Annotated in this window: 46 protein-coding genes and 1 pseudogene (2 of these 47 only partly in view); 27 read left to right on the top strand and 20 right to left on the bottom strand. The window is 49.7% G+C overall.

All coding sequences use genetic code 11. The features are described 5' to 3' along the window. Positions 1 to 1,339, bottom strand: the 5' portion of a protein-coding gene (xseA, locus tag EIH22_RS02320; protein ID WP_124054199.1) for an exodeoxyribonuclease VII large subunit. It extends 98 nt beyond the left edge of the window; the window shows 1,339 of its 1,437 coding nt (coding positions 1-1,339); it begins with the start codon at positions 1,337 to 1,339; the stop codon falls past the left edge of the window. 208 nt (positions 1,340 to 1,547) lie between these two features. Here xseA and EIH22_RS02315 point away from each other — a divergent pair, with 208 nt between their 5' ends. Together EIH22_RS02315 and EIH22_RS02310 are read left to right on the top strand one after the other, a co-directional pair. Then, on the top strand, positions 1,548 to 2,645 hold the full coding sequence (locus EIH22_RS02315) for a 4-hydroxy-3-methylbut-2-enyl diphosphate reductase (protein ID WP_124054695.1): 1,098 nt from the start codon (positions 1,548 to 1,550) through the stop codon (positions 2,643 to 2,645). A 25-nt stretch (positions 2,646 to 2,670) separates the two neighbouring features. After that, complete coding sequence (locus EIH22_RS02310) at positions 2,671 to 3,486, top strand: DNA alkylation repair protein (RefSeq protein ID WP_200829146.1); 816 nt, start codon at positions 2,671 to 2,673, stop codon at positions 3,484 to 3,486. A gap of 99 nt (positions 3,487 to 3,585) precedes the next feature. Here EIH22_RS02310 and EIH22_RS02305 read toward each other — a convergent pair whose 3' ends face one another. Continuing rightward, on the bottom strand, positions 3,586 to 4,818 hold the full coding sequence (locus EIH22_RS02305; RefSeq protein ID WP_124054198.1) for a DNA recombination protein RmuC: 1,233 nt from the start codon (positions 4,816 to 4,818) through the stop codon (positions 3,586 to 3,588). Positions 4,819 to 5,093: 275 nt separating this feature from the next. Between EIH22_RS02305 and ychF the strand changes: the two genes are divergently transcribed. Beyond that, on the top strand, positions 5,094 to 6,173 hold the full coding sequence (ychF, locus tag EIH22_RS02300; RefSeq protein ID WP_124054197.1) for a redox-regulated ATPase YchF: 1,080 nt from the start codon (positions 5,094 to 5,096) through the stop codon (positions 6,171 to 6,173). Between the two features lie 477 nt (positions 6,174 to 6,650). Here ychF and EIH22_RS02295 read toward each other — a convergent pair whose 3' ends face one another. Beyond that, positions 6,651 to 7,298 carry a DUF4352 domain-containing protein gene (locus EIH22_RS02295; protein WP_124054196.1) on the bottom strand — a complete coding sequence of 216 codons (648 nt, stop codon included), beginning with the start codon at positions 7,296 to 7,298 and terminating at the stop codon, positions 6,651 to 6,653. Between the two features lie 385 nt (positions 7,299 to 7,683). Between EIH22_RS02295 and EIH22_RS02290 the strand changes: the two genes are divergently transcribed. Beyond that, positions 7,684 to 9,429 (top strand): oleate hydratase, encoded by a 1,746-nt coding sequence (locus EIH22_RS02290; protein ID WP_124054195.1) that lies wholly within the window; start codon positions 7,684 to 7,686, stop codon positions 9,427 to 9,429. A gap of 101 nt (positions 9,430 to 9,530) precedes the next feature. Here EIH22_RS02290 and EIH22_RS02285 read toward each other — a convergent pair whose 3' ends face one another. The 7 genes and pseudogenes from EIH22_RS02285 to EIH22_RS02250 all read right to left on the bottom strand — a co-directional run bounded on the left by EIH22_RS02285 (position 9,531) and on the right by EIH22_RS02250 (position 15,579). Beyond that, positions 9,531 to 10,316, bottom strand: a complete 786-nt coding sequence (locus tag EIH22_RS02285) for a hypothetical protein (RefSeq protein WP_124054194.1) — start codon at positions 10,314 to 10,316, stop codon at positions 9,531 to 9,533. 43 nt (positions 10,317 to 10,359) lie between these two features. Then, positions 10,360 to 10,980 carry a TetR/AcrR family transcriptional regulator gene (locus EIH22_RS02280; protein WP_124054193.1) on the bottom strand — a complete coding sequence of 207 codons (621 nt, stop codon included), beginning with the start codon at positions 10,978 to 10,980 and terminating at the stop codon, positions 10,360 to 10,362. A 118-nt stretch (positions 10,981 to 11,098) separates the two neighbouring features. Beyond that, positions 11,099 to 12,043 (bottom strand): cation diffusion facilitator family transporter, encoded by a 945-nt coding sequence (locus tag EIH22_RS02275; protein WP_235001739.1) that lies wholly within the window; start codon positions 12,041 to 12,043, stop codon positions 11,099 to 11,101. Beyond that, positions 12,030 to 12,398, bottom strand: coding sequence for an ArsR/SmtB family transcription factor (locus EIH22_RS02270; RefSeq protein WP_200829145.1), 369 nt, complete (start codon positions 12,396 to 12,398; stop codon positions 12,030 to 12,032). The genes EIH22_RS02275 and EIH22_RS02270 overlap by 14 nt, the downstream gene beginning before the upstream one ends. 202 nt (positions 12,399 to 12,600) lie before the next feature. After that, positions 12,601 to 13,140, bottom strand: a pseudogene (locus EIH22_RS02265) (DUF6928 family protein); the annotation flags it as partial. A gap of 456 nt (positions 13,141 to 13,596) precedes the next feature. Beyond that, positions 13,597 to 15,228 carry an FAD/NAD(P)-binding protein gene (locus EIH22_RS02255; RefSeq protein ID WP_124054190.1) on the bottom strand — a complete coding sequence of 544 codons (1,632 nt, stop codon included), beginning with the start codon at positions 15,226 to 15,228 and terminating at the stop codon, positions 13,597 to 13,599. An 81-nt stretch (positions 15,229 to 15,309) separates the two neighbouring features. After that, positions 15,310 to 15,579 carry a hypothetical protein gene (locus tag EIH22_RS02250; protein WP_124054189.1) on the bottom strand — a complete coding sequence of 90 codons (270 nt, stop codon included), beginning with the start codon at positions 15,577 to 15,579 and terminating at the stop codon, positions 15,310 to 15,312. Positions 15,580 to 15,657: 78 nt separating this feature from the next. Here EIH22_RS02250 and EIH22_RS02245 point away from each other — a divergent pair, with 78 nt between their 5' ends. From EIH22_RS02245 to EIH22_RS02235, 3 genes are all read left to right on the top strand, one after another. Then, positions 15,658 to 16,266, top strand: a complete 609-nt coding sequence (locus tag EIH22_RS02245; RefSeq protein WP_200829144.1) for a mismatch-specific DNA-glycosylase — start codon at positions 15,658 to 15,660, stop codon at positions 16,264 to 16,266. A 188-nt stretch (positions 16,267 to 16,454) separates the two neighbouring features. Further along, positions 16,455 to 17,744 (top strand): MFS transporter, encoded by a 1,290-nt coding sequence (locus EIH22_RS02240; RefSeq protein WP_200829143.1) that lies wholly within the window; start codon positions 16,455 to 16,457, stop codon positions 17,742 to 17,744. A 230-nt stretch (positions 17,745 to 17,974) separates the two neighbouring features. Further along, the gene (locus EIH22_RS02235; RefSeq protein WP_235001737.1) at positions 17,975 to 19,258 is read left to right on the top strand and encodes a lipase family protein; all 1,284 of its coding nucleotides are present in this window, start codon (positions 17,975 to 17,977) and stop codon (positions 19,256 to 19,258) included. A gap of 146 nt (positions 19,259 to 19,404) precedes the next feature. On the opposite strand, the gene EIH22_RS02230 is transcribed toward EIH22_RS02235, so the two are convergent. Further along, complete coding sequence (locus EIH22_RS02230) at positions 19,405 to 20,850, bottom strand: GuaB1 family IMP dehydrogenase-related protein (RefSeq protein WP_124054187.1); 1,446 nt, start codon at positions 20,848 to 20,850, stop codon at positions 19,405 to 19,407. A gap of 97 nt (positions 20,851 to 20,947) precedes the next feature. Next, positions 20,948 to 21,202 (bottom strand): hypothetical protein, encoded by a 255-nt coding sequence (locus tag EIH22_RS02225; protein WP_235001736.1) that lies wholly within the window; start codon positions 21,200 to 21,202, stop codon positions 20,948 to 20,950. A 237-nt stretch (positions 21,203 to 21,439) separates the two neighbouring features. On the opposite strand from EIH22_RS02225, the gene EIH22_RS02220 reads away from it, so the two are divergent. Then, entirely contained in the window at positions 21,440 to 21,847 is a 408-nt protein-coding gene (locus EIH22_RS02220) for a YchJ family protein (RefSeq protein WP_235001735.1), read from the top strand. Here EIH22_RS02220 and EIH22_RS02215 read toward each other — a convergent pair. Continuing rightward, positions 21,822 to 24,041: an NADP-dependent isocitrate dehydrogenase gene (locus EIH22_RS02215; protein WP_124054185.1), complete on the bottom strand. Its 2,220-nt coding sequence runs from the start codon at positions 24,039 to 24,041 to the stop codon at positions 21,822 to 21,824. The genes EIH22_RS02220 and EIH22_RS02215 overlap by 26 nt on opposite strands. A 231-nt stretch (positions 24,042 to 24,272) precedes the next feature. Between EIH22_RS02215 and EIH22_RS02210 the strand changes: the two genes are divergently transcribed. The 4 genes from EIH22_RS02210 to EIH22_RS02195 all read left to right on the top strand — a co-directional run bounded on the left by EIH22_RS02210 (position 24,273) and on the right by EIH22_RS02195 (position 28,806). Then, on the top strand, positions 24,273 to 24,719 hold the full coding sequence (locus EIH22_RS02210) for a protein-tyrosine phosphatase family protein (RefSeq protein WP_124054184.1): 447 nt from the start codon (positions 24,273 to 24,275) through the stop codon (positions 24,717 to 24,719). A 302-nt stretch (positions 24,720 to 25,021) separates the two neighbouring features. Next, the gene (locus EIH22_RS02205; protein WP_124054183.1) at positions 25,022 to 25,792 is read left to right on the top strand and encodes an alpha/beta hydrolase family protein; all 771 of its coding nucleotides are present in this window, start codon (positions 25,022 to 25,024) and stop codon (positions 25,790 to 25,792) included. 94 nt (positions 25,793 to 25,886) lie between these two features. Next, on the top strand, positions 25,887 to 27,209 hold the full coding sequence (locus EIH22_RS02200; RefSeq protein WP_124054182.1) for a M18 family aminopeptidase: 1,323 nt from the start codon (positions 25,887 to 25,889) through the stop codon (positions 27,207 to 27,209). Next, a complete protein-coding gene (locus tag EIH22_RS02195) occupies positions 27,202 to 28,806 on the top strand; it encodes a class I adenylate-forming enzyme family protein (protein WP_160149004.1) in 1,605 nt (534 codons plus the stop codon). The genes EIH22_RS02200 and EIH22_RS02195 overlap by 8 nt, the downstream gene beginning before the upstream one ends. Before the next feature lie 115 nt (positions 28,807 to 28,921). On the opposite strand, the gene lipA is transcribed toward EIH22_RS02195, so the two are convergent. Together lipA and lipB are read right to left on the bottom strand one after the other, a co-directional pair. Next, on the bottom strand, positions 28,922 to 29,974 hold the full coding sequence (gene lipA, locus EIH22_RS02190; RefSeq protein ID WP_124054180.1) for a lipoyl synthase: 1,053 nt from the start codon (positions 29,972 to 29,974) through the stop codon (positions 28,922 to 28,924). A gap of 90 nt (positions 29,975 to 30,064) precedes the next feature. After that, on the bottom strand, positions 30,065 to 30,853 hold the full coding sequence (lipB, locus tag EIH22_RS02185; protein WP_124054179.1) for a lipoyl(octanoyl) transferase LipB: 789 nt from the start codon (positions 30,851 to 30,853) through the stop codon (positions 30,065 to 30,067). Between the two features lie 195 nt (positions 30,854 to 31,048). Here lipB and EIH22_RS02180 point away from each other — a divergent pair, with 195 nt between their 5' ends. From EIH22_RS02180 to EIH22_RS02155, 6 genes are all read left to right on the top strand, one after another. Next, positions 31,049 to 32,059 (top strand): ABC transporter permease, encoded by a 1,011-nt coding sequence (locus EIH22_RS02180; RefSeq protein WP_124054178.1) that lies wholly within the window; start codon positions 31,049 to 31,051, stop codon positions 32,057 to 32,059. Then, positions 32,059 to 33,084: an ABC transporter permease gene (locus EIH22_RS02175; protein WP_235001734.1), complete on the top strand. Its 1,026-nt coding sequence runs from the start codon at positions 32,059 to 32,061 to the stop codon at positions 33,082 to 33,084. The genes EIH22_RS02180 and EIH22_RS02175 overlap by 1 nt, the downstream gene beginning before the upstream one ends. Further along, positions 33,081 to 35,210: an ABC transporter ATP-binding protein gene (locus tag EIH22_RS02170; protein ID WP_124054177.1), complete on the top strand. Its 2,130-nt coding sequence runs from the start codon at positions 33,081 to 33,083 to the stop codon at positions 35,208 to 35,210. Before EIH22_RS02175 ends, EIH22_RS02170 begins: the two co-directional genes overlap by 4 nt. Before the next feature lie 244 nt (positions 35,211 to 35,454). Further along, positions 35,455 to 37,176, top strand: a complete 1,722-nt coding sequence (locus EIH22_RS02165) for an ABC transporter family substrate-binding protein (RefSeq protein ID WP_124054176.1) — start codon at positions 35,455 to 35,457, stop codon at positions 37,174 to 37,176. Between the two features lie 383 nt (positions 37,177 to 37,559). Then, positions 37,560 to 39,524 (top strand): ABC transporter transmembrane domain-containing protein, encoded by a 1,965-nt coding sequence (locus tag EIH22_RS02160; RefSeq protein ID WP_124054175.1) that lies wholly within the window; start codon positions 37,560 to 37,562, stop codon positions 39,522 to 39,524. Next, entirely contained in the window at positions 39,524 to 41,254 is a 1,731-nt protein-coding gene (locus EIH22_RS02155) for an ABC transporter ATP-binding protein (RefSeq protein ID WP_124054174.1), read from the top strand. The genes EIH22_RS02160 and EIH22_RS02155 overlap by 1 nt, the downstream gene beginning before the upstream one ends. Positions 41,255 to 41,293: 39 nt before the next feature. Here the strand turns inward: EIH22_RS02155 and EIH22_RS02150 are convergent, their stop codons facing one another. Further along, complete coding sequence (locus tag EIH22_RS02150) at positions 41,294 to 41,950, bottom strand: hypothetical protein (protein ID WP_124054173.1); 657 nt, start codon at positions 41,948 to 41,950, stop codon at positions 41,294 to 41,296. Positions 41,951 to 42,215: 265 nt separating this feature from the next. Between EIH22_RS02150 and typA the strand changes: the two genes are divergently transcribed. The 6 genes from typA to EIH22_RS02120 all read left to right on the top strand — a co-directional run bounded on the left by typA (position 42,216) and on the right by EIH22_RS02120 (position 49,576). Then, entirely contained in the window at positions 42,216 to 44,141 is a 1,926-nt protein-coding gene (gene typA / locus EIH22_RS02145; protein WP_124054172.1) for a translational GTPase TypA, read from the top strand. A gap of 33 nt (positions 44,142 to 44,174) precedes the next feature. Next, on the top strand, positions 44,175 to 44,627 hold the full coding sequence (locus EIH22_RS02140; RefSeq protein ID WP_124054171.1) for a hypothetical protein: 453 nt from the start codon (positions 44,175 to 44,177) through the stop codon (positions 44,625 to 44,627). Positions 44,628 to 44,718: 91 nt separating this feature from the next. Beyond that, positions 44,719 to 46,497: a VanW family protein gene (locus EIH22_RS02135; protein ID WP_124054170.1), complete on the top strand. Its 1,779-nt coding sequence runs from the start codon at positions 44,719 to 44,721 to the stop codon at positions 46,495 to 46,497. Positions 46,498 to 46,584: 87 nt separating this feature from the next. Further along, on the top strand, positions 46,585 to 46,908 hold the full coding sequence (gene fdxA / locus EIH22_RS02130) for a ferredoxin (protein ID WP_124054169.1): 324 nt from the start codon (positions 46,585 to 46,587) through the stop codon (positions 46,906 to 46,908). Further along, the gene (gene dapC, locus EIH22_RS02125) at positions 46,908 to 48,047 is read left to right on the top strand and encodes a succinyldiaminopimelate transaminase (RefSeq protein ID WP_124054168.1); all 1,140 of its coding nucleotides are present in this window, start codon (positions 46,908 to 46,910) and stop codon (positions 48,045 to 48,047) included. The genes fdxA and dapC overlap by 1 nt, the downstream gene beginning before the upstream one ends. Positions 48,048 to 48,244: 197 nt before the next feature. Beyond that, the gene (locus EIH22_RS02120; protein ID WP_124054167.1) at positions 48,245 to 49,576 is read left to right on the top strand and encodes a citrate synthase; all 1,332 of its coding nucleotides are present in this window, start codon (positions 48,245 to 48,247) and stop codon (positions 49,574 to 49,576) included. Positions 49,577 to 49,681: 105 nt separating this feature from the next. On the opposite strand, the gene EIH22_RS02115 is transcribed toward EIH22_RS02120, so the two are convergent. Genes EIH22_RS02115 through EIH22_RS02105 form a run of 3 tightly spaced genes read right to left on the bottom strand, consistent with a single transcriptional unit; the run spans position 49,682 to position 53,167 of the window. After that, positions 49,682 to 50,722 (bottom strand): glycosyltransferase family 2 protein, encoded by a 1,041-nt coding sequence (locus EIH22_RS02115; RefSeq protein ID WP_124054166.1) that lies wholly within the window; start codon positions 50,720 to 50,722, stop codon positions 49,682 to 49,684. 55 nt (positions 50,723 to 50,777) lie between these two features. Continuing rightward, positions 50,778 to 51,500, bottom strand: a complete 723-nt coding sequence (locus EIH22_RS02110; protein ID WP_124054165.1) for a Maf family protein — start codon at positions 51,498 to 51,500, stop codon at positions 50,778 to 50,780. Further along, positions 51,497 to 53,167, bottom strand: coding sequence for a DUF885 domain-containing protein (locus tag EIH22_RS02105; protein WP_124054164.1), 1,671 nt, complete (start codon positions 53,165 to 53,167; stop codon positions 51,497 to 51,499). The genes EIH22_RS02110 and EIH22_RS02105 overlap by 4 nt, the downstream gene beginning before the upstream one ends. A 134-nt stretch (positions 53,168 to 53,301) precedes the next feature. Between EIH22_RS02105 and EIH22_RS02100 the strand changes: the two genes are divergently transcribed. The 3 genes from EIH22_RS02100 to EIH22_RS02090 all read left to right on the top strand — a co-directional run bounded on the left by EIH22_RS02100 (position 53,302) and on the right by EIH22_RS02090 (position 56,495). After that, positions 53,302 to 54,333 (top strand): adenylate/guanylate cyclase domain-containing protein, encoded by a 1,032-nt coding sequence (locus tag EIH22_RS02100; protein WP_200829142.1) that lies wholly within the window; start codon positions 53,302 to 53,304, stop codon positions 54,331 to 54,333. 148 nt (positions 54,334 to 54,481) lie between these two features. Then, a complete protein-coding gene (locus tag EIH22_RS02095; RefSeq protein ID WP_124054162.1) occupies positions 54,482 to 55,159 on the top strand; it encodes a response regulator transcription factor in 678 nt (225 codons plus the stop codon). A 13-nt stretch (positions 55,160 to 55,172) separates the two neighbouring features. Further along, positions 55,173 to 56,495 (top strand): sensor histidine kinase, encoded by a 1,323-nt coding sequence (locus tag EIH22_RS02090; protein WP_124054161.1) that lies wholly within the window; start codon positions 55,173 to 55,175, stop codon positions 56,493 to 56,495. Positions 56,496 to 56,533: 38 nt separating this feature from the next. On the opposite strand, the gene EIH22_RS02085 is transcribed toward EIH22_RS02090, so the two are convergent. Next, positions 56,534 to 57,671: the 3' portion of an LCP family protein gene (locus tag EIH22_RS02085; protein WP_235001733.1), read on the bottom strand. The gene runs 278 nt beyond the window's last position; the window shows 1,138 of its 1,416 coding nt (coding positions 279-1,416); its start codon lies off the right edge, out of view; its stop codon occupies positions 56,534 to 56,536.

The raw sequence follows: 57,671 nt of genomic DNA, 5'->3' as shown, positions 1-57,671 counted from the left end.
GGGGAGCGTCCGATACTGATCGAACGATTGACCCATTGGGTTGTAAAAGAATAGTGTAGCCGCGATTTAAAGTAGATTGTGGGGATAAAGTCCGCAAACGTGCAAGATCGGCATCTAAATCCGCACGTTTTTTCGTGATACCGCGCTCAAAATAAATCCGCGATAGTCGCAAGAGATTCTCAAGGTCCTCGCCTCGCGCATCGATGGAACGCATCGGCTGAGTGAAAACCGGACTACTTCGCAGTTGGTGTACTTGGTCAAAAGCGTTGGCGAGCCGTGTATCGATATTCATGCGACCACGTCGTATGGCTTCACGTAGGCCGTTTCGTTCTTCGATGACGTCGGGCACAATTCGCCTAGCTGCATCCGTTGGAGTCGAAGCGCGAAAATCGGCAACGTAATCGAGGATCGGATTATCAGTTTCGTGCCCAATTGCAGAGATGATTGGGGTGTGAGTTGCTGCGACTGCACGCACCAACCTTTCGTCGGAGAAAGGCAATAGGTCTTCCACGGAACCGCCACCGCGGGCGAAAACTATAACATCGACGTCGGGAATCGAATCAAGCTCGCTCAGCGCAGGAATCATTGCTTCAACTGAGCCGTTGCCTTGCACTTGTACTTCCCGGATTTCGAAGGACACTTCGGGCCACCTCGCGGAAGCGTTGACGACGACGTCGTGCTTAGCTTTCGTATTTCGGCCACAGATTAAACCGATTCGGCGCGGAAGGAAAGGAAGTGGCTGCTTCCGACTGTCAGCGAAGAGACCTTCGGAAGCGAGCTGCTGCTTGAGACGTTCGATTCGGGCAAGGATATCGCCTATTCCTACGGTGCGGACTTCGTCGGCGTGAAGGGTGAGTGAGCCGGAGCCCACCCAGAAATCGGGTTTTGCGCAGACCACGACGCGCGATCCTTGCTGGATCTCGGCAGGAAGATTATGAGAAAAGATTTTGACGTTGATGGATACTTTTTCTTCGAGATCAGCCAAGGTGAAATATTGGAGCTTGGCATTCGGGCGCCGTACCAACGTAATAACTTCGCCTTCCACCCAAAGCCGAGACATCTTCTGGACGTATTGTGCAATCTTTGCGGAGAGTAGGCGCAGTGGCCAAGGCTGGTCTGGAGTGGTTTGCGCAGCGAGTTGTGGGAGGTTTGTAGGAACGTCTGATTGATGATTACTTGTGCTTTGGTGACTGTTTGTGTGTGCGGAGTCTGAGTGTGCTGAGCCACTGGTGGTGCGGGCGTGTGATTGGCCCGCGTGTACTGAGCCACTAACTGAACTTGAGTGCGCCGAGCGGTCGGGTGAAGAGGTTGCAGAAGTTGGAGAGGAAAATGTTGCCACACTTTAGTTTTGCATGTAAGAGCTGGTTTGTGCAGTCGAAATAATCACTTTGAGAGAATGCTCGGATTCCTGTGAGTGAAGGTGCTGGGGGATTTGATTATACTTGTGGCTATAAATGCCGATGCCTATGCAAAGACGAAATGAGGGCCCTGTGCCGCACCAGCCAAATAACGCCACTTCTGATCTAGACATGAAGAATTCTGAAGTCATGCCGGATCCAACTGTGTCTTTGGCGGGTGCATCTGCCTTCCCAGCAGATGTTCCGTCTAAACCGTCTGCCGAGGGTAAAAAGATTTTGCTTGCTACTCCGCGTGGGTACTGTGCTGGAGTGGATCGTGCTGTTGACGCTGTTGAGAAAGCGTTGGATCTCTACGGCGCGCCGGTGTATGTGCGTAAGGAAATCGTTCACAACAAGTTTGTTGTTGAGACGCTTACCGAGCGTGGAGCGATTTTCGTCCACGATACCGACGACGTTCCTGAAGGCGCACGAGTAGTATTTTCGGCTCATGGTGTTTCCCCGGAGGTCCATGAGCAAGCAGCTAGACGCCAACTCATGACGATCGATGCTACGTGCCCGCTGGTCACAAAAGTTCATAAACAGGCGGTGCGGTTCGCGGATGAAGACTTCGATATTTTGTTGATTGGTCACGAGGGGCATGAAGAAGTTGAGGGTACGCAGGGTGAGGCACCTGACCATATTCAAGTTGTGAATGGTCCTGAAGACGTTGCGACTGTTCAGGTTCGTGATCCGGATCGGGTGGTTTGGATTTCACAGACGACGCTTTCTGTGGATGAGACGATGAAGACGGTTGAGTTACTTCGCAAGCGTTTTCCGAATCTGATTGATCCACCTTCGGACGATATTTGTTATGCGACGCAGAATCGCCAGGGCGCTGTGAAGGTGATGGCACCTATGGCTGATGTTGTGATCGTGGTTGGTTCGGCTAATTCGTCTAATTCGGTGCGTTTGGTAGAGGTTGCGCTTGAGTCTGGCGCTGGTGCTGCTTATCGAGTTGATAAGGCGAGCGAAGTTCAGCGTGAGTGGTTCACGGGTGCAAAGACGGTTGGTGTAACTTCAGGGGCATCTGTCCCAGAGATTTTGGTTCGCGATGTGGTTACGGTTTTGAAGGATGCTGGTTTCACCGAGGTTGAGAATGTGGCAACCGCACAAGAAGACGTTCGTTTCTCTTTGCCAAAGAATCTGCGTGCTGATTTGAAGGCAACTGGCGCTGAAGTTGATCGCCCGCATAAAGCGCGAGATAAGAACGCTAATATCTCCAATGCCCGCGCCAACAAGTCCATCTAAGAATTTCGAGGAGAATCGGGTGGATATGACAGAGCAGACTGGTTCGCCGGTTGAGTATCAATCTGGTTCGCCGGAGCAATATCAAGGGGTTTTAACTTCCCCGCTTGATGCACTTGACGGCGTAATTCTCGATACACCGATTGATCCTGTTTTCGATGGTGATCCGTTTGATACCAAGATGGACGGTGCCTTGTTGGTTTCGGAGCTCATGAGCATGGGCGATCCGGAAGTAGCAGTTGGGATGCAACGTTACATGCGTGATCAGTTTATGTTCCTAGGTGTAAAGACGCCGGAGCGTAAAGCGATTTCGAAACCATTCTTTAAGGTGGCACGTAAGGATCCGCACGCTGACTGGAGCTTTATTTCGATGTGTTGGGCATTGCCTCAGCGCGAGTTTCAATACGTGGCAGCTGATTATCTGCGCGAGGTTAAGCATCTGTTGGGTGCGGAAGATTTGCCACGGATTAAGACTTTGGTGGAGGCGAAATCGTGGTGGGATACGGTTGATGCGCTCGATCGTACGGTTGGGGAGATCGTTGTTCGTAACCCTAGCGAAAAGGAAACTATGCTGGCGTGGGCTCAGGATTCTAATTTCTGGACTCGGCGAATCGCAATCGATCACCAGCTACTGCTTCGTGGTGAAACCGACGTTGATTTGCTCGAAGAAATTATCGTGCTGAACTTGCCTGATTCGGAGTTCGGTGGTGAATTTTTTATCCAAAAAGCAATCGGTTGGTCACTTCGGGAGTTCTCCAAAACTAATCCAAGCTGGGTTCGTGACTTCTTGGATCGTCACCCAGTCGCGGCGCTGACGCGCCGCGAGGCCAGCAAGTATCTGTAATTGCGTAAGTCCAAGTATCTATACCTGGCGTAAATCTTTAGCTGGTTCGGAGCGTTAGCCAGCGCTAATCTTTAGTCGGTCTATTTTTGATTAGTCGGTCTATTTTTGAGGTTCCTCCTCTTCTAATAGAGGCTGTGGAAGCCGAACTGCTGAACTTGAATCGGTCAATCGTGCTGGTGGTGGGGCTACTTCTAGGGTTTTGGTGTCGAGTGAATTGAATTTACGGGCGGTTACAAGGACTCGGGATTCTAGCGAAGCGATAGCTTTGTTATAGCTATCAACCGAGCTGCCCAAGGATTTTCCAAGGGTGCCAAGATGCTTCACAACTGTATTGAGTCGTTCGACTAGGGTTCTTCCAAGATCTACGATTTCTCGTGCTTCTTCCGAAGCGGCTGCGGAGGACCACACCGAAGCAACTGCACGTAGCAATGCTAAAAGAGAGCTTGGGGACGCCGGCACAACGCCTGACCTCAAAGAGTTTTCTAAGAGTGCGGCGTCGGTATTCAGTGCCTCGGCAAGCAGACCTTCTGATGGAAGGAACATGACTGTGATCTGGGGAGAGTCAGGAAAATCCCCTGGGTAGTTGCGTTTAATGAGGGCTTGAATATGGTTAGAGACTGCCTTCGAGTGCCTGGTTAAAAGCTCGTCGCGTTTCTGGGCTCCAGCCAAATCCGAGGTATCGATTTCTTGGGCGTTTAGGAAGGCATCCATCGGCGTCTTCGCATCGATGGCGATGTGGCCGCCACCTGGGAGATGAATAATTGCGTCTGGGCGCAAACGTGACGCACCGCCGTCGGCATTTGAAGCGGATCGAGACGCGAATTGGGCCGACGCAGTTTGGACGTCGAAATCGACGCGCTCAAGCATTCCAGCGGCTTCGATAATCCGTCGAAGCTGCACTTCGCCCCAGTTACCGCGGGCGGAGGTAGAGCGCAGAGCGGCATTCAAGGAAGCTGTGGTGTGGGAGAGTTCCGCTTGCACCCGCGCGTCGTTCTGAAGTTGAGTCAAAATCTGGGTGTTGTGAGTAAGCGTGCGTTGGTCAAGGCGTTGCACTTGTTGGTTGACGTTATCCAGTTGCTTAACAATCGGAGAGAGAACCTGCAGAACCGAAGAATCTTCCCCGAAACGATCAATTAATTCAGTGTTTTCCGATTCCAGGCGTTCGAGCTTTCCGGTAGTTATGAGCAACTGTTCTCGAGTAGAACGAAGCTGTTCGGTACTCAAATTTAGTTGTTCAAGAGCGCGCCCGCGAGCATAGATGTATCCAAAAGAGGCACCAAGCAAGAGTGCAAGAACCACAATAATCATCAAAACTGCAATGTTGATCGTCATGGTTTCAGTCTAGGGGAGAGCTCCTGCCAAAAACGGATGCCAATTCTTAGGGCAGTCATCTTACCGGTGGGTGATGGAAGTTGGACTAATGTTCCAACAGATCTGATGCGATATGGGTTGGTTCGTGGTGAGATTATTGGAGTTACTGGATATATATCCGGATAATGCAAAAACTTCACCACCAACCGCGATGCAATACGACGATCCCTTGTGAAAACCTACAAGGCATCGCCCATAATTACCGCGCGAGCCTTGATCCCAACTAGACTGTTCGTGTGGCTTTAACAATTGGAATCGCAGGACTGCCGAACGTAGGCAAATCAACTCTCTTTAACGCACTCACTCGTGCAACCGTGCTCGCGGCGAATTACCCGTTCGCAACGATTGAGCCGAACGTGGGAATCGTGCCGCTCCCAGACGAGCGCCTTAACAAGCTTGCCGATATTTTCGGTAGCCAGAAGATCATCCCGGCGACGGTGTCGTTTGTTGATATTGCAGGTATCGTGCGTGGCGCGTCTGAAGGCGAAGGCCTAGGAAACCAGTTCCTTGCGAATATTCGCGAAGCCGATGCGATTTGCCAGGTAACCCGTGCTTTTGCCGATCCAGACGTGACACACGTGGATGGACGAGTCGATCCGGCATCGGACATCGAAACGATCACCACGGAACTTGTGCTTGCGGATATCCAGACGCTCGAAAAGCAGCTCCCGCGTTTGCAGAAGGAGCTCACGGGCAAGAAGATCGACAAGGAAGTGGTGGAGACGGCGCAGGCGGCGCTCGCGATTCTTGAGCAGGGCAAGACGCTGTCGTCTGCCGGTGGCGACCTTGACCAGGATATTCTCAAGTCGTTCCAGCTCATGACGTCCAAGCCTTTCATTTACGTTTTTAATACCGACGACGACGGGCTGGCGGACAAAGACATGCAGGCGAAGTTGCGTGAGCTTGTTGCGCCCGCAGAAGCGATTTTCTTGGACGCTAAGTTTGAATCTGAGCTAGTTGAGCTGGAAGAAGACGAAGCGCGTGAGATGCTGCTTGAGTCGGGTCAGGAAGAATCTGGGCTTGATCAGTTGGCGCGCGTTGGTTTCGAGACGCTTGGGTTGCAGTCGTATTTGACGGCTGGTCCTAAGGAAGCGCGTGCGTGGACGATTCGTAAGGGCTGGACTGCGCCGCAGGCGGCGGGCGTGATTCATACCGATTTTGAGCGAGGCTTCATCAAAGCTGAGGTTGTTTCGTTCGAGGATTTGGTTGAGTTTGGGTCGATTGCCGAGGCGCGTGCGCACGGAAAGTTGCGTATGGAGGGCAAGGATTACGTAATGCACGACGGCGACGTGGTCGAGTTCAGGTTTAACGTGTAGGTTCTTGCGCTTGGTGCTAATGTCTCTGACTGTGAACGCTAAACTAAACTCGCGTTGATTCCAGTTATTACCATTCACGTATCGTGCAGAGAACGCGTATGCCCTGGTAGAGGTGTTTCGCTCTGCGTGGTACTGGGTTGTCTCTATATTCAAGTGCAAATCGGTGTGTGTCACTAGAGGATGTTGACTTAGCTGTGCGGAACGCTCTTCGTAGAGGGTGCGGATTGTAGTGGTTGAAATTAGTGGATGTGTTGTTGGATTTTCAGACCTCGCTTATGATGCTCTACTTTGACATACACACTGGCCTTTAGCTCGCAGTATACGTGGATCAATTTTGACGCATATGCATGCAAATTCTTTAAGGGTATTTGAGAAAGATGATTTCTGTGTATAAAAGATTCTGGGTCGTACGCAAGACCGTTAGATGGAGTCTAATGCGTCGACCCAGAAAGATATTCAGTTGCTATATAAAAGCGTCTACTTAACTGACACTGAAACTGGTTTCGAGAACCAACCACCAGATATCTCTATCGAAACAATATTTGCATCGGCAGGAATATCAAAATACAAGGTGCCTTCTGCGGTAATTCCCGGATTGATTTTGTCTAAAATAGGGGAGGCACCATTGACTGCGCCGTAGATTGAAGCATCAGAAGAGTAACTGTATTCGCGTCCTTGGTCATCCTTGAGCTTGAAATTGTCAGCGAAGAAGTAGGTTGCTTCTTTTCCATTATTTGTGGCTTTCACGTCGACTGGTTGAAAAGTTCCTTTTGCCTGGGCTTTTGCAAACTCATTTCCAACAGCAGGTACTTTGTTGCCTAATTTAACAATTGTGAAGGACCAATCTTTGACGGTTACTGCGTCACCAACTTTTGCGTTGGCATTCTTGTCCTTTTGAGATTCTTTGGAATCAGCCGTCGATTTCTGTTCAGCCGTCGATTTCTGTTCGGTCGAAGATTTCTGTTCAGCAACGGTAGTGCTCGTAGTTGAGGGTTTTGAAGCATTCTTGCTTCCTCCACCTAGCGATTGCCCAAAGCCTGCGATTATTAGGACGATTAATACCCAGAACCACCATTTCTTGAAAATTGGTTTTTTGGCTTTCCCATTAGGTGTGGGTTGATTCATCGGGGGGGGGGAGTAGTCATTGTTTTCTCCTAGTAGTTGCAGATAAGTGCGTAAAACGTTGTTATTTTACATGCAAATAAAGGATAACATTTGCGTCCAACTTTCAAGAATTTTCAATTTCGTTATCTTCAGGAATTTTTCAGCTCCTGATTCAATTGTTGCGCTTGCCTGCGACTCATCACTCATAGCTTCCGCTGCCACCTCATCATTTTTGTTGTTGGGCTCATATCAGTTGTGATCCTGGGAAGTCTAGTCACCAATTACATGGGAGGCATTACAATGTAATCAGTCCTTAAATCTAGTTGCGTTTGTGGTGCTTTCACGGTCAGTGAACAGGCAGTGATTACCCTTAAAATTGATTCGTCGCGAGGCGTATGCTTGTGGCATGTATTACAGCAATGGCAATTATGAAGCCTTTGCCCGCCCGCGAAAGCCCGCCGGCATAGACGATAAACATGCATATCTAGTGGGAGCCGGACTCGCGTCTTTGGCAGCTGCAGCCTTTTTGGTCCGCGATGCTCAGATGCCCGGAAACCACATCACAGTCCTTGAAGCAGGAGCGCTCCCTGGGGGCGCATGCGATGGCATCGAAGATCCCAATAAGGGTTTTATGATCCGTGGTGGTCGCGAGATGGAAAACCATTTTGAGTGCCTCTGGGACTTGTTCCGTTCAATTCCGTCACTTGAAACTCCGGATGCCAGTGTGCTCGATGAGTTTTATTGGCTTAACAAAGATGATCCTAACTACTCGCTCATGCGTGCTACGCAGGACCGTGGAGCTGATGGTCATACAGACGGAAAATTTACATTAAGTTCAAAAGCTCAAAAAGAACTCATGAAGCTTTTCTTCACGCGCAATGAAGATCTTTATGACAAGCCGATGACGGACTACCTTTCCAAGGACTTTTTCGAGTCCAACTTCTGGCTTTACTGGCAGACCATGTTTGCTTTTGAAACCTGGCATTCTGCTTTGGAAATGAAGCTTTATCTGCAACGATTTATCCATCATATTGGTGGGTTGCCGGACTTTAGTGCGCTCAAGTTTACGAAGTACAACCAGTATGAATCACTTATCATGCCACTGGTTGAATACCTCAAGAGCAATGGTGTGAAATTCCAATACAACACTCGCGTTACCAATGTGCAGTTTGATCTGACTGCAAGCAAAAAGGTTGCTCGACGTATCGACTGGGTTCGAGACGGAGAAGCCGGCGGTTTGGACATCAATGAAAACGACTTAGTGTTTGTTACCAACGGATCGTGTGTTGAAAACTCCGCTTGGGGGGATCATCATACTGCACCAAAGTACGATACCAAGATTCGTGAAGGTAGCGTCTGGCAACTGTGGCGTAACATCGCCAAGCAGGACCCAACATTTGGTCATCCCGATAAATATTGCACAACTCCCGAACTTACTAAATGGGAATCTGCTTCGCTCACAACTCTTGATGATCGGGTGCTTCCTTATATCGAGAAGATCTGCAAGAGAGATCCGCTCAGTGGACGTGTAGTGACGGGTGGTATCGTTACAGTTCGAGATTCATCATGGCTAATGTCATGGACGATCAATCGCCAGCCACATTTTAAGAGCCAGCCGGAGGATAAGGCAGTCGTATGGATTTACGGTCTGTTCTTGGATAAGCCTGGTGATTATGTAAAGAAAACTATGGCTGAATGCACGGGCGAAGAAATTGCGCAAGAGTGGCTATATCACTTGGGTGTACCTGTCGATCGAATTGATGATTTGGCTGCTAATTCGGTGGTCTGCTTGCCGTGTATGATGCCTTTCATTACTTCGTTCTTCTTGCCGCGCACTTTAGGCGATCGCCCTTATGTAGTGCCGCCACATGTTAAGAACTTTGCGTTCTTGGGGCAGTTCGCTGAAACAACTCGGGATACGATTTTCACTACCGAGTATTCCGTCCGCACTGCAATGGAAGCTGTGTATCAACTTTGCGACGTCGATAGAGGAGTCCCCGAAGTATGGGGTTCGGTTTATGACGTTCGTGATCTATTGGATGCAACTGTAAAGATGCGTGATGGAAAGAAACTCCCTGTCCCAGGATTCTTGCGGCGAAAACTGCAGCGCAACGTCGTCGGTCAGCTCCTTGACCGGTACGGTGTTATCTAAAATCGATAAATAAGAAGACGGCGACTCGGGATTTAGCCCTCGATTCGCCGTCTTCGTCTTAAATACGTGTTTTGTAGCTGTTATTGTGAAAGAGTGGAGATTTAAACGTGAATAGCTCCACGTGCACAGTGCCCACACCAACCTGCTCCAAACAGCATCACGACAGCAATTATTAGGCTTTGTGGCGGAGCAAACTTTGATATCACCATCGAAATTTGCATGCAGGAAATAGCAAATAGGATCCAAAAACTGAAAGAGAGAGCGACTGTTCCTGACACAACGTAGTTGCCATTCCAGATTGCGGCGCTGATCAGTGTTGTAGGGATAACAATCGCTAGATCTAGGTATTTGATTAGCCAGAATAATGCTGGATCGGCAATATATTCTTCGGGAGGATTAGTTTTCAGGGCCCAGATTTGGCTTATCCACAAGAGAAGGAATATTCCACCAATAATTGCTAGTGTGATTCGATTAGTCTTGCTCGCGGTAATATCGCATGAATTTACTAGTTCGCTTATTCGTGTTGCGGCATGGAAAATAGCTCCAACTGAAATAATAACAAATAGCCCGAACCAGCTTTCGGCATTTCCGTTGTAATATCGGTAATCTTGCCCAAAAACAACAGTGATCATCGTATAGAGCAAATATAATGCTGCACCGATGCTAAAAAGTTCCGCCGTAGGCGAGCGATGCCCAGTGGCAGTATAGAGCAACGTAAATGCTGCAATAAAGGTCACTACTTCGCCACCGACGTACTGCACATTTGCTCCGGTAGAGACGCTATAGCGGATTATCCCGAGCATCAACGGACCACAAATCACGGCAACAATTGCGGCAGTTGCGGCAATAGTGCCTGGTAAAACTCTGAGGATCTGAATATTGTCCATTTTGGTCGATTTTCCTAAGGTTAAAGTTTCCGTAAAAATCGTGCTATTTAATAAGGACCGCGTCACAAAAAAGGTTGGTCAAAGAGATAACATCCGAACGCATTTGTGATAGCAGATTTTCGTCTTCAAGATAATTTTCAGGGTTAACGAATAGCATCCGAGTCATTAAAAGGTTGCCAGTGAGCGCAGAAAATGCTTCTGCTAACAGCTCAGGGGAAAGAGTTTTTAGTAGTTTTCCTTGTTTTTGCCATGTAGCAAAGACGGCTGATAAATGCTTGAGGTTTTCAACTGGACCAAGTTCTTTGAATACGTCGTTTACTTCGGGGTTAGAGCTGGATTCAATTGTTAATCGTAAGGCGCAAATGCCGAAAATATTGACACGTGAAACTTCGTTTACAGCTGCTTTTTGTAACTCATGACGAATATTGTGGGTGTTTGCGTCGATGCCAAGAGGACTTTCTCTATTCGTAAGTTCAAGGGCGATTGCGCGCAGGAGATCTTGCTTCGTGCCAAAGTGGCGAAACAGTGTAAGTTCATTGAGTTTGGCTGCTTCTGCAATTGATTTGGTAGAAGTGCCACTGTATCCATTGCACGCAAAAAGGCTGACGGCGGACAACATCAATTTTTCGCGAGAGGAACGTTTTGCATCGGAATGTAAGTCCATACTTACAATGTAAGCATGGACTTACATTCCGGTCAATAGCTGTATGCTCTCAGTCTGACGAATTAAGGATTGTGTGACGAGTTTTGAAGCGTTTTCGAAACGATTTAGTTTAATGAGCCTAATGTTTTGTTGGTTCGTGCGCTGAATGTGTGGGCGGCTCAATCTGGATAGTCGTATGGTCGATGTTGAAATGGTGTTGGAGGCATGATTGGGCATCGTCGAGTATTTTGGTGGTATGCCCATCATTGAAGCAGGTGGGGTCAAGTACTAAATGGACAGATAGAGCGGGTAGTTCGCTTGACAGACTCCAGGCGTGAAGATCGTGTACTTCGTAAACATGATCAATGTTAAGTAAATGTTTGCGTATATCGGAGAGGCTTAAGCCATCGGGGGCACCTTCGAGCAAGATCCTACCCGTATCTCGTAATAGACCCCACCCTGCACGTATCATCAAGGCGCATATGATAAGGGAAGCTATGGTATCGGCAGGAGTCCATCTAGTTGCGATAATGATGACTCCTGCAACGAAGGTGCCAATAAACCCATACAAGTCGGTGAGGATATGTTGGTATGCTCCTTCAATGTTGAGACTCGATCTATTGGCGCGTGCAACAAGCTGGACAACTGCGATGTTGACAGCAATTCCTACTAGGGACACAAGTAAAACAAGACCACCCACGATAGGTGGAGGGGAAATAAGGCGACTAATCGCCTCAATCCCTATAGCAATAGCCAGAATTAACAGCACTGCTCCGTTAACAGCTGCAGAAAGAATCTCTGCACGCTTTAATCCCCACGTCCATATGCCTTTCCGTGGAGTGTGTGCGAGTTTTATTGTCCAGAGCGCTAAAGCAATAGCTGCCATGTCGGAAAGTATGTGGGTGGCATCGGAAAGTAATGCGAGGGATCCTGAGACAACTGCTGTGATGACTTCGGTGGCCATGAACAGACCGAGTAATACCAGAGCTACTAGGAGATATTTCGGGTTCGAGTTTAATGTTGCGTGTTGATGATGAAACGCTGGTTTTTGGTGTCTTTGGCTGTTTTCCTCATTCATCATCATTGTTCACGTTTTCTTCTTGGTTGATGAAGCATAAATCTACAGGTTCTCCGGTACAGGCTAGAACGTGTTCTGCTGCTGCTAAGAGGGTTCGTGTAGCCGCAGGGTGGGCAAGGGTGTAAAACGTTGCCCTACCGTGAGTGTGACTATCTAGTAGTCCCGTATCGCGTAAGCGTCCGATATGCGTAGATACCGTCGATTGGGCTAAGTCGAGGTGCTCTACTAGGTCCGATACTCGATGCTCGCCGAGTAGCAAATGTTGAACGATCATCAATCGATGGGGATCGGCCAAGCTCTTAAATAGGGCTGACACAAGGAGGGGAGCCTTAGGGTTGCTCTGTAGCGGCATGATCGTCATATAGCGATAATATCGCTATATGACGATATTTGAAAGAGTGATGTTCTTTTACGATGAAGCAGTCTTTCCTCAATCATCGTTGGCGTTTCCATGCTCGCGATTTCTACTGTTGAGCCCCTCCTGTTTAAAGGTGAAGATTTCAAACATACAGATGTGCGCCGGATTTCTTCGACGCACATCCACTAATTAAGAAAGGCTAATTCTAACCAAACAATCGGCTGAAGAAGCCCTTCTTCTTACCGCCTTCAGATTCAGAACGCTCCGGCGTACCAGCTGGAACAAACCTGTGAAGAATTATTTCTCCCGGATCGACCGGTGTCATTGTGGCACTTACTTCGTCTTCAGAGGCACATTCGCCTTCAGTACCGAAGATCCACAACACGGCAGATTCTGCCAAGTCGAGCGGGTGATAACCGTACTCGGGATCGTCGTCGTAATTGTGGTCTCCACGCGCAAACGGTTCCTCAAAGGGAAGCAGATCGCCCTCGAGTGCTGCTACTTTATCCTTAGCTGTAGCAGAATCGTCCAGATCTACTACGCGACCACGGTGATTCGGTGGCGTCCGATACGAGCAAGCATCCATCATGCTGTGAGTAAATAAGAACCACGTGTTATCGGCGGGCTCATCAACGAGGTAGCCTAAAGTTTCTTCGCCGGTGAAGACGACGGTGTCTCCCCAGGTTCCGACCCAGAGACTTCCGTCCGTGGGGTTGAAAGCCTCGTCAAGATCACCCGTTCGGTCGAAGCGCCATTCGCCTTCGAAATACTTTGCAAGCTGCTACGATGCCGCTTCAACGCCGCCCCTCTGGCTTGGTAGTGATGTCCTCCCGCGGGATATCCGGCGAATATGAAAGCATTGTGCATTTAAATCCCATGAGCAAATCATACTAGCTAGTCTCTGCAGCTAGGGGTGGTTTCGAGGGAAAATTTTGGAAGGTCTGGGAGAGCTTCTACCGTAATTCGTGCTCGCAGTGGCGTGACTCTATGTTCAATGAAGTAACGTTGATGTTTATTGGTATCCGTCGAAACAATATAAGTTTCTGGAACGTCGAAAAAGCGGTGGCACAACCAGGATCGTAGATGGGGTTTGCTTGAGAATGGCCAGGTTGGATCAATGGCAAGAAATTCAGAGTCGAATCCAATTTCCACGGCAATATTCCCATACGTGGGATGGTTAAGTGTCCAGATTTCCACGTGCCTACTCCATCCGCCCAGCTATACGCTCAGCCCACAGCGGCAACTGCCCATGCAGACTCGAATTGAGCGTGTCCATTCCAAGTTCCCATTCTTCAGTAATTCGACCAAATGCCGCTAAACCTTGAACTGGCTTCAAATCACTGTTCAAAACAGAAGCATCAGCACTAATTCTTACGCCCTTGCGATCTTCGTTCCATACGAGCAGGTAATCTTCGATTTCGGCAAGCTCTGGAAAAGCGCCAGGCCAGTAACCTCCCGGTGCAAGTACGCCATCAACCACCACGTCAACCGCTTCGGGGAGCTCGAGTGCATTAACGCCCTTATCCAGCCACGATGTATCGATCACTCCGGCATCGATGAGCGTTAATATTTTGCGTGCATTGATTGGTGGCGGACCAAATCCATAAATATCTACTAGCGAGTTCCACGTACGGAAAGTTTCCCACTCGTCATTTGGCCATTCTTTCCCTGGTAGCACGTCTAAAATCGCATCTGCAAGTAATAGGAAGACGCCGGCGAACACGGCTTTCGCACCGAGTTTTCGTTTGCCGTCGTACGCCGCAATCGAGTCTGCAAGTGTGCCACGCGAATTACCTTCGCTCGGTGCCGAGCCTGCCACAACGGCGTCGAAAATCGCCTCCGGATAAGGGTAATCAAGCTTTTTAAGCACATCCAGCGTCAAGCCTCGAATGAGATCCAAGATTTTAGAGAGCGACTCAGACTCGCGAATCTTCTTGTTCGTGGCATTGAGCGTGCGCTCGCCAATGAGATCCGCTACGACGTCAATGTTCGGCTTGATGTCCAGGAAGATTCCTTCTAGCCCGAGCGGTAAAATCTTCTTCACCTGTTTTTTGCTTGAAACGTACTGGCTTCCGTCCTCAGAGAACTTTCCGCCACGCCCTTCGGTTAGTGCAAGGGCGACGTCGATAAACGTCAGTCCCGCACCACGCACCGCTACGGTTGCGTCGGCGTCAATGCCATCTAAGACGCTAAGTGGGTAGGCGAAAGGAATATAAGCCCTTGTTTTACCACCGAAATCCTCGAGCGAAACGGGTTTTGGAGGATTCAATGAATGCCCAACAGTGAGCAAGAGTTCATCAACGGTAAAAGTTTGCTTTCCCGTGGTAACGCGCCAAGAACCGGGCACGCCCGATACTTTCGATGCCCAGCCGTGTTCAACCAGTTCAATATTCTTGGGCAGATCCTTCTTCACATACTCATAGCAATGGACCAGATACTCGCCAATGACCTTACGAGGAGGGAAATCGTTGACGTACTGCGGATAGTTTTTCTTTGCCCACGTGTCAAAGTCTGGTGCGGTGTGAAGTGAAGCGACGCTATCTTCGAGCTTTTTATGAAATTCAGCTGGATCATTGGAGGGATTAGCGTCCGAAACAGGAACTTGATTGCCACGATACGGCCCAAACTGATCAACGATTGCGGTTCGTGCGTTGAATCGCGAGTATTCGGGTTGTGTTACGTCAAAGGGTGTACCCTGACCTGCTATGTTAACGCCGTCGTCATTCAAAGCTCCAAACAAATGAACGATGACAGGTTGTGTCACTTTTGCAGCTAAAGCAGAAAGTGCAGCGGTACCGCGCGGACCTGCGCCAACGATTGCGATTGAGAGCATCTGATTCCTCTAACATAAATAGTTCTGCCAGATACCTAGAAGTCTAGTTGGAAGTGCTGACTCTGCGCTGGGCTTACGGTGCTATTCGTCAGATTCTTGGGGGCGTTGCGATAATTGATAATCGACCTCCCACATTTTCCGTCTGTAGTAAAAGATTGAGAGCATAGCCAAAACGCCAGCACAGATGTTAAAAATTACACTTGCCCAGAGACCGTGTAGGAAGTAACTATTTACGACGACGGACACTGTAGTCACGAGAAGAAACAGCACTACAGCCTTGGCCATGGTTCGGCGAGCATATGTGTAGTGTAGAGCTTCGACGTCGTCCTGATTCCTTGTGTTCATAGTCATCACCATCATTTTTCCAGCACTTGTGTTTGTGACTTCTGCATCGCTAATAGTCTAAATGGAATGATTTAGACTATTTAGGTGATTTCTAGAATTTCGCCACTTAATGGGCGCAAGCCAACCCGCACCGAACTTGCAAACTTTGAAAACGGTACGGTGGACGATATTATATGCCCAGACCCGTGGCTGCTGATTGTTGGTATTAATCCAGGTCTATGGACCGCAGCCGTCAACGCTCCTTTTGCAGCGCCGTCGAACCGCTTCTGGCCGAGTCTGCACCAATCTGGCCTGCTCCCTTATCGTATTGATGCCACTGCTGGTTTGAAACCTGAGGATGAAGCGATGGTTATCAATAACGGTATTGGACTGACCAACCTGGTTAATCGAGCTACAGCGAAGGCATCCGAGCTGAGCCGCGTCGAGCTTGCTAAGGGCGGCGAGCGTCTACGTAAGGTTGTAGGTGAGCTTAGGCCCGACGTCGTCGCCGTCCTTGGGATCACCGCGTTTCGTGACGCTTTTGATGAACCGAAAGCGCAGCTCGGTCAGCAGTTCGACGACGACGCATCCTCGCGTTATCTAGGAACAGGGGAGTTGTGGGTGCTCCCGCAGCCAAGCGGGCTCAACGCGCATGCCACTATGCCAGTGCTGGTTGAATGGTGGAAGCGGGTTGAGGCACGCAGGAAGAAGTGAATCTTGAATCTCTCGTGGCGTTGCGAGTCGAAAGAATTCATGAAATGAATGTAAACGATCGGCGTCTCATCTAACAAATTTCAGAACCTAATGAGCATGAATATTTAATATGCTTATCAAATTGGAGATAATTCCGTTGCTAACGTAGAAACCCAATACTTACGTACACGAAGGAAATAGGAATTTAAGTGACCGTTGCGCAGAAGATTCGATCATTGTTCGCGGATACGCGTCCTCTGAAAAGCCCTCATTTCCGTAGGCTATGGTTGGCGAACATTATCACGGTGATCGGTGCACAGCTCACGGTGGTGGCTGTACCGGCACAAATTTACGACCTCACCCATTCCTCGGGCATGGTTGGTCTCACCGGAATCTTTGGACTTGTGCCACTCATTATCTTCGGACTCTGGGGAGGTGCGCTCGCGGATCATATGGATCGCCGTCGTCTCCTGATCGGTACCACTTTGGGGTTAGTTCTAACGTCGGCTCTTTTCTGGCTCCAGGACGCTTTCGCTTTGAACAATGTTTGGATTCTTTTGGCGATTTTTTCTCTTCAACAAGCTTTTTTCGCCGTCAACCAGCCAACGCGGTCCGCAATTCTTCCGAAAATTGTGCCAGCCGAACAAATTCCTGCCGCTAGCTCGCTAAACATGACGGTCTTTTCCGCAGGTGCGATCGCCGGTCCGCTCGTCGGTGGTGCACTTATCCCTGTTCTGGGATATTCGTGGCTCTACCTGATCGACACAGTCACGTTGTTTGCCACTCTTTATGCTGTTCTTCGGTTGCCATCCCTTCCTCCCGCTACCAAGGTGACGACGCCGGGCCTCAAGTCTGTGTTGGAGGGCTTGCGTTACTTGCGGTTGCATCAGATCGTTATGGTCAGTTTTGTTGTTGACCTAATTGCCATGATTTTCGGTATGCCTCGGGCGTTGTTCCCAGAGGTTGCACACGTTAATTTTGGTGGACCAATTGAGGGCGGAATTGAATTTGCTTTGCTCTATGCTGCGATGCCATTAGGTGCAATGCTTGGTGGAATTTTTGGAGGTTGGATATCACGGGTTTTCCGCTACGGAAAAGCTGTGCTCATCTCGATTGTGGTGTGGGGAGTGGCAATCGTTGCTCTTGGAATTGCATTCCAATGTGCTCCTTATGCAACGTTCCCTATGCTAGTTATTGCTTGTATTGCACTTTCCGTTGGTGGAGCGGCCGATATGAGTTCATCTGCCTTCAGGCAAGGCATATTGCTTACTGGTGCGAAAGACGACGTGCGTGGGAGACTTCAAGGTGTATTCATCGTCGTGGTTGCGGGTGGTCCCCGCATTGCAGATGTGCTGCATGGAGGCGCAGGTGAGATTGTTGGACCATCGGTAGCAACGTGGGGTGGTGGTTTGCTTGTGCTTCTTGGAATCGTTCTTTGTGCGGTGGCATTCCCGGAATTCCGAAAATTCTCAATTCGCGTTGAAAAGCAAACTAGTTGAGAGCTTTAACAAATTTTCTTGATACGCGTTATACGGTGAGAACGCCACATACCGAGTGTTATCAGGAGCAATAGATTGAATTGCTCAATTCGGTCAAATTGCTTGGTTTTTAGGAAATGTGTCATTAACATAAGTATATGTAACTGTAGTTACAGTTACATTCCATGCGTTGCGCTGTATTCTAACCGAATATTGCGCAGTAACTTCATTACTCACCGATTGGAGTTTTTGTGTTTAAGAAGTCAAAGATCGCTTTAACATTAGCACTTTCTTCAACTTTGGCACTTGGCGTTGCTTCAACAGCATCAGCTAACGCCATTAATCAACCTACGAAATTTGCTGGAACATCCACTCTAACTGTCCGGGAAGATTCAGCACCTTTGCCGGTCACTTCTTCTCAAGGAGATTCATATATCCCCTTTTATCACGATATCCCAGATCTCTCTCAAACTAAACCAGGCCAACTACTTCGGAGTGAAAAAGTAATTAACTCGTTGAACACTCTGGGAATTTCAAACGTGGGGCCATATAAAGCAAGCCGGATTCTCTACTCATCAATCAACCGTAAGGGTGAGAAAATCCCAGTCAGCGGCATTGTGATTGAAACAAAGGCGCCGTGGAAAGGTGCGGGGCAACGTCCACTCGTTGCATTCGCACCTGGCACTCAAGGAGTAGCTGACCGATGCGCGCCGTCGTTCAAGATTGGAAATGGTGTTGGGGACTACGAACAATTTTTCTTTGAGGGACTCCTCAAGGAGGGGTACGCGGTTGTAGTAACTGACTATGAAGGGCTTGGTACCCCGGGAATGCATACGTACATGGATCGTATCTCCCAAGGTCATGCAGTGCTTGACAGTGCACGTGCAGCTAAGCAACTTAATGGCTGGGATTTTTCAGCTACTACTCCCATTGCGATTGATGGTTATTCCCAAGGCGGTGGCGCGGCAGCAAGCGCCGCTGAATTGGCTGATGATTATGCACCAGAGTTAGATATTAAGTTGGCATCGGTTGGTGCTGCGCCAGCAGATTTAACACTTCTGCCACCCGCTTTAGATGGAACAATCTACTTCCTCTTTGAGGCCTATGCTCTTATGGGTATCAGCCATAGCTACGATGTTGATCTAGCTAAGTATCTTAACCCAGAGGGGCAGCAAATTATCAGCCGAGCCACCAATAACTGCACGCTCGGTTTGGGCCTTTATTCAGGAACTAAGCTAGCAAAAATTACCGCAGATGGCTCCGATGTTTGGCAGTTCATTGAGCGTGAACCGTATAAGTCAATGCTTGCGGATCAGCACATCGGTTACGATGCTCCGTCAATGCCAGTGGTTGTTACGCACAGCACCGGAGACGACGTTATCCCATACCGCGTGGGAGAGCAGTTAGTAAGTGAGTGGAAGGCACGTGGGGCGGATATAACTTTCATTCCGAATAATTCTGGTCCGCACGTGGCAGGAGCGATTCCACATGCACAAGTGACGGTGACTGAACTCAATAAGATCTTCAAGCACTGAGTTCTAAATAGCACTGTATGTAAAGTTGTTGATAAGCAATTTTGCAGCTTTCACTAATGAAAGGGTGGGGTTTGGTGTGCGATACTATTTTCGCACACCAAACCCCACCCGTTGCAGGCTTATCGGCTAGCTTTTGCCAGTAGTAATCACCACGACTGCGGCACAGGAGTGCCTTCGCGGTAGCCGGAAGCTGATTGAATTCCTACGATCGCACGCTCGCGGAACTCAGGAATGTTTTGAGCACCCGCATAGGTGAACGAGGATCGAACACCCGAAACGATCTGGTCGATCAGGTCTTCAACACTTGGTCGTTCCCGATCAATGTACATACGAGCCACGGAAATGCCTTCTTCGAAGAGTGCCTTTCGAGCACGATCAAACTCGGACTCCTGAGCTGTACGATTCTTCACCGCGCGTTTTGAAGCCATTCCAAAAGATTCTTTGTAGGCGCGTCCATCGGCGTCGTAGTGAAGATCGCCAGGGGATTCATAGGTTCCGGCGAACCAGGAACCAACCATCACATTCGATGCACCTGCTGCAAGTGCTAAGGCGACGTCGCGCGGATGGCGCACTCCGCCGTCGGCCCAAACATGAGCTCCATACTTTGCGGCTTCAGCGGCACACTCAAGAACTGCGGAGAACTGTGGCCGGCCGACTCCAGTTTGCATACGAGTAGTACACATAGCGCCTGGTCCCACGCCAACCTTGACGATCGAAGCACCAGCTTCAACAAGGTCACGAACACCGGCGGCAGCAACAACGTTACCTGCGACGATTGGGAAATCAGCTGGAAGTGCCGCACGAACTGCACGAACGGCGTCGAGCATCTTTTCTTGGTGACCGTGTGCGGTATCAACAACGATCACGTCCACACCAGCTTCAACTAGCTGAACAGCCTTTTGTGCCGGGTTTCCATTCATGCCGATTGCCGCCCCAATGCGTAGTTGATTATTTGCATCAACGGCAGGCACGTAAATGGTGGAGCGCACTGCACCAGAGCGAGTAAGCAGGCCAACGAGGCAACCGGCGTCGTCCACAACAGGAGCAAGGGTGCGGTGTGCAGCCTTGAGGCGGTTGAATGCTTCACGTGGGTCGGTGCCCTCCGGGATGGTAAGCAGCTCAGTCGTCATCACTTGGCGAACTTGGGTGAAGCGGTCGACGCCAGTAAGATCTGATTCGTCCACGAGCCCTACGGGGATATTCGTTTCAGGATCGACTACAACTGCTGCGCGATGCGAGCGCTTCGGAAGTAGAGTCAGCGCATAGCCGCAGGTGTGATGAGGTTTAACGATAACTGGGGTGTCATAAACAAGGTGACGTGACTTGACTTCCTTCACGGTGTCGATCACGACGTCAAGTGGGATGTCCTGCGGGATAATGACGAGTCCGCCACGGCGTGCAACTGTTTCTGCCATACGCTTCCCGGCAATAGCGGTCATATTGGCGACGACGAGCGGGATTGTTGTGCCCGAGCCATCGTCGGTAGAGAGGTCGACTCCGTTCCGTGAGCCGACGGATGAACGTGATGGCACCATGAACACGTCGTCATAAGTTAAGTCAAAAGTTGGCTTGAGGTTATTTAAGAATTTCACTAGAACAGGTTAGTGCATTAAAGCGTGGTAATCGATAGCGATTTTGTTTTTGGAACAAAAGTGTCTATATTGTGAGATGGGTAGGGTGTTACGTTTCCTAGCTTTGCTCGGCCGTGCGCTCTCGCTGGATAAGGACCACGCCGAAAATAAGCACAGGAAGAGTGGAAATTAGCCCAAGGCTCAAAGATGTGAGAATCGATAAATGCTGTGCTTGAATCTCATGATCGAAAAAGATTCCGATGATTGCCATAAGGACGGGAGTGTCGAGTGCTAACGCATATAGCACGGGATGTTGGCGCCTGCATTGTGCCTTGAGTCGATTAATCCCGTGTGAAACTAGTGTGCAAACCACAAAGAAGATTATCTGAGGCATATGAAATTATTCCGCCCCAAACTAAGCTGCTGCGCTCGAACATAACTGTGTGGTTGATTCCGACGAAGCTTGCGCGGATAAGGAGCCAGTGGCCCTCGGTGAGCTTCATTTTAGCATTGGAGGAAGAAACGCGGCGTCCCATATAGCCTTCTTGGAAAACTAGAGGTAAATACCTGTTAATCGTTATCTTAGTGAAGATTAGATATGCTTGCCAGCATGATGAGTGAATTCAAGAGATGCCCATGTGGAGGCGAACGATATGCAACGTGTTGCGAGGTGTTCCACACCGGTGAGCGTCAAGCGTCTACCGCACTTGAACTAATGCGGTCACGCTACAGTGCCTTTGCGGTACGGAATTCAAACTATCTATTTCGCACTTGGCATCCGCGTACTCGCGAAGACGTGCAACTGGGGAGTGAGCGATGGGTGAAGCTGGAGATCCTTGATGTGGTTGCCGGTGGAATCGAGGACTCCACCGGCATTGTAGAATTCATCGCCTACTATGACGGCATAGAGGGATCGGACTCTATGCACGAGCGATCTTTCTTCTCAAAACGAGCCGGCCGCTGGTTCTACGAAAAAGCCCTAGATGTGAATCCTAACCCTGCTGCAAATCTGCAATGATCGCATTCAGCGTGGTAGAAGGACGCATAACTTCGCTCAACTTCTCTGGATCTGGGTGGTAGTAGCCACCAATATCTACAGCTTTACCTTGAGCTTCGATCAATTCCCGTTCGATATCATCGGCGGCGCTTGCGAAACGTCCAGCGAATGGTGCAAAAATAGCGGCCAATTCGGCGTCTTCGTTTTGCTTCGAAATCTCATCGGCCCACCAGATCGCAATCCACGCGTGTGAACCGCGGTTGTCAAGCCCTCCAATCTTTCGCGATGGAGATTTATTCTCGTTCAAAATGCGCTCGGTTGCCTTATCTAGTGCGTCAGCTAAGATCTGAGCGCGAGGGTTAGAATTGCATCGTGCCAGCTGGCGGAGACTCTCTGCTAACGCCAAGAATTCTCCAAGTGAGTCCCAACGCAGATAGTTTTGCTCTACCAGCTGTTGAACGTGCTTGGGTGCAGAACCCCCAGCTCCGGTCTCGAACAGGCCGCCGCCTGCCATTAGTGGCACCACGGAAAGCATCTTTGCTGATGTACCAAGCTCCATGATTGGGAACAGATCGGTGAGGTAATCACGCAAAACGTTGCCAGTAACGGAAATCGTATCTTCACCTTTGCGGATACGGTCCACTGAGAATTGGGTAGCTTCAATCGGACTCATTATCCTAATATCAAGCCCGTTGGTATCCTCTTCCGCGAGGTAAGTCTCCACCTTATCCCGTAAAACACGATCATGGGCGCGTTCTGGATCAAGCCAGAACACTGCCGGCATTCCGGAAATTCGTGCACGGCGCACAGCCAACTGAACCCAGTCGTGGATCGGTGCGTCCTTGGCTTGACAGCCTCGGAAGATATCGCCTACCTTCACGTTCTGAGTCATGAGCACGCTGCCATCGCTCAGACGAACCTCCACAACGCCATCGGATTCAATAATGAAGGTCTTATCGTGTGAGCCATATTCTTCAGCCTTTTGAGCCATGAGTCCGACGTTTGGAACGGTTCCCATCGTGGCTGGATCAAAAGCGCCGTTCTTCTTGCAGTCTTCAACAACGACGTCATAAACCCCAGCGTAGGTTGAATCAGGGATGACGGCGAGAGTATCGGCTGGCTCGCCGTCCGAGCCCCACATCTTCCCTGAGTTGCGGATCATCGCTGGCATCGATGCATCGATGATGACGTCGGATGGGACGTGAAGGTTTGTGATCCCCCTGTTGGAATTTACCATGGCGAGTGCAGGGCCTGCTTTGAGCTCTGTTTCGAATGAATCTTTGATTTTGGAACCGTTAGGTACATCTTCGAGACCGGCGAAAATCGATCCCAGTCCATTCGAGGGTAGTAACCCCGCAGCTTCAAGGTCTTCACCATAGCGGGCAAAGGTTTCTGGGAAGAATGCGCGTACTACATGACCGAAAATAACAGGATCGGACACCTTCATCATCGTCGCCTTAAGGTGAGCGGAGAAAAGTACGCCTTGCTTCTTAGCAAAACGAAGTTGCTCAGCAAGGAATGCGTCTAGTGCTCGTGCTTCCATCTTGGTGGAGTCCACCACTTCACCTGCAAGAACAGGTACGTCAGCGCGTAGAACGGATTCTTTACCGGAGTCGTCCACGTGAATGAATGAGATCGAATCGTTTGCTTTAATGACGACGCTCTGCTCGTTGGACTTGAAGTCACCGTAACGCATGGTGGCGACAGACGTTTTCGACGTCGGATCCCATTCGCCCATGGAATGTGGGTGTGATTTCGCGTAGTTTTTTACAGCTTGGGGCGCGCGACGATCCGAGTTCCCCTCGCGTAAAACTGGGTTGACGGCGGAACCCTTCACGGCATCGTAACGAGCGCGAATGTTTTCTTCTTGCGTGTTTTGTGGTGATGATGGGTAGTTGGGGAGCTTATACCCTTGGTCTTGGAGTTCCTTAATTGCTGCGAGTAACTGTGGAAGGGAGGCTGAAATATTAGGAAGCTTAATAATATTTGCTTCCGGATGGTGAGTGAGTTCTCCTAGTTCGGCGAGTGCATCTACAGCGCGCTGTTCTTCTGGGAGATAGTCGGACATCGCGGCGATAATACGTCCAGCCAAAGAAATATCGCGTACGTCCACTTCTATATCGGCATTTGAGGCAAATGCGTTTACGATCGGTAGCAAGGATGCAGTGGCGAGCATCGGTGCTTCATCGGTGTGCGTATAGATGATATGTGTCATTCGTCAACTCTCCCTTGGGTTGTTCTCCACTTATTGACATAATAGTCCAGAAATCTTGATGTCGTGATAATTTCGCCCTTGGGAAATACGTCCTATGTAAAAGTCCTATAAGGAAACGGTTCGAAATAATGTGAAATCTGTCTAGAAATCGCTATATCAAGACATTTTGTTTGTCACGCGAATATCAATCATGTTTAGAATCGCTGTAACCAGATACGGTGAGGCGGAAATATGAAAAATTGGCAAGACACCGACGGGGTCGTAGAGTTTCCCTCTGGACGTCGTGTGCGAGGTCGATCTTGGCGCGCATCGGTCACGCAAGAAGCTGATGTTTCCGTTGTTCTTACCACTGCATCGGGCAAAGAGTTCTCCAATAACGGGGTAATTGGATCCGGTGAAACAATTACGATTGACTGGCCAGACTATCGCCTACCACGCCGTCCATCTCAAGCAATCCAGGTTCTTCGCGATGTTTGGCAGCGTTCAGATAAAGAATTAGTCGAAATTACCTGCTCCGGTGGAGTAGGGCGGACGGGAACGGCGCTCGCGATCCTCGCTATCTTCGAAGGTATGTGCTCAACGGATGCGATTGATTTCGTTCAAGAGAAATACAACCCGGGATCAGTTAGCGAACACGCTCAGCGTGGTTTCCTCAAAGACTTCGATTCAGAAGACTGATCTTCATTTCCTACGGGACCTCATTCCATAACCGTCAAGTGTATCGTTACCTTTTTGTTGTACCTAGTGGTGTCGCTTATCGCAAATTTGCCCTGATTAATACCCCTCACCAGCAGGAAAAAGATTGCAAAAGGATAACAACGAGTACCGTGCGGTGCGCCTTTTTGACATTCTCGATATACTTACCGGCGTGCCAGGACGAAAACGGAAGTAATCGTCGTCAGCTCTGCAAGCTGGGAAAACTTAACTGAATTTCTGGACTAGTTGAAGCGTGCATATGCAACCAAGAGAAAATTGAGGTCATGGATTTATTCGCTGCCGAAGGACAACCGTCACCAGAGAAGCAGGTTTTAGAGAACCTGCTTGCACTTGACGTCGCCAGCGAAGAATTAGAGCGCTACGGTGTTCATCCCGATCAATTTATCGAGTGGTACGGTCCAGAAGATGGCACAGTTATTTGTTTTATCCATGGCGGTTTCTTCCACGAAGACGGAACGCTTCGTTACTTGCGACCTTCAGCTCTTGCCCTTGGCGAGGAAGGCTATCGTATCGCGCTTCCTGAATTTAGACGAGTACCAGGAAATCCCGCTCCATCTCTAGAAGATATGGCAACTCTTGCCCGCCACCCACTGTTAGCAAATGCAACGTGGCTTGGGCATTCGGCTGGTTCGCTCAACGTTCTTAACGTTCTGTTTAATACGGAACTTCAACCTTCCCACGGCGTCGTCCTTGCTCCTATCTTCGACTTGCGACGTGACGCAGAAGAATTTCCAAATCTTTCAGCGTCGAAAACCGTCCACTGGCTTGGTGGTACCCCCGACCGTATCCCAGATGTCTACCAAGAGTACGACCCTGCGGTTCGCTACTCGAGGCTCGGTGCGGATGGATTCGTTGGTGCCGGTTATCGCCTAGATATCATCCACGGTGCGCTCGACGCGACAATTCCAATTCAGCGTACAAGGGACCTCGCAACGGAACCTTTCAATATTGCCATCGTTCCCGACGCCAACCATAACGATGTAATTCGTCCTGGTCATGATGCCTGGCTCTTTCTCCTAGGTGCACTCGGCTAAGGTCTTGCGTCTTAACAGTTTCGTGTAGGTTTCTGGCTAGCTCCTCACACAACTCAATTCACCAATCCATCCCGGCACGCAATAGACTGGTGTTATGGCGCATTTAGATCATTTTTCTCAACCAGATTCATCCGAGCGATCCGTAGCGGTCAAAAACTTCACCTCTGATTTTTCTGAATTCATAACGAATTCGCCTTCGTCTTACCACGCCTCACAAGAATGTGCGCGTCTGCTTTCAGATGCAGGATTCACTCGGCAAGATGAACATGAGCAGTGGCTAGGTCACCAGCGTGGGTATGTCCTTCGCTCCGGGGCAATTTTGGCTTGGCGTATTCCAAACAAAATCCTTTCAGATGTTGGATTCCGAATCGTTGGTTCTCACACTGATTCACCTTCCTTTAAGGTAAAGCCCAATCCCGATGCTGTAAATTATGGGTTCTCACAGGTCAACGTAGAAGTTTACGGTGGGCCACTTCTGAACTCTTGGCTCAACCGCGATCTCGGTTTAGCTGGCCAGATCGTAACCATTGATGGGGAGGTCCACCTGGTTAAGACGCCTTCAATCATGACGATCCCGCAGCTCGCGCCACATTTGGATCGCTCCGTGAATTCCAGCCTTGAGCTCTCCGCCCAGTGCGATTATCATCCGATTTGGGCAATTGGAGAGCGCTCGGTTTTTGACTTTGTTTGTGAACAAGCAAGCCTAGACCCTGAACGTGTTGCAGGTATGGATCTCTTTGCGTACGACGTCGTAGCTCCAGCCGTCTATGGAGGCGCCGGTAGCGATTTCTTCGTTTCTGGACGCCAAGACAACCTAAGCTCGGTTTTTGCGTCACTTGAGGCTTTCCTCGCCAGCGATGACTCAGAGTGTGAGGATATCCAAGTCATGGTTGCCTTTGACCACGAAGAAGTTGGCTCAACTACCTTCACCGGTGCATCTGGACCTTTCCTTGAAGCGATGCTCCGGCGTCTTCATTCTAATATTTCGCAAGGTGAGAACCAAGGTGAAGAAGGCTTCCAGCGGATGCTGGCGAACTCTTCTTGTATTTCTGCCGATGCAGGACATTCGATTAATCCTAATAAGCCGGAAAAGCACGATCCTGAACATCGCCCAGTGTTAGGGGCAGGTCCTCTATTAAAGATCAACGCTAATCAGCGTTATGCAACTGAGGCTGAAGGAACCGCGCTGTGGCTGCGCTCCTGCGATATGGCTGGAGTTGCGAGCCAGGAATTCGTTTCGAATAACGATGTACCTTGTGGCACAACTATCGGACCGCTCACTACTCAGCGCCTCGGTATTATTACGGTTGACGTTGGCGTACCGCTGCTATCGATGCATTCGATTCGTGAAATCTCTTGTCCGAGTGATCTTTTTGATCTTTCGCTCGTGCTGGAAGGATATTTCCGCGGTGCGTGAACTGGCATTCTACAATCCTGCTCACAGTCTTGATCGTGCTGCGAAAGCACATCCCAATAGGGAATCGCTACTCTATGGTGATCACACTTTTACGGTGAAACAGTCGGCTTTTTATACAAGGCAACTAGCACAGTTCCTGATAGAACTTGGCGTTAGCGAAGGTGAACGCGTTTGTTTAATTGCGCGCAATTCTCCGTATCATATGCTCTTACACGTTGCGTGTGCCCGAATAGGTGCCGTTTTTGTGCCAATCTCCTATCGCCTTTCTCGCCTTGAAGTGGCGGAGTTGCTCGATATCTCCACGCCCGCGGTGATTGTGACTGATCCCGAAGTTGCAACCGAAGGACGCTTCGAAGGCTCCAATGCCCGCCACGTTGTAATCGATGACGATGCCCAGTCCTGTATCGATACTCTCACCTTGGATGAAACTATCGTTGGTGAATTTGGCTATCGGAAAGTGACGGAGGCTTCGAATTTTGATGGCGCTTTCATCACTGATGGAGTGAACGACGAGTGCGAAACTGCACGTAATTCTATTCACTATTTCGAAGGTCTCGGGGCGATTCTCTTCACTTCTGGCTCTACCGGAAAACCTAAACCAGTGGGATTGACTCATGAAAATCTTTGGTGGGGTTCGCGCAATTTTCGCGAAGGTTTTGAGTACTCGAACCTCGACGTCGAAATGGTAGTTGCACCGTTAACCCACATTGGTGGTTTCAATGGAACTACTCTTGATTTGTTCAGCCACGGTGGAACCGTTGTTGTAGTTCGTGAGTTTGATCCAACCGAGGTTCTTTATCGCCTTGAAAAGCATCGCGTTGCCATCATGTTTGGGGTTCCGACGATCTATGCCGCACTCATGAACCATCCAAACTTCGCTAGCACTGATCTTTCCGCATTTAGGCTTCCGCTTATCGGGGGAGCAGTGTCGTCGCCTGCATTGTTGCTACGAATGATGAAAAATGGACTCCCTGCGCTCAATGTGTGGGGAATGACGGAAACCTCCGCTTCGGGGTGTTGCCTCACCGCGGATAATTTGAAGCTTGCTCCCGGTGCGATTGGTCGGCCATTTTCTCACGTAGAAGCGCGAATCGTAGATCCTGAAACCGGTACCGATTGCCCGGCAGGTGTGGCAGGTGAAATGATATTGCGTGGTCCGAATGTAATAACTGAATATTGGCAGGATTCAGCGTCAACTGAAGCAGGGATTAAAACGGGGTGGCTCCACACTGGAGACCTAGTATCGGTGGATAGTGAGGGATTCTTCTGGGTAAAAGGAAGACTCCATAATCTCATTAATACCGGTGGAGAAAAGGTATCCCCCGAAGAAGTTATGGCGGTGATCGGAAGGCATCCAGCAGTTTCAGACTGTGCGGTGGTAGGAATCCCGGACTCTGTCTGGGGTGAAGCAGTGGCCGTGGCTGTAATTGTAAAGCAGGGGAGGACGCTCCCTAGCCTTGAAGAACTCAATGATTTTGCCGCAGAAAGCCTTGCGCGCTATAAACTGCCCAAGCATTTGATGGAAGTAGACGCGTTCCCACTTACGGCGAACGGAAAAGTTGACCGAGCTAAGATTCAAAACCTGTTTGGTGCATAATTGACCAGTTCTCCATCTCGAGGTTAGTAAACGGGGTGGAGTCAAGAATTTTGTTGACTCCACCCCGTTTATAAGCAATTTATGTTATTAACTCAGTGGCTTTTCGACCCATCAATTAGTTGCTTACCGGTACGTCTGCAAACTCTCCATGATGGCGAGCTATAACCGATGCTGCCTCCTGACGTGGTGTAGCGTCGTCGTTACCGATACCGCGCAGGCTTTCTGGAATTTCCCAGCCCTTTGCCTTCATAGCACGTGCCCAGAGAGTTCCTGAGCGGTAAGAGGAGCGAACTAATGGGCCAGCCATAATTCCAGCAAATCCCATTTCGTATCCAGCCTTGCTTAGGTCAACGAATTCTTGTGGCTTTACCCAACGATCAATTGGATGGTGCATTGCAGAGGGGCGTAGGTACTGTGTGATGGTAAGAATATCGCAACCAGCATCGTGCAAATCCTGCATCGTTTCAAGGATTTCGTCGTACGTTTCACCCATTCCCAAAATCAGGTTCGACTTGGTGATGAGGTTGTTTTCAGATGCAAAAGTAATGAGGTCCAGTGAGCGCTCATAGCGGAAGGCTGGGCGAATCTTTTTAAAAATGCGAGGAACAGTTTCAAGGTTGTGAGCCAGAACTTCTGGTCGAGAATCGAACACGGTTTGGAGGGCCGGAGCTCCTCCGCGCATATCATCGATCAATAGTTCGACGCCGGTCTTCGGGCTAGTCTCGTGAATCAAACGGCAGGTCTCGGCGTAGAGCCAAGCAGCACCGTCTTCCAAATCGTCGCGCGTAACACCCGTGATCGTGGTGTAGTTCAGATCCATTTCGCGCACCTTTTCAGCTACGCGGCGCGGTTCGTCGCGATCATAGCTTTCGGGGCGACCAGTCTTAATAAAGCAGAAGTCGCAGCGGCGCGTGCAAATATCTCCGCCAATGAGGAAGGAGGCTTCACGATCTTCCCAGCATTCGTAAATATTCGGGCAATTCGCCTCTTCACACACGGTGTGAAGTGAGGCTCCGTGCACGCGCTCACGCATGTCGTTATATTCTTTGCCGACCGAAGCAGTGGTCTTGATCCATTCAGGTTTTTGACCAATTGGAGTTTCCATATTGCGCGATTCCACGCGAAGGAGTTTGCGTCCTTCTGGATTTAGTCGCGACGGAGCACTCATTATTTCTCCTTTGAATCTTGTGATTCATGTGAATCTCAACTTGCTCGGATTATCTATTTGAGGTGGAATCCTTAAATAGATGTGTGGCGGCTATTGGCCGATTGCTCGCGCACTAGGGCCTTTAGTCATGTTTGCTTTCCATGCTACTCCGGTTTTTGGTGGTAGCTTGGCGTTATCGAGTGAATTGTGAGCTTCGCGAATATATGCTTCGGTAGCTTCTTTGGAATATTCGTGCAGAGAATCTGGCCGGAGCAAGAATTGTTCGTATGCTTTGGTGAGGTGGGGGATCATCGTGTCTGCCACGTCTTGAAGGGAAACGTTGACGCCAAGCTGTTTGAGAGTAACGACGCCCGCATCTTTCAACCCACATGGGATGATGCGCATGAAGCGATCGACATCGGTATGGACGTTCAGTGCCATGCCATGCAAGGTAGCGTCGTCGGCAAACTTGATACCGATCGCGCACAACTTTCGATCCAGTTCGTCTTCTTTAAGAATCCAGACGCCGGAGCGCCCCTCGACCTGGGCGGCTGTGATTTCGTAGGTGCGCATCGCGTCGATAATTGCCGTTTCGGTGTTCCGAACGAAGGCGACGACATCCTTGGGTGGTTTGACTTTAACGATCGGGTAAATCACAAGTTGACCAGGACCGTGGTAGGTAACGGAACCACCTCGATCCATTGTGATAACAGGCACATTCGTGTCTGGAATGTCTTCTGGTTGTGTGCGCCTGCCGGCCGTGTAAACATCTTTTGCTTCCCAGATGAGTAGAGTGTCCGGAGCTTGTAACGTGGCAACTTCCGCGTGAAGTCGCCGTTGTATTTGGTCAATAACCATATAGTCGAGGGCACCATAACCCAACAAATTTAGAATATGCACAAAAGTCACCCTAGTTCGATCGTGGATTGTTCTCTATTTTATGGGTGTGAGCCGTACTGCAATTAATCTGAGATGAAATGGCATTACGGTAAGGAAAGGTTATAGACTTCCTAACCAGACCATAAATAATTGGCGATTTTCTTCTAGATAGGTTGGTAATGCCGCTAAAGAACGCCAAAGAATAGGATGCCTCGCATGTTTAAATTCCTGTTGAGGAGACTGCTAAATTACGCAGTCTTGTTGGTTGTGGCTATCACAATCGCTTACATCTTGGCTGGTACGCAGCTCAATCCGCGTGACATTGCCATTGAAACTGAGTTGACGTCAAAGGCCAACGTGGACCCGCAGGCAGTTATTGCTGCGGTTGATACGCGTCTTTACCAGTGGAATATTAATCCACAGACTCCGGTCCTTGAGCGTTTTGGTGAATGGATTCGTCTGGTCTTCACCGAATGGAACTGGGGATATTCGCCAAAGGGCGCGCCAGTCAATGATGAAATTGGAAACCGTATCCTTATTTCATTGCAGCTCGTAGTGCTTGGCTTCCTTATCGGTATCTTTGGTGGTGTAGCGCTCGGTGCATGGTCTGCAGTTCATCAGTACTCAAAGCGCGATCGCGTCCTTACAATCTTTTCGATGATCATCATCTCCACTCCTGTTATGGTTTACGCCGTGTTCTTGCAAATTGCTGCCACTTGGGTTAACCAAAAAACAGGTGTTCAGTTCTTCGAATTCATTGGACCCACGGCGGCAGTTCCGCCGGATGGTACCGTTGCTCAAGTCGTTGATCGAGCCCAGCATTTGCTCTTGCCAACGATTTCCATGTCCCTTGGCGGTCTCGCTACTTACTCGCGCTACCAGCGCAACCTGATGCTAGACACCCTTGGTCAAGACTATGTCCGCACGGCTCGCGCAAAGGGTTTACGTTTTGGTAAAGCCATTCGCCGTCATGCACTTCGTACCTCACTTATCCCAATCGCAACCTACTTTGCATTTGGTATGGCTACTTTGATCCTAGGTGGTGCAATCACTGAACAGGTATTCGGATGGCAAGGTATGGGTATCTACGGTATTCAAACGATCCGCAACATGGACATCAACGGTACTGTTGCCGTCGTTGCATTCTCCGGCGCAGCAACGCTATCCGGTGCGTTCCTTTCAGACCTCTTTATTGCAGCTGTTGATCCACGAGTCAGGGTGAGCTAATGACTACAAATATTCCTATGGCTAATGCCGCTGTCCCGGCTGGCAACGAAGAACCAGCCGCTACTCCAGTATTCGTCCATTCTACAATGGTCACTGACGAAGAGCGTCGGGAGGTCATTGAGCTGCTCGAAGCCGAAAATGAAAAGCACCACGCAGGCAAGCGGCTTTCGCGTGGTCAATTAATCGCACGCCGTTTCTTCCGCAATAAGACTGCGCTCGTTGGCGTGATTGGAATGGCAATCATCATCTTCTTAGCTCTTTTCGGAAAGTACATCTCTCCGTGGGATTATATGGAACGCGACCGTGGTCACTACCTATTGCCACCAGACTCGGTTCACTGGTTCGGTACAAATAAGCAAGGTCGCGATATGTTCGCCATGACCCTCGAAGGTCTGCGTAAGTCTTTGGTGATCGGATTTGCCGTCGCCGCACTCCAGACTTCGATCGCGGCTTTGGTGGGATCGGCCGCAGCATACTTCGGTGGAATTTTCGACCGCTTCGTAACCTGGTTTATTGACCTTATGCTCGTCATTCCGTCCTTCTTGATTCTCGCTGTTGTTCTCCGGAACGTAGGTGCTGAAGAGTCCTCGCTCTTCTGGCTGATCGTCTTGCTTGCTGCATTTGGTTGGACACTTACGGCGCGTGTTGTACGTGCAATGACTATGTCCGTCAAGAACCTCGACTACGTAAATGCAGCGCGGTACATGTCTGTTCCTTCGCGTGTGATCATCGGACGCCACATCATTCCGAATATCTCCTCGTTGTTGATTATTGATTTCACGCTAGGTGTTGCGGTTTCGGTGCTCGGTGAAACCTCGCTCTCATACTTCGGGTTTGGAATCAAGGATCCACAGGTTTCCCTCGGTTCTTTGATCGGTCAAGGTCAGGCATCTGCACTCACCCATTCATGGCTATTCGTTGCTCCAGCTCTCGTGCTGGTTCTAATGCTCGTTTCCGTGAACTTCATCGGTGACGGTCTCCGTGACGCCATCGATCCAACCTCAAAGTCTGGAGGCAAGGCATGAAGAACAACAATGCTCCTGTTTTCGAGTCGAACGATCTCCCTGTTGCAAAGGCGGGGGTACCCGTCGTTGAGGTTTCGGACCTCCATGTTCGTTTCCCCTCTGAAGATGGAACCGTCCACGCTGTGCGCGGTGTGAACTTCTCGGTGAGCTCCGGAGAAGTGCTTGGTGTGGTGGGCGAATCCGGTTCTGGAAAGTCCGTCACCTCTATGGCAATCATGGGTTTGTTGGATTCGAGTGCTAAACTTGACGGATCCGTAAAGATCCATGGTCAAGAGATGCTCGGTCGTTCCGATGCTTACCTTTCAAATGTACGAGGTAAAACCATCGGTATGGTGTTCCAGGATCCGCTTTCAGCGCTTACCCCGGTTTACACTATCGGTGATCAGATCGTTGAAGCGCTCCTCATTCACCAGAATTACTCTGAGGAAGATGCACGTAAGCGAGCAATTGAGCTCCTTGAGATCGTTGGAATTCCGAATCCTGAAATTCGAGTAAAGGCATTCCCTCACGAATTCTCTGGTGGTATGCGTCAGCGTGCCATGATCGCAATGGCGATTGCCAACAACCCAGACCTCATCATCGCCGACGAACCAACGACGGCACTGGATGTAACAATTCAGGCACAGATTCTGGATGTGCTTCGTAAGGCGCAAAAAGAAACTGGTGCTGCCGTCATCATGATCACTCATGACCTCGGTGTAGTCGCTGGTATCGCGGACAAAGTGATGGTTATGTATGCGGGCCGTGTTGTTGAAAGCGGCCACGTAGATGAAATCTTCTATCACTCGGCGATGCCCTACACCATCGGTCTGCTCGGCTCCTTGCCTCGCCTTGATTCGCGCAAAGAATACCAGCTTGCGGCTGTTGAAGGTAACCCGCCGTCGATGCTCTTTGAACCCACGGGATGTCCGTTTGCTCCACGTTGCCCAGTGGCGCGTCGCTCTTGCCTTGAAGGTGAGCCAGAGCTTGTAGAAGTGCGTAATAGTTATGATGCCTATCCGCACAAGGTGGCTTGCGTTCGCGGTGAGGAAATTCGCCACGAATCGCGTAAGTATACTGACATTTATCCGCTTCCAGCTGCAGTGTCACCAGCGATGTCTGAAGTTCCTCGAGCAGAACGAAAAGAAGTTCTGCGCGTTGAGAATCTCAAGAAGTACTTCCCATTGATGAAGGGTGCGGTGTTTAAGCGCCGTGTGGGTACAGTCCATGCGGTCGACGGCGTCTCCTTCGATATTCGTCAAGGCGAAACACTTGGGCTTGTGGGCGAATCGGGCTCGGGAAAGACCACCACTTTGGTGCAGGCGCTTGACCTGATCAAGCCTCAAGACGGCAAGATTGTTGTTCTCGGCGAAGACACAAAGGAGATGAACCGTTCGGACCGAAAGCGAATCCGCAAGGATCTCCAGGTTGTATTCCAGGATCCGATGGCTTCTCTTGATCCGCGTATGCCAATTTTCGATATTATCGCTGAGCCGCTGAAGTATAACGGATACGCTAAGGCGGATATCGAAAAGCGGGTTGCTGAATTGATGACGATGGTTGGTCTTGAACCAGCTCACGTCAATCGTTACCCACGAAACTTCTCGGGTGGTCAGCGTCAGCGTATTGGTATCGCGCGAGCACTTGCACTTGAACCAAGTTTGCTTGTACTTGATGAACCAGTTTCCGCTCTTGATGTTTCAATCCAAGCTGGTGTCATCAACTTGCTTGATAATCTCCGTTCGGAATTGGGGCTGTCGTATTTGTTCGTTGCGCATGATTTGTCTGTTGTGCGCCACATTGCGGACAGAGTTGCGGTCATGTATTTAGGCAAGATTGTGGAAATCGGCGATGTTGATGCTGTATTTGAAAAGCCTCAACATCCGTACACTCAGGCGCTTCTTTCTGCGATTCCAATTCCAGATCCGCAGAAAGAACGCTCGCGTGATCGCATAATTCTTAAGGGTGATCTTCCGTCACCAGCCAACCCTCCAACGGGTTGCCGCTTCGTGACACGTTGCCCAGTATATGAGATTTTGGGTGAAGGGGAAAAGCAGATTTGTTCTTCTAAGCACCCCGATTATACACAGATCGGAGAAGATCACCAGGCGGCTTGCTACTATCCGCGTCCGTTGAAGCTTTTCTAGGATTTTCGCGATTTTTGTAGCGTTCCTCGATTTATTTCGAGGAATGACGACGGCATGTTATTGAGTTTGGGAGGAGACCTTCGGGTTTCCTCCCTTACATTTATCCAATTATTTTAATAGTAACGAATTGGTAACGCTTGCTTATTGAATGTGCATGGCGTAATTTTCTTCATTAATCTATTGGATAAGTTTGATCTTCTAACAATTTGACCTTGGGGATCATTCGTCCTGAAGGAGGACTCATATGCGATTGAAGAAAGCAAGTTTTGCATTGTTAGCTTCAGCAGCACTAGTTTTGGGCGCGTGCTCAAGTGCTGATTCCGGCTCCAAGGGAGCCGAAGGTGGGGATTCATCGAATTCGTTGCCAGGTTCCGACGTTAACCGCGTTGACCGCGACAAGCTCGAAAAGGGCGGTAACCTGCGCCTCTCGATTTCTTCGATGCCTACCAACTACAACTACATGCAGTTTGATGGCACCACAGCTGACATCAACAAGATTTATGGTTTTATCGCTCCTGCCAACTGGAAGTATGCCGAAGACGGTACTTTCAAGGAAAACAAGAACTATGTTGAGTCATTTAAGTACGACGACACCGAAAACGGTGACGTTAAGCAGACTGTAACACTCACCCTTAACCCGAAGGCAAAGTGGAATTCTGGTCGTGCTATCGACTACACCGATTACAAAGCGACTTGGGATGCCTGTAACGATGATTCCGTTGATCCGGAGAAGGCTAACCCGGATGCTCAGTACCTCTGTGGTTCAACCGACGGATGGAAGCAGATTTCCAGCATTGAACAGGGTAAAGATCAGTTCGAAGTTGTAGTTAAATACAACAAGAAGTACCCAGACTGGTCGGCTAATCTCTCAGGGGTATACCCAGCTGAAGGCTTCAAGGATGCAACCACTTTTAACAAGGGATGGACGGATCTTTCAAAGATTAATAACTACTTTGCTGGTCCATTCAAGGTTGATTCGGTAGATAACGCCAAGGGTGTTATTACTTTAAAGAAGAATGAGAACTGGTGGGGAGACGAGGCAATCCTCGATACCGTTACTTTCTCCGCAATGGAAGTTGATGCAACCGCAACCGCGTTTGCTAACAAAGAGCTCGACGTCGTTGACATGATCGTTGATGCTTCGACTTACGAACTTGTTAAGGGCCGCCCAGATGCAGACATCAAGACCTCTGCTTCGGTACAGTGGCGTCACTTCACGGTGAACTCCAAGGCTGGTGTTCTTGCGGACAAGGCACTCCGCCAGGCAATCCAAAAGGGTATTAACACTGACGACATCATCGCTTCCGATCTTGCAGGACTTCCAAGCGCGAAGATGGATATGAAGCTGGGTAACCACTTCTTCATGCCGAACCAGAAGGGCTACAAGGATAACTCGGTGAAGTTCGATCCAGAGGCATCCAAGAAGGAAATTGAAGATCTTGGCTACAAGATGAACGATGCCACCAAGTACTATGAAAAGGACGGAAAGGTTCTTGGCTTCAAGTACCTCCGCCTTCCAGATACACCGACATCTGCTAACGAAGGTGCATCCCTCCAGGCTCAGATGAAGGAAATTGGCGTCAAGGTTGATTTCGAAGATACCACCTCGAAGGAATTCTTCACCAAGATCGGTGCAGGCGAATTTGAAACTGCTGCCTTCACCTGGCAGGGTACCCCATACCCAATGGCAAATATTGGTCAGATTTACGGTCCTAACTCACAGATGAACTACTCCGGTGTTGACGATCCAAAGATCGCGGAATACATGGAGAAGGTGGCTTCGGAGACCGATCCGGATAAGCGTATCGAACTCACCAATGAAGCCGACAAGGTTATCTGGGATAACGTCATGACCATTCCAATCTACTACCGTGCAACCATCACGGCTGTGCCAAAGAACCTTGCGAACTTCGGTGCGACCGCATTTGAAACCTTCCCAGCTGAAGACATTGGTTACACCAAGTGATTATTAGATAGCTAGGTAGTGCACACCTAACCGAGTGCACGGCTAACTAGGCGAGGGGTGGTTGTGAACGAGAGTTCATAACCACCCCTCGAAGTTTTTTCAAAAATAGCTTGAGTAAAAAATGAATTTCCTGCTAGTGTTGTCCTATGTTTAATCTAATGTTTTTGTGAACCAATGCTGATGTTACGGTTGAGTGCTTTCGCTTTTCCGTTTTTCCAGCAACCATGCACCCAAGTGATTTTCGCTTTTGGGCATCCGAGGTCCTTCTCGGCAGTGCTCTATGGGGTCGATGGTTATTATACCTCGATCATTTTATAATGCTTGCGAAATCAATCTATGTTCAACGATTAAACATTTACTTAGCTAAAACACTTTAGGTAGTTATGAGTACTTTTAGACGTACACGCTCTCCTCGTGCCGAACGCGTCTCACGCGCCGTCAATGAACGCCAATTTGAGATTGGTCCAACTCCGAACAAATGGCCAAAGTTGGCACAGTTTGGTGATTTTCCAGAAATTGATCCCGACCATGTTTTGCGGTCAATTATTCGCGGCAACCGTATTCACATTGGGGCGGGTATCCTGGGCACTTTCGCACTATTCCTCGGAAGTGCACTTATTCCATGGGCAGTGGGAATTTTACTTGACTCGGGTCTTGATGACGGATTGACCAGCGCAATGATTCCCGGAGCACTAATTACTCTTGGGATCATTGTGTTTCGAGCAATGGCGGCATTCCCCGATTTCTTCAACGTCATGCTTTACTTTCGTGGAGTCATCGGATCATCATTGAAGCAGGTGGAGAAATACACTGGTATTCGAGCTGGTGGACGTCAACACTTTGCGTCTGGTGAGATCGTTTCAGCCGCCGAAGGCGATTCACGCAAAATAGGTCAGTTTCTTGCCACGTTCGCTGCTTCAATCTCTGCCTTTACCTCCTTCGGTATTGTGGTGATTCTGATGATCCGCGCCTCTGCTCCGCTTGGGTTGTTGGTCGGAATCGGTCTTCCCGTCGTTATCATCGGGATGAGTTTCCTTATTACGCCACTTCAAAATCGATTGAAACTCCAACGCGAAGAGCGCTCTAAGCTAACCACGCTCGGTACCGATGCCGTCGTCGGCCTGCGGGTACTCCGCGGGGTTGGGGGTGAAGACGAATACAACCTGCGTTATCGCGAGCAGTCAACGGCGTTACGTGAAGCGGGAATCCGAGCTGCGTTTGTGCAGTCCATCCTTGGTGCGTTGAGTACGGCGATTCCGGCGATTTATACGGCAGTTGTTATAAGTGTGGGCCTTTGGATGATCTTTGAAGGTGACCTTACTCGCGGTGAGCTTGTCTCTTTCTTCGGCTACATGGCGTTCTTGGGTGCTCCGGTATCGATGGCCACACAGCTTTTCCACGCGGTTCCAGATGCCCGTGTGGGAGCAGAGCGCATGGGTCGAATCCTGAAGATAGAGGCGCTTACTTCAGACGCAAACCTCGTTGAACCCGCCACAGGAGGAATAGGTGGCAGCGAAGCAACTTCCACCCGCCTTGATTGGACGCATGTTTCCCTTCGTGATCCGAAGTCGGGCGTGAAGATTCAACCAGGTAAATTCACCGCCTTGGTTGCTGCTGACCCAAATGTAACGGCTGAGATTGCGCACGTCCTTGCTCGCGTCAATGACGATCACCAAGTATTTGCCGAGGTGGCTGATACAAATGGAGAAACATTGATTGATCTTCGTAGCATTGCCCTTGGTGATGTTCGGCAAAACGTTGTTTTGTCTAGCGCGATCGCCCAGCTCTTCCAAGGGCGCCTGCGCTCGAACCTTGCCGGGCAATTCGCAGATGTTCCCAGTCCTCGTGCTATCGGCAGCCAAATGGCTGATACCGGTACAGGAACTGGAGTTGCCCATCGCGATCACGAAATGAACGCTCGAATGCAGCCAAGCGATGCAATGCGAAGTGCGCTGTTCGTTGCAGATGCTCTAGACATCATTGATTCCGACGACGGTTTGGACGCCTATGTTTCAGAGCGCGGTCGAAATCTCTCGGGAGGCCAGCGTCAGCGGCTTGCATTGGCACGAGCAGTACTTACAGATGCTCCAATTTTGATTTTAGTAGAACCAACATCTGCGGTGGACTCACACACGGAGGCACACATTGCCGAACGTCTTCACGCCCAGCGTTTAGATCAAACTACGGTTGTAGTAAGTGCTTCGCCGATTCTTTTGAATGAGTCGGATCAGGTGGTCTTTATTGACAATGCGGGAAAAGTTGTGGACGCCGGAACACACGCCGAGTTGCTTCTTAACCCGCTCTATCACGCGGTCGTCCATCGGGCGGCAGGAGAGGAAGGAGAATAATGAAACTTCCTATTGCTTCAAATAAAACTGTTCTGCGTGAGATCTCAGCACTGATTCGTAAGTTCAAAGCCGAATTCGCGCTCACATTGGGACTGCAAGTACTCGTTGCTCTTGCATCCATTGTTACTCCGTGGATTATTGGAGTCACGATTGACTATGTGGCCCAGGGCAAGAGCTTCGCGCTGGTCAAACAAAATATCTACATCTTGATCGTGGCGGTTCTGTTCCAGGCATCGGTGGCTTGGTTGGCGGACTATCGCGCTCGCGTGCTCGGTCAAAAAATGTTCCATGAGATGCGCATTAACCTCGTCGATGCAATCACGCACCTTCCGCTGTCTGTGGTAGAAGCGGCTGGAACGGGTGACCTACTTGGGCGAACGACGTCGGACATCGATCGGGTTGAATTCGTGATTCGTCAAGGAATCTCGCGAATTACCGTGCTGAGCTTGACTATCTTGGTAACGGTTGGCGCAGCGGTTGCAACGGATATTCGAGTCGGTATCGTTGTGCTCCTTGCCTTTGTACCGATGTTCTTTGTGCTACGCAAATACCTGCGCAGATCCATCGCCGCTTACCTCGCAACCTCGGCATTGACGGCAGAATTCAATGGCGACGTAACTGAAACCGTTGAACATTCAGAAACTGTTGACTCCATGTTCATGCGATCAAACCGAATTAACCGTACAACCACCATCTTGAAGGAAATGTGGGTTAACGAGCGCTACACCGCGTGGATGCGTTCGATTTTCGGGGCCCAAACCGCAATCGTGCTGATTTCTCCAATTCTGATATCGGTGTTGTGGGGTAGCTGGCTGGTTGGTTTAGGGCTTACTACTGCGGGTGCAGTTGTAACGGTTACTCTATACGTCCAACAACTGCGTTGGCCGATTGAAGAACTTTCGTGGTGGACAGACGAGGTACAATTCGCCCACGTTGCTTTCGCCCGAATTTTCGGAGTCTCGGAAATCAGCTACGATCGCCTTGCCAGTGGTCAAACTCCGCAGGGCGACGCCGTTGTGGTCCGTGACGTTAACTTCGAATACCGAGTGGGAAGACCAGTTCTTAAAAACATCTCGCTTGACGTGGTAGAAGGCGAACGCCTCACCATCGTTGGTCCATCTGGTTCGGGTAAATCAACATTAGGCCGATTAATTGCTGGTATCAACCCACCCACCAAGGGAAGCGTTGAGATCGGTGGGGTAGAAGTAACTCGACTCGCTGAGAAAGTGCTTCACAAAACGGTTGCTCTTGTGACGCAGGAAAACCATATCTTTGTGGGAACAATCGCAGAAAACCTTAGGCTTGCTGCTCCTCAAGCGACCGACCTTGAATTACGCAACGCACTTCAAGCAGTGGATGCGATGTGGGTTTACACCATGCCTGATGGAATTGAAACCGAAGTAGGCTCAGGAAAGCTTGAACTTCCACCAGATCGTGCCCAGCAACTGGCATTGGCTCGTATCGTCTTACTCGATCCACAAGTATTAGTCTTGGACGAAGCAACTTCTTTGCTCGACCCGACAGCTGCACGAAGTGCGGAACAAGCATTGGCGCGGGTTTTGGAAGGGCGTACAGTTATTTCGATTGCCCACCGACTTTACACTGCTTACGACGCTGATCGGGTTGCGGTTCTTATCGACGGTGGAATCGCAGAGCTCGGTTCTCACTTCGAGCTGGTTGAACGCGGTGGCGAATATGCCTCTTTGTGGAATACCTGGCAGAAGGACTAGGTACAGATACGTACAGCCAATAGCTTTCGATGCACCAGGTCAGAGCCACATATAGATCGCCGATGCGAGCGAAACTAATAAAAAGGCTAGTGGAAGAACATTGAACGAAGTGGTAGTGGTTGGATCAATGGGATCCAGTGCACGACGTTGATTCGTGTGCTTCTTAAGCGCACTCTTTAACCGGGCATGCTGGCTTTCAACGATCAAAATTGCACGGCGAACGGAAACGATCAAGGGAACGTAAGAACTGGCGTCAGCATTCCAGTCGACGTCGGATTCTACGACCTTTGATTCTCGGACTGAGTTTTCGAAGATGCCGGCACGGGAAGGGATCGCCCAAACATGGATTGTTTTGCCCGAAACGGTGTGAACAACCATTCCCCAACGGTTTTCAACGTAATCAAGGTCGTTCCAGGGAACAACAAAGGTACGGGCAGGGTTAACGATATACAATCCAGCGGAGGTGCCGTTAGCAGTGGGGGTAGTGCTCTCCTGAGAGCTAAGATTCGTAACGGCTAAACGTGGATTGAAATAGGCGAGCCAAGCAACCGCAGTGACTGTGGTGGAAAGTGGCAGGGCAAAAAGCCCTTCTCGCCAGCCACCGTTAATAGTAGAACCAGCGATGATAACCACCGCAAGAATGATCAAAGCAAATCCGTAAAGGCGGGTGCCTTTTCCTCGCAAAACATACGTCATAGGATGATTGTTCCAAATTTATTGAGTGAGGGTAAAGTTCGTGAGAAAGTGATCGGTTCATCAGTGTTCTTTCGCTCGCACTTAGGTCCTTTATCTGGTAGCAAACAACTAGAACAGCGTAGGATTTCCACGCTGGCACTTTGCGCACCGCTTTCGGAATCTTGTTTTGAAGTGCCTCAAGGCTTCACAAGAAAAAGCTTCACGATTCAAAGGAAAGCTTCGAGATAACTTGATGCGCAAGCTTCAAAGAAATGAGAAAACGCTTATGACCGTACGCAGCGACCTGCGAAATGTTGCCATCGTAGCCCACGTTGACCACGGAAAGACCACTTTGGTGGATGCCATGCTCTGGCAAGGTGGAGCATTTGATCAGCGTGCAACCGTTGAAAAGACCGGTGAACGCGTTATGGATTCAGGCGATCTGGAACGCGAAAAGGGAATTACGATTCTTGCAAAGAACACAGCGATTACCTATACCGGACCGTCGGCAGCTGACTTCGGTGCGCCTGAAGGTGTAGTCATTAACGTTATCGACACCCCGGGACACGCGGATTTCTCCGGCGAAGTTGAACGCGGATTGTCCATGGTGGACGGTGTTGTGTTGTTGGTGGATGCATCTGAAGGACCACTTCCTCAGACTCGCTTCGTATTGCGTAAGGCGCTTGAAGCTAACCTCCCGGTTATCCCAGTCATCAACAAGGTTGATCGTCGGGATGCTCGGATTGATGAAGTCGTTTCCGAAACTCAAGATCTACTTTTGAACCTCGCAGCGGATATTGAAGATACCGATGGACTTGATCTTGATCGCATCCTCGAGATCCCAACCATCTTCGCAGCTGCGAAGGCGGGCCATGCAGATACCGAGCAGCCTGCTGACGGTGAACTTCCAGCCAATCCTAACTTGGAGCCACTGTTCCGTGCGATTTTGGAATATATTCCAGCTCCTTCTTATGACGAAGAAGCACCGCTCGTCGCTCAGGTGACGAACCTTGACGCCTCACCTTTCTTGGGTCGTTTGGCGCTGGTTCGTATCTACTCTGGTGAATTGAAGAAGAATTCTTGGGTTGGTTTAATGGACGGCCCAGACTCGGCTTTGGAGCGCGTACACGTTACCGAGCTTTTGCGCACCGAAGGCTTGGAGCGTTTACCAGCTGAATCAGCAGGACCGGGAGACATCGTTGCTATCGCAGGAATTCCGAACATCACGATTGGTGAAACGCTCGTTGATGTTGAAAATCCACTGCCGATGCCGCGAATCCACGTTGATGATCCTGCGATCTCGATGACGATCGGAATCAACACCTCTCCACTCGCCGGCAAAGTTAAGGGGCACAAACTCACTGCACGCCAGGTACGTGATCGTTTGACTCAAGAACTTATTGGAAACGTTTCGATTCGCGTTCTGCCTACCGATCGTCCGGATGCTTGGGAAGTCCAAGACCGTGGCGAACTTGCGCTCGCGATTTTGGTTGAGACAATGCGCCGTGAAGGTTTCGAGCTTACAGTTGGAAAGCCACAGGTTGTTAAGAAGATTATTGATGGCAAGATTTACGAGCCATGGGAGCGCGCAACTATCGATGTTCCAGAAGAATATCTCGGTGCAGTTACTCAGCTCATGGCAGCTCGAAAAGGACAGATGACCACGATGTCCAATCACGGTACCGGTTGGGTTCGCATGGAATTCCTCCTTCCTTCGCGAGGAATGATCGGTTTCCGTACTCAGTTCCTGACTCAAACTCGTGGAACTGGAATCGCTGCGTCGATCTCTGAGGGTTACCAGCCGTGGGCAGGGGACATCGAATCCCGCACCACCGGATCTTTGGTTTCTGATCGCTCTGGTCAGATCACTGCGTTCTCGTTGCAACGTCTTGAAGATCGTGGAACCTTCTTCGTGGTTCCTGGCGACGAAACCTATGAAGGGCAAGTTGTTGGTGAAAACCCACGCAATGAAGATATGGAAGTGAACGTCGTCAAGGCGAAAGAAATGACGAATATGCGTTCGGCGACCGCGGACGTGTTCGAAACTCTCCAAGCTAGCCGTCAGCTTACCTTGGAAGAATCCATCGAATTCGCGGCTGACGACGAATGCATCGAAGTTACTCCTGAAACCGTCCGTATCCGCAAGGTAATCCTCAATACCTCGGATCGACAGCGTGAAGCTGCACGTCGTAAGCGTGCTGCTCGCTCCTAAGTTTTAGCCCCTCGATGATAAGGATCAATGGTCATGAAGAAAACCGTTGCTAAGGTTCTCCTCGGGGGTTTCCTTGGCGCGCTCACTTCGCTTGTTGGAGCTGTCGTTCAAGCTGGTCCGGTCAATCTTCCATGGTTAGGTCTTGTTCTGGCTGCAGCGCTTGTTGCGGCTGGAACATGGTTCTCCTATGAAATTGGCAAGTTTCTTTCTTCGTTTAGCTTCGCTCTGACGATGTGCTTCGTTACTATTGCAGTTTTCTTTCTTCGCACTAGCAACGATGTACTTGCACTTGCGCAAGACTACCGTGCGCACGCATGGATCCTCGGCTCCGTCGTCGTTTCTGTTTTAACGATGATTGGGCTGGATGTGGCATCACGACGCTCCCACGCGAAGACAAACCAATTGACAATCGTGTCCGATAACGAATCTGCAACAGATCGAGAAAATCTCGAAAATTACTCGGAAGAAAATCAGCCGACGCTTTAAGATGAGGAAAACGTGTGGTCTCCTCGCACGAAATGTGGGGTCTGACGCATAAGAGATGCTCGTACCGAGCAGTTAAGAGGGAAGGAACGCAGTGTCTCAAGGAAAAGAACCTACAGAACCCAACAACTCTGGAAGCTATTGGAATTGGGATGCTGAGCGCACCGGAGAATTAAACGCCCAGAAACGGAGTAAAACCCGAGCGCAACGACGCTGGCTTTTTGGTGGGATCGGCACACTTTTAGTCCTGGTTCTTGCCTATATCGGACTTGCCTTTTATCTAGGTGAACGAATTCCATCGAATACACAAGTATCTGGTATTCCAGTTGGGGGACTTACTAAAGACGAAGCTGCGAGCAAGATTTCTGAGGGGTTGAAGTCTCAAACCGAACAACCAAAATCCCTTAGTGCTAAGAACGCCTCTAAACCTGTTCCTTTCAACCCGACGGATGCCGCGTTGCAGATTGACCCAGACGCGTCCCTCAATCAGCTAGTCGGTTTCTCCCTCAACCCAGCTCGCATTTTCGCTCACTTTGGTGGCGGTGCAACGACGACGGCGGTGGCAAAGGTCGATGAAGCGAGACTTAAAGCTGCTTTAGAACCAAAAGTTAAAGAGCTTTCGAGTGATCCAGTAGAACCGACGATCAGTTTCGATAAAGCGAAGGCAGACGTCGTTACTACACAGGCAAAGGACGGCGTGCAGATCGACCTTGCCCAAGCGTCGTCGTACCTCAAAGAAAATTGGTTTAATGGCTCGAAAGAGCTTACGCTCCCAAGCAAAACTGCGGCTCCGCAGGTGACGAACGAGAAGATGGCAGCTTTCGTCAAGGAGTCGGTAAAGCCGATAATTTCGAAACCGGTTTCGGTTATGCTACGTGAAAAAGTGATCACGCTTGAGCCAGCTGACCTAGGTACATTCCTAAATTTTGAAGCAAAGGATGGCAAACTTAGCGTTACTGCAAATCAACAGGTTTTCAAAGAGACGCTGCGTGGAAAGTCTGGTGGACTTCTGAAAGATCCGGTAGACGCTCGAATTGAGATCGTCAATCACACCACGCCTACGATTATTCCGTCCCAGCCCGGTGAAGTCGTGAATATGGATAAGCTCTCAACAGACTTACTTGCAATTGGCACTCAGAGCGATCGCACGTTGAAACCGGAAGTAATAAACGGCGAACCAGAATTTACAACCGAAGCAGCGCAGAAGATGGGAATTAAGGAAGTTGTTTCTGAAATCTCCACCCCGATTACGTCGGATGCCGTACGTACAACCAACTTGAAGGTAGGCTCGGGTAAAGTCTCGAACCAGGTTATTAAACCTGGAGAGGAGTTCAACCTTGAGAAGCTGTTGAGTCCGATTACCACTGAAAACGGTTTTGTAAGCTCTGGTGTATTACTCGATGGTTTTGGTTCCGAAGCTGTTGGCGGTGGACTTTCGCAGCTTTCTACCAACACTTTTAATGTTGGCTACCGTGCTGGAATGGTTGACGTTGAGCATCGCCCGCACACCCAGTATTACTCACGCTATCCTGCGGGGATGGAATCAACCCTATGGTCTGGCCAAGTCAATATGATCTGGAAGAATAATACACCCTATGGTGCAGTGGTAGATTCCTATGTTTCAGGCGGACAGCTCGTTACGAAGCTATGGTCTACCAAACATTGGGACGTACAGATTTGGAGCGGTCCGCGCCAAAATATCGTTCCTGCCAAGGACGAAATTAATACTAAGAAAGACTGTACTCCGTATGGGCCCGGAAACCCTGGTTTTACCATTACGGTTGGACGTAAAGTAAGTTTGCAGGGGGATGTACATGAGGATTCGAAGCTGACGTGGCATTACAATCCTCAAAATGGATCTGTATGCCAATGATTTGCGTCCTAATATTGGCATGAACCGAGAAAAACGACGATACTTGAAGTAAAGAAATTCAAGAATTCTTAAAGAATTGGAGACGACGTGACGTACATTATCGCGCAGCCGTGTGTTGATTTTAAAGACCGGGCGTGTGTAGACGAATGCCCAGTTGATTGCATTTATGAAGGTGAACGTACGTTATATATTCATCCAGACGAGTGTGTCGACTGTGGTGCATGTGAACCAGTATGTCCCGTAGAGGCGATCTATTACGAAGATGATCTCCCAGATGAGTGGTCGGACTACTACAAAGCAAACGTCGAATTCTTCGATGATCTTGGCTCACCAGGTGGCGCTGCTAAGCTTGGCGTCATTAACCGCGACCACCCGATCATTGCCAAACTTCCTCCACAGAATCAGAACTGATGGCTTTATTTAGTAGCGCGCTTCCGGATTTTCCTTGGGACACTCTTGTTCCAGATCGGAAGCGCGCCGCTTTATATCCGGGTGGGGTGGTTGATTTAACGATTGGTACTCCGGTAGATGATGTTCCCGAAGTTGTGCAGAATGCATTGCTGAACTCGGCAAATGCTCACGGTTACCCGCCGAATATGGGCTCGAAACAACTAATAGATTCTATTTCGCAGTGGTTGCAAACTGAGCGGGGGATCAGCTCAGAGGTAGCCATTTTGCCGACGCTTGGCTCAAAGGAAATGATTGCCCTTCTGCCTGCAATGTTGGGTTTGGACTCAACACACAAGGTTGCGTTCCCGTTGTGTGCCTATCCCACGTACGACGTCGGTGCCAAACTGGCTGGTGCAGGTACAGTCACGATTGACACTGATACCGATCCTAATATGTGGCCAGCGGATATTGACTTACTTTGGTTGAACTCTCCTGGGAATCCAGATGGACACGTTCTTGACCGTCAACAACTTAAACGCATCATTAATTGGGCGCGATCAAAAGACGTTATTGTGGCATCCGATGAATGCTATGCGTCATTGACATGGGATGTTTCTGAAGCTCCTTCAGTTCTCAATGATGAGGTATGCGGTGGTGACCCCAGCGGACTGATCGTTTTATATTCTCTTTCAAAAGAATCGAATATAGCAGGCTACCGGGCGGCATTTGTAGCTGGTGATCCTAACCTATTAGGTCCAGTCACAGAACTTCGTAAACATGCAGGCTTTATCATGCCAGGTCCAGTGCAGAACGCCATGATCGCTGCGCTTGGAGACCGTCAACATGTTGTCTTTCAAAAAGAGCTGTACCGGTGTCGTCGTGAAAAACTGCTGGCGGCACTTACTGAAGCAGGATTGCAAAACGATCCGTGTTCGGTGGCGGGGCTGTATCTTTGGGCTGGTCATCCGGCAGGTTTCGATGCTTGGACGTTAACTCACGCTTTCGCCGAACTTGGAATTGTTGTTGCCCCCGGAACTTTCTATGGTGAGTCTGGTAATCAACGTGTCCGTATCTCACTGACCGCATCTGACACCGACATTGATGAGGCGGCTCGGCGCATAAAACAATTTGGCATGGTACTTGAACGAATCAACTACTGATGGCTGAAATGCGTCACACAACTTTGACAAAAATTTCGCTCTCGGTAATTTCTGAATAGAAATCATCTCGATATCGAGAAATCATAGGGTGTTTTGTAATCATTTCGGGTAGTCTCGATTTGTAGCACACGTTACACAGTGCGTTCGTTGGTGAACGGTCCCAATTTTCGGGGTCTGTGAAACGAAAAGGAGATGAAATGGCAGAAAACGCGAAACTCAGTATCGATGGAAAAACACTTGACCTAGAGCGCGTGCGTGCAGTGGAAGGCAACGATGGCTTCAAAATTGGCCAGATGTTGAGTGAAACTGGAAGCGTGACCCTCGACCCAGGCTTTACAAATACGGCTTCGTGTGAATCGGAAATTACTTACATTGATGGCGGGCAAGGCATCCTCCGCTATCGCGGTTATCCAATCGAACAGCTCGCAGCTAACTGTTCTTTCTTAGAAGTTGCCTACTTGCTCATTTATGGAGAGTTACCAGATGCCACCTCGCTTGCAGCATTTATTCACAGAATCAAGCGTCATACACTTCTACATGAAGACTTCAAGTCCTTCTTTACAGCGTTCCCATCGCACGGGCATCCTATGTCCATTCTTCAAGCAGGAATTGCTGGTCTTGGAACGTATTACGAAGATACTCTTGATCCTCATGACGAATACCAGCGTGATCTGGCATCGGTACTGCTCTTGGCTAAAGTTCCGACGATGATCGCCTATGCATCGAAGCGAGCTACGGGATTACCATTGCTGTATCCAGATGCATCGAAATCTTACACGGAGGATTTCATCCGAATGACATTCGGACTTCCATATCAGACTCACGACGTTGACCCGACGATCGTAAATGCATTGGATAAGCTCTTTATCCTGCATGCAGATCACGAACAAAACTGTTCAACATCGACTGTTCGCTTGGTTGGATCTTCGCAAGCAAATATGTACGCCTCGGTTGCTGCAGGTGTGGGGGCTCTCTCCGGGCCACTTCACGGCGGTGCTAACGAAGCAGTATTGAATATGCTGTGGCAGATTCGTGAGCAAGAACTAGATATTCCTAGCTTCGTTAAGCAGGTCAAGGACAAGCAAAACGACGTCAAGCTGATGGGATTTGGTCACCGCGTCTACAAGAACTACGATCCTCGTGCAAAGATCGTAAAAGGTCTGGCAGACGATATCCTCGACCGCCTCCATGGCGATTCGGAACTCTTCGACATGGCGCGTGAGCTCGAGCAGGTAGCCCTTGAAGACGATTACTTCGTAGAGCGTAGCCTCTATCCAAATGTAGACTTCTACACTGGTTTGATCTACAAGGCGATGGGCTTCCCAACCAAGATGTTTACCCCACTCTTTGCATTGGGACGCCTGCCGGGGTGGATCGCTCAGTATCGTGAGTTGATCCTAGATCCAAACCAGAAGATCGGTCGCCCACGCCAGGTTTATATCGGTGCATCGGAACGCGATTGGGTTCCCATGAGCGAACGCCAAAAACAAAACCGCAAGTTCGGAGAATTCGGCGATAGCCACGTCTAAATCCGATACTGAACTAAAAGTGCGGGTGACTTGTCAGCATTTTTCACAAGTCACCCGCGCCCTTTAGTTACAGTCGAATGAGTAGGTTTTATGCATTAATTTGCGTCACCTACTGCCATGGATACCAACTTTAGCTTTGGCACGATCGATAAATTCCTGCGTGGGAGTCTTACGGCTAGCCAATTCACGCACATCCTCATGAAGATTCGTGATCTCTTGACGAAGTTGTTCAATTTGAACCGTTGACTTCTCTATGGTTTGCCGTAAATCCGCGTGTGCCTGGTAGAGAGCAGTGTGAAGCGAATCTACCTGTTGGTGAAGAGCCTCGTATAGGCGTTTGTAGTATTCGGCTACCTGTACGACTTCACCGAGCTTGGATGTTGCCTCATCAACCTTGATTGCATCACGAATGTAACGATCGCGTGCAAGAAGATTGGCGGAGACGTGATCATCAGAAGCAACAAAGATTGAATTCCCTAGGTTGCCTTTTGCACTTTGGCGGTGATGCCAGTGAGCAAGAGGTTCTCCGTCAATAAAGCCTGCAGGTCCTTGGGCAAGTAAGCGAATCGAGAAATCCCAGTCGCCCTGAGTTTTCATACATTCATTCCAACCGCCGAGCTTGATTGCGAGGTCCTTTCGGACGACCTGGGCAATAGGCGGACTATAGCTTGCCACCAGAGTGTCAGTAAGAGTCCACCAAGATCGATCAACGTCAAGAATTTCGCGTCCAACTTCGGTGATGGTACCGTCGTCGTTGATATTTTCTTTGATGACGTCGCACCGAACCGCTACGCCTACGTGATCAGGGTGAGCATCAAGAAATTCAACACAACGTGTTAGAAACTTTGAATCCCAAGAATCGTCATCGTCGTGAATAGCTACGTAATCACCTTTAGTCTGAGCCAATGCAGCGTTACTTGCCGCCTCCATGCCTGTTGCTTTTTCGCGATGAATGATGCGGATTCGTGCACGTGCTGGCTCGGGTATTTCGGAAACACACTGCTCGACGGATGCCGGATCACCGGCATCATTCACGACGATTAGTTCGTAATCAGTAAATTCTTGATCGGAAACCGATTTGAGTGCACGAGAAAGAAGCATTGGCCGGTTCTGAGTCCTCATAATCACCGAGACGCGAGGGGCCATGAGAAGATCCTTTCGAAAGATGGATTGGATTTTATTCTAGGGCTATTGAGGTGATTTATAAATCTGATTTGTTCCAAAACTCTTGGATTGAGTGTCCGAGTTCTGTTAAAAGGTTACGAACCAACGGAAGCGAGATTCCGACCACGCCATGGTAATCACCTTCGATTTTCTCCACGAACGGACCACCTAGCCCGTCAACGGTGAATGAGCCAGCCACGTGAAGCGGTTCACCACTGGCAACATAGGCGTCGATTTCGGCGTTGCTAAGTTCCGCAATATGAACCCTTGCAACTGATACGCCTTCGGCGCTGGTGCCGGTTGCTGTGTCGATAACGCAGTGGCCAGTATAGAGATCACCCCATCGCCCGCTCATTTCACGCAGTCGTGCTCGAGCTACCTGTGGTGAATGTGGCTTTCCGACCACTGCGCCGTTCATTAAGAGCATTGAGTCACACCCTATGACGACGGTTGGAAGCGTGGTACCTAGCGGGTTATTTTCGTTATGCGTAGCGAAAGAATCGAGAGAAATCTGGGCGGGTTCCTCCCTTAATGCTGCTTCGGCGAGCCGAGCGTATACCTCGGACGCTTTTGCCTGTGCCAGGAGCTGTACCTGGTCCGATGCAGGTGGCTCACTTTCAGACAGCCCGTAAGATTTCTTTAACTCAGCGAGTAAAAAATCTTCATCGACGTTGGATACCGCGACGCTAGGGGAGATCCCTGCGTTGAGAAGTGTTTGCTTCCGAGCGGGAGATGCCGATGCTAATAGGATGGTTTTCATGAAGCTAATTCCTCACGCATAACGTCCAAACCGAGTGATCCAAGCCTGAGAGCTTTCGTATGCCAAGCCTTGAGATCGAAAGCAGACCCTTCACGCTGAGTTGCTTCTGCGCGCATTTCTTTCCAAAGTCGATGTCCAACCTTGTAAGACGGTGCCTGACCGGCCCATCCTAAGTAACGGTTAAGCTCGAAACTCAGGAACGAGTGATCCATAGCAACGTTATCTTTGAGGAACTCCCATGCGACGTCACGATTCCAAGTAGGGTTAATGTGTTGATATTTCGTTGGAGCAGGCTTTTCGAGGTGCACACCAATATCTAGAACCACGCGTGCTGCACGCAGACGCTCGGAATCCAGTACGCCCATGCGATCGCCTGGGTCTTCCATGAATCCCAATTCAGCCATTAGACCTTCGGCATAAAGCGCCCAGCCTTCGCCGTGGCCAGACTTCCAGCAACCGTGGCGACGCCAATCGTTGAGCTCATCTTTAAGGTACGTGGTGTAACCGATTTGAAGATGGTGACCGGGAACTCCTTCATGGTACACGGTGGTTTTTTCCTGCCAGGTGGTGAAAGTTTCGGTGCCGTGCGGAACTGCCCACCACATTCTGCCTCCACGAGAGAAATCGTCGGTTGGGCCAGTGTAGTAGATTGCTCCGGTGCCAGAGGGCGCGATCATGCATTCGAGTTTGCGCAGTGGTTCTGGGATGTCAAAGTGAGTGCCCGAGAGTGCATCCAAAGCTCGATCAGAAGTTTCTTGCATCCATTCGCGTAGCTCTTCCGATGAATGAAGTTGGCGGCTAGGGTCGTTGTTAAGGCGATCCATGGCTTCTCGGATGCTTACGCCAGGTCCATAGAGCTCACGTGAAATATCGTTTTGTTCCGCAATGATACGGTCCAATTCAGACTTTCCCCACTCGTAAGTTTCATCGAGATCCACGGCGGCACCAATGGAATCGTATGACCGAAGGGCGTAGCGTTCACGTCCGAAAGCGTCGCGTTCAACGCCAAAAGGTGCGACGACGTCGGCAAGGAACTCTGCAAGATCGGCGTAGGCCGCCTGTGCAGACTTAGCTGTGGCATTGATTCGCTCGGCGATTTCCGGATGTTTCTTAGCAGCGCGGTTGGCAAGATCTACAAAAGTTGAGTTTTCCGATGCGGTGTTCTTAGCTTGGTCGATACATAGTTCAATCTGACGGATCGAAAGTGGAGGACCACTTTCGGCCCGCTTTTTGAGAGTCTTCTTCCAACCTGCTAGAGCTTGGGAAGTGTTACTCATCCTTGCGGTGATGAGTTTCCAGTCCTCTAGGGAATCTTGAGGCATATTGTCGAAGATCTCGGCTACTCCTTGCAAAGGAGTGGCGATATTGTTGAGATCTCCTTCTTCGCCAAGATTGTGGTACTCAAGCCTTACGTTCAACTCATCCCTCATTGCGGCGGCAGTGGCGCGGTCTGTGTCGTCAACTGGGTTGAGCTTAGCGAGCTCGGAAAGGGTTCGCCTATTAAGATCTGCCATCGTTTCACTGCCGACAGGAGAAAAGTCTGAATATTTCGATTCATCTGCACCTGGCATTCCAAGTGCGGTAACAAGCTCAGGAGTCATATCAAGCAACGACTGCATATAGCTGTTGGCAAGCTGATCGATTGCGGTAAGATTACGTTTCGTCATAAGAACAAGACTACAGGTAAGTTCACAGTGAGAAAACGTGCAACGAGGCATGTAAGACTGAGAATTTTGCTCAGTTTGTATTCTTTTTGGGATATCACTACCTATTTTGTCAAAAAAGTTGCTACAGTGTACCTGTGACGCCCGCCACAAGTAAGAATTCTTCAGAGAAAATGCCGACGACAGTTGAACAACATGTTGCGCGGCTTCTTGGTGGTGCGTCAAAGTACACGCTTCGTGAAGTAGCTGAACTTGTTGAAGTAGATACCGAAACCGTGCGCCGGTTCTGGAGGTCAATGGGTTTCCCGACTATTACCACTCCTGATCAAAGACTCTTCACCGAATATGACGTGGACGTCATTCGCGCTCACGTTGATATGCAAAATTCTGACCTAGCGGATGCCGATACGCTTAACTCACTTATTAGGGCACAGTCTCACTTGGCTGACCGAATGGTTCTGTGGCAGCACGAGGCGCTAGTTGAGGAATTTGAAGGGCGTTTCGGGATTGATGAAGTCTCTGCTCGGTATATGGTGCTTGATCGGGTTGATGAGTATGAAGAATTCTTGGTTTATCAGATGAAGTATGCATGGAGGCGCCATCTTTCTGCCTTACTTCGACGTTCAGAAACTGAATTAGAAGACCGCCGTAAGACCGGCAATAAAGACGAAATGCAACTAATGCGTGCCTTTGGTTTTGTGGATTTGGTTTCGTTTACGCATCGGTCAGGTGAGCTATCTCCACATGCTTTGGTTGATTTTATCCAAACCTTTGAATTTACTTGCCGTGACGTTATTTCCATGCGTGGAGCGCGTGTAGTGAAGATGGTGGGAGACGCAGTTCTCTATATTGCCGATGACCTTCACACTGGTGCTGCGGTTGTAGACGATATTGTGCGTTCGCTTCAAGATACTCCTACTATGCCGGACGTGCGTGCATCCTTGGTTTGGGGTGGCGTGGTTTCTCGATTTGGTGACGTTTTTGGTCCGAAGGTTAATCTCGCTTCGCGTCTATGTAGCGTCGCACCCGTGAATGGAATTCTTGTAGATTATGAAACCGGAGAATTCCTGCATCAATTAGACTCAGAGAAGTATGAAGTTGCCCCGTACGCTATTCCAGAGCTTCAAGGAATTGGATCTATTGATGCAGCTCAGTTAGTGATTCATTGACGAAGCGTAAACCTAATCTAAAAGACTTTTTGCTCACCCCTCAATTTTGTCTATTTCTTGCTTTCTTGAACGAATCTTTACTAAAGTGGATAGTGCTAGAGAAGGCTAGAAAAGTGCGATTCAAGAATAAAGAAAGTTGGAAACTGCCGTGACGAAGGTGTTACTTGTTGAAGACGATTCCGCGATTTCGGGTCCGCTTGTTCGCGCGCTCGGTCGTGAAGGATATGACGTTACCGCTGTTGCTACTGGCGAAGCGGCATTAAACGAGATGATTAATCCAATTGACTTGGTCGTGCTTGATCTTGGTCTTCCGGACATGGATGGGCTTGATGTTGCCCGTAAGGCGCGTCAAGAGGGGCGTGATTTCCCGATCCTTATCCTCACTGCTCGTTCTGAAGAAGTTGATATGGTTGTGAGCCTTGACGCTGGGGCTGATGACTACGTTACCAAGCCGTTCCGGTTGGCTGAGCTGCTGGCACGCGTTCGTGCCCTCCTACGCCGATCAGTGCAGGATGGACGTAGCTCCGACGAATTGATAGCCCAGGATATCAGGGTGGACGTCGATGCCCATAGGGCGTACTCGGGAAGTCGTGAACTTCAGCTTACCGCTAAGGAATTTGAGCTACTCACAGTGCTGATCAGTCATGCGGGCTCCGTTGTTTCACGTGAAGAGCTTATGCGTCTGGTATGGGGATCCGCTGCGGATGCCTCTACAAAGAAGCTTGATATGCATATTTCGTGGTTGCGCAGGAAGCTTGGCGACGACGTCAATGCGCCTCACTACGTCTCTACTGTTCGCGGAATGGGTTTCCGTTTCGAGATCTAGATTCGAGGTCTAAATGAGGCGCCGTGCGATTCAGATGACCTCGGCTGCAGTCGCTGTAGCGGTGTTGTTCCTTGGTATTCCTGCGATTATTTTCGGTGTGTCAAGTATCTGGCAGGCCTCGGAAGAAGCTGTTGCGGCGCGAGCAGAAACGGTGCGCTCGGTTATCGAACGACGTGAAAATGAAGGCGTTGTTATCTCACAGAGCCTTATAGAATCTTTTGCGCAGATGTCCGATCCTGACGATGCCTTCATTCAGTATCGAAAATCGGACGGAACTCGCCTAGAGTCGCGAAATGCGATCGCTCCAATGTCAGACGTGATTCGGAAGATGGAGGAAACACGTCAAGGTTCGATTGTTACTGTTGCAGTGGAAAAAGGACCAATCTATCTTCGAAGCGCACTATTGATTGTTGGTGCTGTGGGGCTTATCACGGCTGCTTTTATTATTGGCGTCTTAATGGCAATGCGCCAATCTCGAAAGCTCTCCGCGCCATTGATCTACATGGCGGCATCAGCAGAACAGATTGGAGCAGGGCAAGTTCGTCCGCAAATCAAACCCAGCGGTATCGAGGAAATTGATCTTGTTTATCAAGAGCTTGAACGCACCGCCGATCGAATCGCTGGGCGCATTGCTGCTGAACGCCAGTTCGCCGCAAATGCAGCTCACCAGCTGCGCACTCCACTGACGGCGCTCTCTATGCGCATTGAAGAAATTCAGTACTTGACCGAGGATCCAGAAGTCAAGGAAGAAACGGAAAAAGCGCTCGAACAGATTGAACGTTTGGGCGGCGTCGTCAATGAACTGATGGCGAACGCAAGTTCCGATCGTGGTAGAAACTTTGAGGCAATTGCGCTCCACGACGTATTTACCCAGCAAGGTGACGAATGGGAGCGTCCGTTCAAGAAGGCAAAGCGCACGCTTGCATTCGATGTTGGCGACGATGCCGTTGTACTCGCTACCCGCGGTTCGGTTTCGCAGATCCTCGCTACCTTGATCGAGAACTCGCTTAAGTATGGCGCAGGAACCACGACGGTTACTGCCACAAAGAATGGTAGGGTAGTACTGATCAAGGTGCGCGACGACGGGGAAGGTATTAGCGATGACCTCGTGCCGCACATCTTCTTAAAGGGTGTTTCTGCAGGTGGTTCAACTGGCATTGGTTTGGCAGTTGCTAAGGATCTTGCAAAGATCAACGACGGACGTCTCGAACTCACGTCGCAGCGTCCTGCGGAATTTACCTTGACGTTGCGAACTGTGCCTCAATCGCTTGATCCTGATCGTCTGTTGCCACAAGGCGCGATCCACGCGGTAGGTGCGCGTCGTCGTCGTCGTTGAGGAAACACGGTATAGATAACGTCAGTTGGTAGGGTATTTTAGCTAGCAGGATGTGGCGTTAGTTCCTCTTGGGTAATCGTGCCAGACTGGACGCGTTGCCAAAACTCAGGGAGCTTCGCATCGTCAAGACGTACGGCTGAACCAACGTGCCCAGGATGGTAATTTAGGCTCTTGATTGGGGGAACACCGATCAAGCCACCTTCGCCCATGACTTTCTTCAGGTCTAATCCGGCCATACCGATATCCCAGAGGTTGTCCTTCTGATCTACAGTCAGTGAATCAGCAGCGGCCCCAACCAGAGCTTTCTGTTTAGAAGGGCTCCATATTACATCTTGGGATATTGCCTTTGCTAGGAGCGCTTGAACGACTTGACGTTGGCGTGCGGTACGGCCGATGTCGCCCAAGGGGTCGGCTTTACGCATTCGTGAGAACGCCAGAGCAACTGTACCATCTGCCTGGTGGCAGCCAGCGGTCCATTGGAGTCCGGACCACCGGTCGTCAACGTTGCTGTCATAACACAGCTCAATTCCTCCGACGGCATCAGTAAGATTTTTGATTCCGTCCATACCGACTTCGATGTAATGGTCAACCTTCATGCCGGAGAGCTCTTCAACCGTGGCAACTAAAAGCTTAGGGCCGCCAAGGGAATATGCAGCATTGAGTTTGTTCTTGTCGTGACCTGGGATTGCTACATAGGCATCACGAGGAAGTGAGATAAGCGAAGGGCTCCCTTGCTCAGGAACATGGAAGAGCATTACGGTATCAGAACGTTGGCCTTCGGTGTCGTCTTGAATCGATCCGCCACGTTTATCAGAACCAACAAGAAGATAGGTAGCGCCAGAGGTATCTGCTTTATCACTAAGGGCATCGAGGTGCTGTAGCTTATCGTTTCCGTAGGTGTATAGATGGTAGCCCCATCCTGCAATTGCGATTACAACAATCAGTAAAGCTGTGACGATTCCTGCGAAGATTTTCTTCGCGGTTATCTTCTTTGAGCGTGGAGATTGTGTGGAATTCTGATCACCACCGGTAGGAATAAGTGGCGTATTGCTTCCGTTGTGGTCTTCGTCCGGCGAATGCGGGGAGCTCTGCTGTGTCTTTGGTGGGTAAACCCGAGGTGCGGGTGTTGACTCCGAGCGGAGGGACTCGGCTGTACGCGCAGGCTGGTAAGACGGA

The organism is Arcanobacterium ihumii, assembly GCF_900604515.1.
Classification (GTDB): domain Bacteria; phylum Actinomycetota; class Actinomycetes; order Actinomycetales; family Actinomycetaceae; genus Arcanobacterium_A; species Arcanobacterium_A ihumii.
This window is presented reverse-complemented; position numbering and strand designations above follow the sequence as displayed.

Bases quoted from the DNA above. Each gene is read 5' to 3' on its own strand.
- EIH22_RS02315 (WP_124054695.1), top strand. From the start codon at position 1,548: ATGCCGGATCCAACTGTGTCTTTGGCGGGTGCATCTGCCTTCCCAGCA.
- EIH22_RS02310 (WP_200829146.1), top strand. From the start codon at position 2,671: ATGACAGAGCAGACTGGTTCGCCGGTTGAGTATCAATCTGGTTCGCCG.
- EIH22_RS02305 (WP_124054198.1), bottom strand. From the start codon at position 4,818: ATGACGATCAACATTGCAGTTTTGATGATTATTGTGGTTCTTGCACTC.
- EIH22_RS02295 (WP_124054196.1), bottom strand. From the start codon at position 7,298: ATGAATCAACCCACACCTAATGGGAAAGCCAAAAAACCAATTTTCAAG.
- EIH22_RS02290 (WP_124054195.1), top strand. From the start codon at position 7,684: ATGTATTACAGCAATGGCAATTATGAAGCCTTTGCCCGCCCGCGAAAG.
- EIH22_RS02285 (WP_124054194.1), bottom strand. From the start codon at position 10,316: ATGGACAATATTCAGATCCTCAGAGTTTTACCAGGCACTATTGCCGCA.
- EIH22_RS02280 (WP_124054193.1), bottom strand. From the start codon at position 10,980: ATGGACTTACATTCCGATGCAAAACGTTCCTCTCGCGAAAAATTGATG.
- EIH22_RS02275 (WP_235001739.1), bottom strand. From the start codon at position 12,043: ATGATGATGAATGAGGAAAACAGCCAAAGACACCAAAAACCAGCGTTT.
- EIH22_RS02270 (WP_200829145.1), bottom strand. From the start codon at position 12,398: ATGACGATCATGCCGCTACAGAGCAACCCTAAGGCTCCCCTCCTTGTG.
- EIH22_RS02255 (WP_124054190.1), bottom strand. From the start codon at position 15,228: ATGCTCTCAATCGCAATCGTTGGCGCAGGTCCGCGCGGTACCGCTGCA.
- EIH22_RS02250 (WP_124054189.1), bottom strand. From the start codon at position 15,579: ATGACTATGAACACAAGGAATCAGGACGACGTCGAAGCTCTACACTAC.
- EIH22_RS02220 (WP_235001735.1), top strand. From the start codon at position 21,440: ATGATGAGTGAATTCAAGAGATGCCCATGTGGAGGCGAACGATATGCA.
- EIH22_RS02215 (WP_124054185.1), bottom strand. From the start codon at position 24,041: ATGACACATATCATCTATACGCACACCGATGAAGCACCGATGCTCGCC.
- EIH22_RS02210 (WP_124054184.1), top strand. From the start codon at position 24,273: ATGAAAAATTGGCAAGACACCGACGGGGTCGTAGAGTTTCCCTCTGGA.
- EIH22_RS02205 (WP_124054183.1), top strand. From the start codon at position 25,022: ATGGATTTATTCGCTGCCGAAGGACAACCGTCACCAGAGAAGCAGGTT.
- EIH22_RS02200 (WP_124054182.1), top strand. From the start codon at position 25,887: ATGGCGCATTTAGATCATTTTTCTCAACCAGATTCATCCGAGCGATCC.
- lipA (WP_124054180.1), bottom strand. From the start codon at position 29,974: ATGAGTGCTCCGTCGCGACTAAATCCAGAAGGACGCAAACTCCTTCGC.
- EIH22_RS02180 (WP_124054178.1), top strand. From the start codon at position 31,049: ATGTTTAAATTCCTGTTGAGGAGACTGCTAAATTACGCAGTCTTGTTG.
- EIH22_RS02175 (WP_235001734.1), top strand. From the start codon at position 32,059: ATGACTACAAATATTCCTATGGCTAATGCCGCTGTCCCGGCTGGCAAC.
- EIH22_RS02170 (WP_124054177.1), top strand. From the start codon at position 33,081: ATGAAGAACAACAATGCTCCTGTTTTCGAGTCGAACGATCTCCCTGTT.
- EIH22_RS02165 (WP_124054176.1), top strand. From the start codon at position 35,455: ATGCGATTGAAGAAAGCAAGTTTTGCATTGTTAGCTTCAGCAGCACTA.
- EIH22_RS02160 (WP_124054175.1), top strand. From the start codon at position 37,560: ATGAGTACTTTTAGACGTACACGCTCTCCTCGTGCCGAACGCGTCTCA.
- EIH22_RS02155 (WP_124054174.1), top strand. From the start codon at position 39,524: ATGAAACTTCCTATTGCTTCAAATAAAACTGTTCTGCGTGAGATCTCA.
- EIH22_RS02150 (WP_124054173.1), bottom strand. From the start codon at position 41,950: ATGACGTATGTTTTGCGAGGAAAAGGCACCCGCCTTTACGGATTTGCT.
- typA (WP_124054172.1), top strand. From the start codon at position 42,216: ATGACCGTACGCAGCGACCTGCGAAATGTTGCCATCGTAGCCCACGTT.
- EIH22_RS02140 (WP_124054171.1), top strand. From the start codon at position 44,175: ATGAAGAAAACCGTTGCTAAGGTTCTCCTCGGGGGTTTCCTTGGCGCG.
- dapC (WP_124054168.1), top strand. From the start codon at position 46,908: ATGGCTTTATTTAGTAGCGCGCTTCCGGATTTTCCTTGGGACACTCTT.
- EIH22_RS02120 (WP_124054167.1), top strand. From the start codon at position 48,245: ATGGCAGAAAACGCGAAACTCAGTATCGATGGAAAAACACTTGACCTA.
- EIH22_RS02115 (WP_124054166.1), bottom strand. From the start codon at position 50,722: ATGGCCCCTCGCGTCTCGGTGATTATGAGGACTCAGAACCGGCCAATG.
- EIH22_RS02110 (WP_124054165.1), bottom strand. From the start codon at position 51,500: ATGAAAACCATCCTATTAGCATCGGCATCTCCCGCTCGGAAGCAAACA.
- EIH22_RS02105 (WP_124054164.1), bottom strand. From the start codon at position 53,167: ATGACGAAACGTAATCTTACCGCAATCGATCAGCTTGCCAACAGCTAT.
- EIH22_RS02090 (WP_124054161.1), top strand. From the start codon at position 55,173: ATGAGGCGCCGTGCGATTCAGATGACCTCGGCTGCAGTCGCTGTAGCG.